This window comes from Clostridium sp. DL1XJH146 (genome assembly GCF_054819755.1).
Genome location: NZ_JBTVVN010000002.1, coordinates 115,344 through 173,014, shown reverse-complemented (window position 1 = coordinate 173,014; position 57,671 = coordinate 115,344). Strand labels below are relative to the sequence as shown.

The following is a 57,671-nucleotide window of genomic DNA, read 5'->3' as shown; positions in this document are numbered from 1 at the left end:
AAAATGTCTGATAATATGTCAAATTATTTTGGAAAAATGTATCAAGGAAGATATTTAGCTGGTATAGCAGCTGCTTTGACTTGTGAAAATGATAAAATAGGATATGTTGGTGCTTATGAAATTCCAGAAGTTATCAGAGGAATAAATGCATTTACTTTAGGTGCTCAAACAATTAATCCTGATATTGAAGTTGAAGTATCATGGACTCATACTTGGTATGACCCAGCATTAGAAAAATCAGCTGCAGAAGCTTTGATAGCTAATGGCGCTGGTCTTATTGCTCAGCATCAAGATACTACAGGACCTCAACAAGCAGCAGAAGAGGCAGGTATTTATTCAATAGGTTGTGATAGTGATATGGAAAGTGCAGCTCCTAATGCATATGTAACAGGTGTAATTTGGAACTGGGGTCCATATTTAGTTGATCAAGTTCAAAAAGTAATTGATGGAACTTGGGAAACTGGAAGTGATTGGCTTGACATGACAGATGATGAAGATAGTATAGTAATTGTAACCCCTATTACAGATAATGCTCCAGAAGGAACACAAGAAAAAGTTGATGCTGCACTTCAAGAAATTTTAGATGGGAACAAAATTTTTGTAGGACCATTAAAAGATCAAAATGGAGAAATTAAAGTTGAAGACGGTGTAGAACTTACTGACGAAGAATTATTGAATATGGATTGGTTTGTTCAAGGTGTTAAGGGAACAATTCAAGAATAATATAAAAAAATAAAGCAATATTAATAAATATTAACTTTGCCCTTTTGGGCAAAGTTATGTTTATTTTATTTTTGTGTCAAAATAATTAGGGATAGGTGATGAGATGGAAAAGAAAGCTCCTTTTATCAGAATAGAGAAGCTTACAAAAAAATTTGGAAAAGTAGTTGCGAATAATAATGTGAATTTAACTATAAATGGTGGGGAAATCCATGCCTTACTTGGAGAAAATGGAGCAGGTAAAAGTACTTTGATGAATATGCTTTCAGGTGTTTATTCTCCTGATGGTGGTGCTATGTATATCCATGGTAAAGAGGTTAAATTTTCATCACCTAAAGATGCAATAAAATCAGGTATAGGGATGATATATCAACATTTTAAACTTGTAGATGCTATGACAGCTTTAGAGAATATTTTGATTGGGCAAAAAGGAAAAATTTTTATAAATAAAAAATCTGCAAAGAGTGAAATTGAAGAAATTATTAATAGATTAGAACTTAATGTTGATTTGAATAAATACGTACATGATATGTCAGTTGGGGAAAAACAGAATTTGGAGATATTGAAAGTTTTATATAGAGGAGCTAATATTTTAATTCTTGACGAACCAACAACAGTTTTTACTCCTCAAGAGAGCATTAAATTATTTAATATAATGAATAGGATGAAAAATGAAGGCTGTGCAATAATATTTATTTCTCATAAAATGGATGAAGTTATGAAAGTTGCAGATAAGGTTACTGTACTTAGAAAAGGAGAGTCTATTAAAACTCTTGATAAGAAAGATACAAATCCTAAAGAATTAACAGATTTAATGGTTGGAAAATCTGTAGATTTATCTATAAAAAGGACGGCTAGAGAAGGGGAAGAAAATCTCCTTGAGATTAAAAATTTAAGAGTTGTTGATGAAGAGAAAGTTGAAAAGTTAAAAGATGTAAATATAAATGTAAGAAAAGGTGAAATTCTTGGGATTGCAGGTATTGCAGGAAGTGGACAGAAAGAATTATGTGAAGCAATAGCTGGAATTCAGAAGGTTAGGCGTGGCGAAATTAATTTTGATGGCGAAAATATAGTGGGTAAAACTCCAAGAGAAATAATTACTAAAGGAATTAGTATGAGTTTTATCCCTGAAGATAGATTAGGTATGGGATTAGTTGCATCTATGGACATGGTGGATAATGTTCTGCTAAAAGAGTATCAAAAGCAAAAGGGTATATTTATTAATAGAAAACCTGTTGTAAAGAAAGCAGAAGAAATGGTTGAAAAATTAGAAATAAAAACACCCAATGTGCATTATCCAATAAAGTATTTGTCTGGTGGAAATATTCAAAAGATACTTTTAGGAAGAGAATTAAGTTTATATCCTAAGTTGCTAATAATGGCTTATCCTGTAAGAGGATTGGACGTTAATACGTGTCATACAATATATGATTTAGTAAATATAGAAAAAGAAAAGGGCAATTCTGTTATTTATATTGCAGAAGATTTGGATGTTTTAATAGAATTATGTGATAGAATTGCAGTTATTTATAATGGTGAAATTACTGGAATAGTAGACGGAAATCACATAACTAAAGAAGAAATAGGTTTACTTATGGTTGGTAAAGACTTATCAAAGGAGGACAAATAGATGATTAGAATAGTTAAAAAAGGAGACACTACAAGAATTCAATCTCTAATAATTACGACAATAGCGATTATTCTGGCTATCTTAGTAACTTCTCTTTTTATTATTGCTTTAGATTTTAATCCTATTGAAGTTTATAGGTCTATGATCAAAGGAGCTTTTGGGTCTACATCGAAAATAAGAAGAACAATTATTATAGCAATTCCTTTGCTTATAACATCACTAGGGATTGGTGTTGCGTTTAAAATGAAATTTTGGAATATAGGTGGGGAAGGTCAAATATTGATGGGTGCATTTGGAGCTGCCTTCATAGCTTTGAATTTTTCATATTTACCTAAGCCTGTTGTTTTAATATTAATGGCTATCTTTGGAATGTTAGCAGGCGGTATTTGGGCTTTAATTCCGGCTGTATTAAAGTCTAAATGGGGAACTAATGAAACTATTGTAACGTTAATGATGAACTATATAGCTTTGAAGTGGATAACTTATTTACAATATGAAAAATGGAAAGACCCTGCATCTTTAGGCTTTCCTAAAATAGCTAATTTTGATAGTAATGCAGTATTACCAAAAGTTTTTAATATTCATATTGGATGGATAATAGCTTTGATTTTGGTTGTAGTAATGTATATATTTATGAATTATACGAAAAAAGGTTATGAAATAAGTGTGTTAGGTGAAAGTGTGAAAACAGCTCAATATGCAGGAATAAATGTTAGAAAAACTATGATAACTGCAATTTTAATAAGTGGTGGATTATGTGGTTTGGTTGGAATGATTCAGGCGTCAGGTGTTAGTAGTACCCTTTCGGTTGAAGTTTCAGGAGGGGTTGGTTTTACAGCAATTATTGTTGCTTGGCTTGGTTCTTTATCAGCACCTATCATTTTAATAGTATCTGTACTTTTTGCAGCCTTACTTCAAGGTGGAGCATATATACAAACTGCTTTTGGAATCCCAGAGGCGGCGGCGGCAGTTCTTCAAGGTATGATATTATTCTTTGTACTTGGTAGTGATTTCTTTATTAGATATAAGGTTGTCTTTGAAAAAGAAAATAAAAATAAGGAGGCAAACTAAATGAATTTATTTGTAGGTTTTTTGGCTGCAGCCATTGTAGCGGGTACTCCTATACTTTTTGCTACCCTAGGTGAGATTTTAACTGAAAAGGCAGGACTTTTGAATCTTGGCGTTGAAGGAATGATGCTCATGGGTGCCGTTATTGGATTTATAGTAGGACTAAAAACAGGAAGTCCAATATTAGCTCTTTTAGGAGCCGCTTTTGCAGGTGCTGCGGGTGCTTTAATATACGGGTTTTTAACAATTAGCTTGAGAGCAAATCAAGTTGTTACAGGACTTACATTAACTATATTTGGTACAGGTTTTTCTTCGCTAATGGGAAAATCTCTAATGGGAGAAGTTGTACCTGAAACTCTAAAAACGTTTTTTAGAACATTGCCTATACCAGGTTTATCAAAAATACCGTTTTTAGGTAATGTATTTTTTAGCCAAAATATATTTGTATATCTTGGGTATTTATTAGCTATAATAATAGGCATATATTTTTATAATACTAGAAAAGGGCTTAATCTAAGGTCTGTTGGAGAAAATCCTAAATGTGCAGATGCAGCAAGTATAGATGTAATGTTATATAAGTATGTGCATGTACTGTTAGGCGGGGCTCTGTGCGGGCTAGGAGGAGCATATTTATCTTTAGTTTATATTCCATCATGGCAAGAGAATGTAACAGCAGGTCGAGGATGGATAGCAGTTGCTTTAGTAATATTTGCGGCATGGAATCCATATAAAGCACTTTTTGGAGCTTATTTATTTGGTGCTTTAGGGATAGTTGCATTTAGATTTACTGTAATTACTGAGTATGTATCTTTGTATTTTATTGACATGCTTCCTTACTTAGTTACTATAGTGATTTTAGTTATGGCATCTATTAATAAAAGTAAAAATGCAGGACCTGCTTCTTTGGGTGAGGCATATTTTAGAGAAGAGAGATAATAAGTTTGACATATAAATTTTCATGTGGTATTATCATTGATAAGTAAATTAAATACTACCTTTAACTTAGTCCAGAGAGACTGAGAAGGAAATGATAACTGATAATATTCATGCATTGAATATGACTACGCTATTTTTATACCTTCTCATCAGAGAAGGTATTTTTATTTATAGTTAATTAAAGATTTTCTGACCACAGGGAAGAAAATCACCTACAATTGTGAATTGTACATTGAATTAAAAATTGCCTTTAAGATAGTACAGAGAGACTAAGAAGGAGTGATAATTATGTTAAAAGGAAGAAGTCTTATTGATCCAATGAATTTTTCAATAGAAGAGATGGAAGAAATATTCTCCCTAGCAGAAGAAATAATTGAAGCACCGGAAGAATTTTCTGATGTGTGTAGAGGTAAATTGTTAGCGACATTATTCTATGAACCTAGTACAAGGACTAGACTTAGTTTTGAAGCAGCGATGCTTAGGCTTGGTGGACAGGTACTTGGATTCTCTGATGCCAATTCTAGTTCAGCTAAAAAGGGAGAATCATTAGGAGATACCATAAGAACTGTAGGGTGTTATGCTGATATTGCAGCTATTAGACATCCTAAAGAAGGTTCAGCCTTAGCGGCATCAATGTATTCAGAAATACCTGTAATTAATGCAGGTGATGGTGGACATCATCATCCAACTCAAACTCTTACAGATTTACTTACAATTCGTCAAACAAAAAAAAGTTTTTCAAATCATACTATTGTTCTTTGTGGAGATTTAAAATTTGGAAGGACAGTACATTCCCTTATAAAAGCTCTATCAAGATATCCTGATAATAAATTCCTTCTTGTTTCACCACAAGAATTAAAAATTCCAGATTATATAAAAAATGAAGTTCTTCGAAAAAAGAATATTGAGTTTAAAGAATTATCAAGTCTTGAAGAAGCAATTAAAGATGGCGATATCCTTTATATGACTAGAGTACAAAGAGAAAGATTTTTTAATGAAGAAGATTATGTGAGGTTAAAAGATAAATATATTTTGACTAATAAAATATTAAAAGATGCAAAGGAAGATATGATTATTTTACATCCATTACCAAGAGTTAACGAAATAGCAGGGGAAGTTGATAAGGACCCAAGGGCAGTTTATTTTAAGCAAGTAAAATACGGTATGTATGCAAGAATGGCTCTTATTATGAAAACTTTGGGGGTGGAATAAATGTTAAATATAGATAGTATTAAAAATGGGCTAGTAATAGACCATATAACAGAAGGAAAGGGTATTGAAATATTCAATTATTTAGGATTAAAGAAGGTGGATTATCCTGTTGCTTTAATTATTAATGCTTGCTCAGGAAAGCTAAAGAAAAAAGATATCATTAAAATAGAAAATAAAATTGATTTAAATCTTGAGATTTTAGGTTTAATAGATTCTAATATAACAATAAATAAGATTGAAAATGAAAAAATCGTAGATAAAATAAAACTGAAATTACCAGAAGAAGTTACAAATATTCTAAAATGTAAAAATCCAAGATGTATAACTACCACTGAGAATAATATTGAACATAAATTTTACTTAGGAGATAGAGAAGAAAAAAAATACAGATGTGTATATTGTGATGCCCTTTATGAATTTAACTCTGAGGGGGAGATATAATGAATTTACTGATTGAAAATGTTAGAGTTGTTGATAGTTTCATTGATTTTCTAGGATGTGTTTATATAGAGAATGGAATAATCAAAGAAGTTATAGAAGGTGAGCACGAGTATGCTAAAAATAAAGATTGTGAAGTATTAGATGGTAAAGGGAAAGTTTTAATGCCTTCATTTATCGATATGCATGCCCACTTTAGAGAACCAGGATATGAATATAAAGAAGATTTGGAAAGTGGTTCTAAAGCTGCAGTTAAGGGTGGGTATACATTTGCTAATTTAATGGCAAATACAAAGCCAGTTTGTTCATCCAATGAAGTTTTAGAAGAAATTTATAATAAGAATAGAAAAGTTGGTTTAATAGATATTCATCAATGTGTGTCTATAACAAAAGACTTTGATGGTAAATGTAGTGATCATTTACTGAACATCGATAAAAAGGTTAAATTTATTTCTGATGATGGAAAAGGTACTGAGGATAATTTAGTTATGTATAAAGCTATGGAATTGGCTAAAGAAAAAGATTTAACTATAATTTCTCATGCAGAATTTCATGATTTTGTGCCGATAGATACTAAAATATCGGAAGATTTGATGACAATAAGAGATGTATATTTAGCTAAAAAAATCGGATGTAAATTACATATGGCACATGTTAGTACAAAAGATTCAATGGAAGCAATTATTAATGCAAAAAAAGCTGGTGCAAAAGTCACGTGCGAAGTAATGCCACACCATTTAATTGAAGAAGTGGATAGAAGTTATAGAGTAAATCCACCTATAAGAGATAAAGAAGATGTTGAATTTATTAGAAAAGCTATTAAAGATGATGTGGTAGACGTTATAGCTACAGACCATGCACCTCATTCCAACGAAGATAAATTAAAAGGTTCTCCAGGGATATCAGGAATAGAGACATCTTTTCAATTATGCTATACAGCTTTAGTCAAAAATAGTTTTATCACTTTAAATAAGTTATCTCAGTTAATGTCATACAATCCAGCGAGACTTATGGAAGTTAATAAAGGACTTATTGAAAAAGGATTTGAAGCAGATTTAGTTTTAGTTGATTTAGATAAACAGAGCATGATAAATAGCGAAAACTTTGCATCAAAAGGCAAAAACACTCCATTTAATGGAACAGAAGTTTTTGGAGAAGTGATTATGACTTTAAGAAAAGGTCAAATTGTTTATAGAAAACAGTAACTTTATATAAAAATAATTTGCAATTAAGGTTGATTATTAGATATACAACTTCAACTATAAATCTATGCAATTCCAAAACTCACAAAAGTCTGAGATGTTGGACTTGGGTAGATTGCCTTTCAGTAATATATAGCTTAAGTAACGTAAAATTTTTTAAATTAAATAAAAGTTTCTCTGACGAAGGAAGAGAAACATCATCAATTGTGCATTGTGAATTGTGCATTGTGCATTGAATTAAAAGGGGTGTTTAAACAATGATAATAGATAAATTATATGAAAGAGTAGAGAAAAAAGGAAATGTATGTGTAGGACTTGATACTGCTTTAGATTATATACCAGAAGAATTTTCTAATAAGTTTAGTACTGTAAGTGATAAAATATTTTCTTTCAATAAAGAAATAATAGATGCAACAGAGGATTTAGCAGCAATTTTTAAAGTTCAAATTGCTTACTATGAAGCTATAGGGTTACAAGGTATGGATGCTTATGCAAGGACTTTAGAATATTTAAGAAAAAAAGATAATTTAATCATTGCTGATGTAAAAAGAGGAGATATATCAAAGACAGCCCAGATGTATGCAAAAGCACATTTTACAGGAGAATTTGAGGCTGATTTTATGACAATAAGTCCTTATATGGGAATGGATAGTATAGAACCATATAGTGAGTACATGGCTAAAAAAGAAAAAGGTTTATTTGTTTTAGTTAAGACTTCTAATAGTGGATCAGCAGATTTTCAATATAAAAAGAATAAGGAAGATAAATATTTTTATGAGGTTATCGGAGAAAAAGTTGAAGAGTTCGGAAAAGAATATTTAGGTAGTTGTGGATATAGTTCAGTTGGTGGAGTTGTAGGGTGTACAAATTCATTAGATGCAAAAGCTATAAGAGAAAAGTTGAAAGGAACATATTTCTTGATACCTGGCTATGGTGCTCAAGGTGGAAAGGGAGAAGACATAAAAAGTTATCTAGAGTGTGGTAATGGTGGTATTGTAAATTCATCTAGAGGGATTTTACTTTCATATAAAAAAGAAAAAGATGGAGAAAAAAGATTTGCCCAGTGTGCAAGAGAGGCAGTAATTAAGATGAGGGATGATATAAATAGTTTCAAAGGAGAGAAATAGATGATTTGCACAACAGAGAAGATAATTGATAATATAAAAAAAGCAGATGGTATATATCAGTTAACTATAGAAGGTAAATTTGAAGGAAAACCGGGACAGTTTTATATGCTAAAGGGCTGTGGGAATGATAAATTGCTACCTAGACCAATAAGCATATATGATATAAAGGAAGAATCAATTTCTTTTCTTTATGCTACATTAGGAGATGGAACAAAGGAACTTGCTTGTCTTCATAAAGGAGATTCTCTTCAGATAATGGGGCCACTTGGTAATTCTTTTGATGAGAAATACGGAGAAAAAATTGCAATAGTAGCAGGTGGTATAGGAATTGCCCCTATAAATTATCTTACAAAAAAATTAAAAGCATCACAAATAGATGTGTATGCAGGTTTTAGAAACTATACTTATGGATTAGAAGAAATAGAGAAACAGGTAGATAACTTGATTATTTCAACAGAAGATGGAAGTATAGGTAACAAGGGATATGTAACAGATTATTTTCAGCCACAAAAATATGATACTGTACTTTGTTGTGGACCTGAAATTATGATGAACAAAGTTATTAAAATGTGTATAGAAAAGGATGTTGATGTTTTTGTTTCTACAGAAAAGAGAATGGCTTGTGGTATAGGAGCGTGTCTAGTTTGCACTTGTAAAACAAAAGAAGGCAATAAGAGAACTTGTATAGAAGGTCCAGTTTTTAATGGAAAGGATTTGGTGCTAAATGACTGAAGTTAATATAGGTGGCGTAAAATTAAAAAATCCAGTAATTGCAGCTTCAGGAACATTTGGATTTGGAGATGAATATAATCAATTTTATGATGTTGGTATACTAGGAGGTATTTCTTCTAAAGGTCTTACCATTAAGAAAAAAGAAGGAAATGATGGCATTAGAATTTATGAAACTAAGAGTGGAATAATGAATTCCGTTGGACTTCAAAATCCAGGAGTAGAAAGCTTTATAAAAAAAGAACTTCAAACTATGAAAAAGTTTAATACGGCTGTAATTGCAAATTTAGGCGGAGGAACAATTGAAGACTATATAGAAGGCGTAAAACTTCTTAATGAAGTTGATATAGATATTTTGGAACTGAATATTTCTTGTCCTAATGTAAAACATGGTGGTATGGCTTTTGGTATAAAAGAAGATATTGCTTTTGAAGCTGTCAAGGAAGTAAGAAAAGTTTGTACTAAACCACTAATGGTAAAGTTGTCACCTAATGCTGAAAATATAGTAAAGATGGCAGAAAAATGTTGCGAAGCAGGGGCTGATAGTATATCATTAGTTAACACTTTCAATGCTCTTGCAATTGATATAAAAAAGAGAAAAGCAATTTTTAATAATAAAACAGCAGGCCTCTCTGGACCAGCTATAAAACCAATAGCTTTAAGAATGGTTTATGAAGTTTGCAAAGCTGTCAATGTTCCTGTAGTAGGAATGGGTGGCATTATGAATTGGAAGGATGCCATAGAGTTCATAATGGCTGGTGCTGAAGCAATACAAGTTGGAACAGCAAATTTTTCAAATCCTTATGCAGCAAAAGAAATTGTAGAAGGAATTGAGAAGTATATGCAAGATGAAGGAATAAAAGACCTAAATGAAATAAGAGGAATTGTATAATGGAGTGAAGTGTGAAGTGTGAAGTGTGAAGTGTGAAGTGTGAAGTGTGAAGTGTGAAGTGTGAAGTGTGAAGTGTGAAGTGTTGAATTTGCAATTTGCAATTTGCAATTTGCAATTAGCAATTGTGGTTGATTTTCTTCCCTTTGGTCAGAAAATCTTTGAATTAAGTGCTCGTTTTAGCGTTGCTAAAACATTGCTGGTTTAATAGAATAGGCTAAGTAAATAATTAATCAATTAAGCAATTAATAAATTAATCAATTAATAAATTAATCAATTAAAATAAAGATTCTCGACCAACGGGAGAGAATCATCCTTAATTGTGCATTGTGCATTGTACATTGTGCATTGTGCATTAATCACTTAAATTGTACATTAATCAATTAAAAGGGGGTATTATTGTGGAAAATATTAATGTTTTAGAAATTTTAAAAGAAAGTGAAGCTTTACTAGAGGGGCATTTTTTATTGTCATCTGGGAAACATAGTAATAGATATTGTCAATGTGCTAAACTACTTCAGTATGGAGACAAAGCTGAGAAAGTTGTTAGTGTAATTAAAGATAAATTAGTATCAGTAGAAGTTGATTTGGTTGTTGGGCCTGCTATGGGTGGAATTGTGGTTGCATATGAGCTTGGAAAACAACTTGGAGTGCCTGCAATATTTACTGAAAGAGTAGATGGAGAGATGACATTAAGAAGAGGCTTTGAAATAAAAGAGGGGCAAAAGGTTTTAATAGTTGAAGATGTTGTGACTACAGGTAAATCTTCATTAGAAACAGCAAAAGTTATTGAAAGTTTTGGGGCTGAGGTAATAGGAATATGTTGTATAGTTGATAGAAAAAGTAGTGTTGTTGACTTACCTATATACAGTTCATTAGAATTAGAAATTGAAAGTTTTGATAAACATGAATGTCCTTTATGTAAAGCTGGAATTGAATACATAAAACCAGGCAGTAGAAATATAAAATAGTTGAAAAAAGTAGGAGTTTATACTCCTACTTCTGTACGTAAAATTGTTTCTAGTTCTTTGCAACGTTCTTTATCCATAGCTGGCGTTGATTTGAGTTTGTAATCATATTTTAATATATCATATTTATTTTCGCCTAATTGATGATAAGGAAGTAATTCGATTTTTTCTACATTTTTAATAGTCTTTATTATGTTAGCGAGTTTCAGTATATGTTCTTCTGAATCGGTTAAATTTGGAACTACAACATGGCGTATCCATACTTTAGTGTTAGATTCATTTAAAGAAATAATAAAATTATCTAATAGTTTTTTATTAACACCTGTTAGAGATTTAAAATCTTCATCTGTGATGTGTTTTATGTCAAGTAAAACAAGATCTGTATATTTTAAAATTTCTTTGTGGTGGTTATAACCACACCCGGATGTGTCGATAACAGTATGAATATTATTTTCTTTGCAAAGTTTTAAACATTCTATAAGAAATTCTGGTTGCATTAGTGGTTCACCACCAGAGAATGTTACCCCACCACCGTTTTTGAAATAAGATTTATATCTTAAAATCTTTTTTATAAGTTCTTGTGGGGTAGTTTCGAAGCCTTCGTTAAATTTCCAGGTATCTGGGTTATGACAATAGGAACATCGTAGATTGCAACCTTGAAGAAATACTACATTTCTTATTCCAGGACCATCAAGAAGGCCCATACTTTCAAAAGAGTGAATTCTGCCTTTTATCATTGGAAAACCTGCTTTCATATGGATTTGAGTTTATCTATAAAAAATGTATTTTTTAATATAAACTTTTGTAATGAAACTTTAAATTCTTCTAAATTAGAAGTAGTATTAGAATTTTAACACTAAAGAGAGAAAATATCAATTCGTATTGACAAGGTAAAAATTAAATGATAGTCTATGTATAAATATAAAAATTAATGTATAAATATAAATTGAATAAATTAAATAGATCAATTTAATTAATTGAAACAGTAAAAATATGCAAGTGGATTTAGGAGGTATTGATATTGAAAGCATTTTTATATCTTGAAGATGGAACATTATTAATAGGAAAAGGTTTTGGGGCTACAGGGACTGCAGTGGGTGAAATTGTTTTTAATACTTCTATGACAGGATATCAAGAAATATTAACAGACCCATCTTATGCGGGGCAAATAATAAATATGACTTACCCTTTAATCGGCAATTATGGTGTGAATAAATATGAAGTGGAATCTAATGACATTCATGCTAAGGGATTTATAGTAAAAACATTATGCAATAGTCCATCAAACTATCTAAATGAAGGTTCATTAGATAGCTTTTTAAAAGAAAACAATATTGTAGGAATAAGTGGCATAGATACTAGAAAAATAACCCGTAAAATAAGAAATAGCGGTACGATGAAATGTGTTATTTCAACGGAAGAAATGTCTAATATGGACATTATAAGTATCATTGATAATACTGAAATTGATAAATATGTAGTTGATAAAGTTAGTACTAAAGAAGTAATCCATATAGAAGGGCATGGACCCAAAATTGTTGTTATGGATTTTGGTTCAAAAAAGAATATAATTAGAAATTTAAAAGATAGAAATTGTGATATATATATTATGCCCTATAATTCAACCTTTGATGAAATTAAAAAAATAAATCCAGATGGAGTGCTACTCAGTAATGGACCTGGAGACCCTAAGGATATTATAGAAGTTACAGAAGTTATTAGTGAAATTATAAAGATTTATCCTACCTTTGGGATTTGTTTAGGACATCAGCTTTTAGCTTTAGCAGTAGGAGCTGATACATATAAAATGAAATTTGGACATAGAGGCGGCAATCATGGAATTATTGATCTTGATTTAGATAGAGCTTCTATAACTTCTCAAAATCATGGATATGCAGTATCTAGTGAGAGCTTGGAAAATACTGATATGATAATCACACATAGGAATTTAAATGATGATACAGTAGAAGGAATGAAACATAAAACATTGCCGGTTTATTCAGTGCAATTTCATCCAGAAGGAGCACCAGGACCAACAGACTCAGCATACCTTTTTGATAAGTTGATGAATCTTGTAAAATAATACTAGTGTAATAATAGGAGGAAATAAGATGCCATTAGATAAAAGTTTAAAAAAAGTTATGATACTAGGTTCGGGACCTATAATTATTGGTCAAGCGGCTGAATTTGATTATTCAGGTACACAAGCTTGTAAAGCTATAAAAGAAGAAGGAATAGAGACTGTTCTTGTAAATAGTAATCCAGCAACAATTATGACAGATTTTAATATGGCAGATAAGGTATATATAGAGCCATTAACTGTTGAATGTGTTGGCAAAATTATTGAACAAGAAAAGCCTGATGGAATTCTTGCGGGATTTGGAGGTCAAACAGCTCTTAATATTGCCATGGAATTAGATGAAAAAGGAATTCTTACAGAAAATAATGTAAAACTTCTTGGAATTAATAATGAAGCAATAAAAAAAGCAGAAGATAGAGATGAATTTAAAGAACTGATGCTAGAAATTGGAGAGCCTATTCCCCATAGTACAATAGCAACTAATATGGATGAATGTATAGATTTTGTAGGAAAAGTTGGATTACCTATGATTATCAGACCTGCATATACATTAGGAGGAACTGGTGGTGGCATAGCTGAAACCATGGAAGAATATTTAGAAATTTGCGAGAGAGGACTACATATGAGTCCTATAACTCAAATCCTAGTAGAAAAAAGTGTTGCAGGTTGGAAAGAACTTGAATATGAGGTTATGAGAGATGCTAAAGACAATTGTATTATAGTATGTAATATGGAGAATATAGACCCTGTTGGAGTTCATACAGGAGATAGTATAGTAGTAGCTCCTTCTCAAACTTTAAGGGATACTGAGTACCATATGCTTAGAAAATCTGCTCTTAAGATAATAAGAAGTTTGAAAATTGAAGGTGGATGTAATATTCAATTTGCACTAGATCCTAAGAGTAGTGATTATATTGTAATTGAAGTTAATCCAAGAGTTAGTCGTTCTTCAGCATTAGCATCTAAGGCAGCGGGATATCCTATTTCAAAGATAGCAGCAAAGATAGCTATAGGATATAGTTTAGATGAGCTTAAAAACTATGTTACGCAGAATTCAAGTGCATGTTTTGAACCAGCATTAGACTATATAGTAGTAAAAATTCCTAAATGGCCATTTAATAAATTTGTAACAGCTGAAAGAAAATTAGGAACACAGATGAAGGCTACTGGAGAGGCTATGGCTATAGATAGAAGTTTTGAAAGTGCATTTTTAAAAGCACTCACTTGTCTTGAAAGTAAACTAATTGGTTTGAATTTGGATTATATTACTGAAATGAATGATGATGAATTAATAAAAAAGATTAAAAAGCAAGATGATGATAGAATATTTGCAGTATCAGAAGCACTTAGAAGAGGAATTACGCAAGAAGAAATTCATAACTTGACCTCAATAGATATGTGGTTTTTAGATGGTTTTAATAATATAGTGCAAGTAGAGAAAAAATTGCAAAGTAAATTTATTGATGACGAACTAATAGCAGAAGCTTGTAGTATGGGATTTACTAATGAGCAAATTAGCACACTTTCTAATATAGATGTTAAAAAAATAGAGATATTTAGAAAACTAAAAAAGATTTATCCTGTTTATAAAATAGTTGATACTTGTAGCGGAGAATTTGAGGCTGTTACACCATATTATTATTCATGTTATGATGACGAAGATGAAAATATAATTTCAGAAAACGAGAAGATATTAGTTGTAGGTTCAGGACCTATTAGAATAGGCCAAGGAATTGAATTTGATTATTGCTGTGTACACGGAGCGTGGGCAATAAAAGAAGCTGGTTATCAATCTATTATAATGAATAATAACCCTGAAACTGTAAGTACAGATTTTGATACCGCTGATAAATTGTATTTTGAATCGCTTTATATTGATGATGTTATGAATGTAGTAAATACTGAAAAACCTAAAGGCGTAATATTGCAATTTGGTGGTCAAACTGCAATAAATTTAGCTAAAAAGTTAGAAGATAGGAAAGTGAAAATTTTAGGAACTAGTTTTAACTCTATCGATTTAGCAGAAGATAGAGAGAAATTTAGTAATTTGCTAGAACAACTTGAAATTAAAAGCCCATCTGGAGCTGCTGTATATAACGTTGAGTCAGCATATGATGTTGTTGATAAATTAGGATATCCTGTTGTAGTTAGACCTTCTTATGTAATTGGTGGAAGAGGTATGGAGATTGTTTATGATAAAGAAGCCCTTACTAGGTATATGACAGAGGCAGTAAAAGCATCAGAAGAACATCCTGTTTTGATTGATAAATATGTAAGAGGAGTAGAGATAGAAGTCGATGCAATTAGTGATGGAGAAGATATTCTTATCCCGGGAATTATGGAACATGTAGAGAGAACAGGCGTACACTCAGGAGATAGTATTACAATATACCCAGAGGTTACTCTTTCAGATGAAGTAGTAGATAAACTAGTTAAAAATACTAAAAAAATTGCCAAAGCATTAAAAACAGTTGGATTAATGAATATTCAATATGTATTTGATGGTGAAGAAGTCTATGTAATTGAAGTAAATCCTAGGGCATCAAGAACAGTACCTATATTAAGTAAAGTAACTGGAGTACCGATGGTTAAACTAGCAGTTGAAGTAATGTTAGGTAAAAAATTAATAGATGCTGGATATGGTATAGGACTAAGAAAAGAAAAGAAATTACATGCAGTGAAGTTCCCTGTATTTTCAAATGAAAAATTAGAAAATGTAGATATATATTTAGGACCTGAAATGAAATCTACAGGTGAAGTTTTAGGCGTTGACAAAGATCTAGATGGGGCTATATTAAAAGGATTTTTAGGGGCAGGGTTTAAATTTTATGATGGCGGAACGTTATATGTATCATTGAAGGATGTAGATAAAGAAGAGGGAATTGAAACAGTAAGGGAATATTATAATAATAACTATAAAAAAATATACGCATCTAAAAATACAGGTGAAGTACTTGAAAAAGCAGGGATTCCTTGTGAAATAATTTCTATAGAGAAGCTATTTAAATTACTTTCTAAGGGAGAAATTTCATTAATTATTAATACGCCGACTAAAGGTAATATCGTTGGTACAAATGGATTTAAAATAAGAAGAAAAGCAGCAGAAAATAAAACAATAACTTTTACATGTATTGATACAGCCAATTTATATTTAAGAGCTAATAGCCATTTTAAAGAAAATAAAGAATTGAATTTTTATGCCTTAAATGAATTTTTCAACTAATTTCATACGAATGGTGACTAAAACAATAATAATTACTGGAAATAAGAAATAAATAACGGAAAAACATAAAAAAAGTCTTGAAAACTTTGAAATTTCAGGGCTTTTTTTGTATAATAACAATGTGAGTCATAAAAAATTAAGTGAATATAGAGATTATTTAGTGATTGTTTTGTTGATTTATTAGTTTTGGAGGGGATTTGATGGCGAAACCTAGTATGTTTAGTAAAGATTATGATAAAAAAATGAGAAAAATAAAAAAAAGAAGAAGATTTTCTATTGTTACAATATTAATTATTGCTTTATTTTCTGTTTTGCTTTTCAAAGGTAATATTGGAAATACAATTAGCAGTGTATTTACTTCAAATGTAGTTAACAATGACAAAGAGGCTGATTCTAATGAAGGCGTTGTAGTAGAAAATAAAGACGTAGCTCAACAAGACACGAGTCAGAAAGAAAGCGATCAATCAGAAATGAATCAACCAGATGCAAATCAACCAGAAAATACAAATGAAGAAAATGTTCCAGAAGAATTGGCACAACCTGAAATAACTAATATAGAGAAAAAAATAATTACTTTATCTAATAATGGAGAAGTTATAGTTTCTATTAAAACGGATAATGAAGTTAAAACAATAGAAGCAATTGAAGGTGTAGATTTACAGTATAGTATTAATGCTGGTAAACAAAAGGCAGTTTTATTAGATAAAGATACTAGTCGATTGCTACTAATAGATACATTTGGAACTGTAACAGATATAACAAATCCGCAATATGTATCATCTAGTAAAAAGGTTTATACAAAGGAGGATAGATTAAAAACTGATCCAGAGTATATTTGGGTGACACAGCCGGTATTTTTAAACGATAATACAGTAGTGTATTTAAGCAATTTACCTTGGTTTAATAAAAATGGTAGATTATATCTTTGGCAGTATACAATTGATTCAGGAAAACACATATCTAAAGATACTTATAATGGTATGACAATAACTTATGGTCAGATTACTGAAAATGGACTTGAATTAAACATAGATGGAGAAGTTAAGTATTTAAAATAAATATAAATTAAATAAAAATACATTATACAATAATTGAATAATTAAACAAAGTGAAGTATCATACAATATGGGGAGTAAACTTTTCCTATTTTATTGGATGATACTTTTGTTGTGTTATAGTAATGTATATCTTATGCTACGCAAAATTGACTATTAAATTAAAGATTTTCTGACCAAAGGGAAGAAAATCATCCACAATTGTGCATTGTGCATTGTGCATTGGTATTAGTATTTGCACTGTGAAATGTGAAATGTGAACTGTGAAATGATAATATATTGAGGTGATTATATGAAAATAGGTATGTCTTCAGCTTGCTTTTATCCAGACATGGATGTTGAAGATTCTGTGGAAAAAATGAAGAATTTAGGATTTGATTGTGGAGAACTTTTTATAAATAGTCCAAGTGAATTTAATGACAAGTTTGCAAATATTCTTTTAGAAAAGATTAATGAGCATAACTTTAAAGTAGTATCAATTCATGGCTTTTCATCTTTTTTTGAACCTTTTATGTTTAGCAAATATAAAAGGCGAAGAGATGATATGATGAAATATTTTTCGGATTTATGTAAACTTGGGAAAAAAATCGGCGCAGATTCATATACATTCCATGGTATGAGACTAGTAGATAGAAATGTACTATCACTGCCAGAAATTATTGATAGATACAATGAGATTTCATATATTGCTGCTGAGAATGGTATCAAATTTTCACAGGAAAATGTATCTTGGTGCATTTCTTCAGATTTGAATTTTATTGGCGAACTAAAAGAGAAAATTGAGAATCCGTTATATTTTACATTAGATTTAAAACAGGCTAATAAAGCAAGGAAAAACCCAATAGATTATATAAAAGTAATGGGTGATAAATTAGTGAACTTCCATATAAATGATTACGATGATGAAAATGTTTGTTTGCTTCCTGGTAATGGGGCAGTCAACTATAATGAGATTTTTTCTGAACTTAAAAAAGTTAATTATAATGGAGAAGCTATTATAGAAGTTTACAGAAATAACTATGAAAATTATGTTGAATTGAGTAAGTGTAAAGACTATTTAGAGAAGATACATCACTCTTTATAAATAATATAATATAACTTGACAAAAAAACTTGAATAATTACTGTAAATACTAAAGAAGGTATGTTATAATGTTAGAAGTCAAAAAATAAGATGATCGGTAGTAGGAGGATATAAATATGAACACTAATTTAGAAAAAGTAGAGAATAATATTGTAAAGTTAGAAATAACAGTTGAGAAAGCTGATTTTGATGAAGCTATGAAAAAATCTTATAAAAAGAATGTTAAAAGATTTAATATACCTGGTTTCAGAAAAGGTAAAGCACCTATGCAAATAATAAAAAGACATTATGGTGAAGGGGTATTTTATGAGGATGCAGTAAACTTTTGCATTGATGATACATATCCAAATGCAGTTAAAGATAATAATTTAGAGCCTGTAGATTCTCCTAAAATTGATATAGTTCAATTAGAAGAAGGAAAAGATTTAATTTATTCAGCAGAAATAGTTGTAAAACCAGAAGTTACCCTTAATGAATACAAGGGTGTTGAAGTTAAAAAAGTTAGCTATGTGGTAACTGATGAAGATATCGAAAAGGAATTATTAGCATTACAAGAGAAAAATGCAAGAATTTTCGTTAAAGAAGATGCTCCAATAGAAAAAGGCGATACTGCTATTATAGATTTTAAAGGATTTATAGAAGAAGAGGCTTTTGAAGGTGGAGAAGGGACCGATTTTGAATTAGTTATTGGCTCAGGTTCTTTTATCGATAATTTTGAAGATCAATTGATTGGAGTTAAAACAGGAGAAAAAGTTGAAGTAAAAGTAACATTCCCTGAAAATTACGGACAAGAAACATTAAATGGAAAAGAAGCAAAGTTTGATGTTGAAATCAAAGAAGTTAAAGGAAAAGAATTACCTGAATTAAATGATGAATTAGCTGATGATTCTTCAGAATTCGAAACTCTTGAAGAATTAAAACAAGATATTAGAAGTAAAAAAGAAGAAGAAAATAAAAATAAAGAAAAACAAGAATATGAAGAAGCAGTAATTGATGCAGTAACAAATAATGCTGAAGTTGACATTCCAGAAGTTATGATTAATTCAGAAATTGATTATATGATAAAAGATTTTGAACAAAGATTAAGCTATCAAGGAATGGATTTACCAACGTATTTACAATACACTAATTCTACAGAAGAAAGCTTAAGAGCAATGATGAAAGAAACAGCTGAAAAGAAAGTAAGAAGTGGGCTTGTACTTGAAGCTATTTCCAAAGCTGAGACCATTGAAGTTACTGAAGAAGAGTTAAAAGAAAGAGCTAAAGAAATGGCAAAACAATATACTGCAGGAAAAGAAGAAGAAGAAGTAAACAAAATGGTAGATTTATTAATGAATATGCAAAAAGATGCTTTAGAGAGTAGTATAGTAAGTGAAAAAGTAATAAATTTCTTAGTAGAAGAAGCTAAAGAAATTGCTTAATTAGAATAAAGTAAATTGCATATACAGCTATAAAATAATTGCCAGACTGAATCTGGCAATTATTTTATAAAATTTCAAGTTACAAAATTAGTAAATTAAGAATATCTTATTAAATAATAGGTGATAATTAAGAAGAAGAGTGGTATATTATTAATAAAAGGATAATTATAGAATAGGAGGGTTTTGAATGAGTTTGGTACCAGTAGTAGTTGAACAGACTAATAGAGGTGAAAGATCTTATGATATTTATTCTAGATTACTTAAAGATAGAATAATATTTTTAGGAGAAGAAGTTAATGATGTAACAGCTGGATTAATTATTGCTCAGCTGCTATTCTTAGAAGCAGATGATCCTGACAAGGATATATACTTGTATATAAATAGCCCAGGTGGTTCTATTACATCAGGAATGGGAATATATGATACAATTCAATATATAAAACCTGATGTTTCTACGATTTGTGTAGGAATGGCAGCATCTATGGGAGCTTTCTTACTTGCAGCAGGAGCAAAAGGAAAGAGATTTGCTTTGCCAAATAGTGAAATTATGATTCATCAGCCATTAGGTGGTTTCCAAGGGCAAGCAACTGATATAGATATACATGCTAAGAGAATTGTTAGAATGAAAGATAAGTTAAATGGGATATTAAGTGAAAGAACAGACCAACCATTAGATAAAATAAAAAAAGATGTAGAAAGAGATTATTTTATGGAGGCTCAAGAAGCAAAAGAATATGGGCTTATAGACGAAGTTATAATTTCTAGAAAGTAATTTACCTAGTGAGGTGTAATAATGGCAAAATACGATGATAAAAAGCAGTTAAAATGTTCATTTTGTGGTAAAACCCAAGAGCAAGTTAGAAGATTAATAGCTGGACCAGGTGTATATATTTGTGATGAGTGTATAGAATTATGCTCAGAGATTATTGCAGATGAATTTGAAGATACTGTAGATTTTGAAACAGAAACGCTACCAAGACCTATTGATATAAAAGAGTATTTAGACCAGTATGTAATAGGTCAAGATGAAGCAAAAAAATCACTTTCAGTTGCAGTATATAATCACTATAAAAGAATAAATTCAAATGTTAAACTTGAAGATGTAGAACTTCAAAAAAGTAATATACTGCTTTTGGGACCTACAGGGTCAGGTAAAACATTATTAGCGCAGACTTTAGCGAAATTTTTAAATGTACCATTTGCAATAGCTGATGCGACTACTCTTACAGAAGCAGGATATGTTGGCGAAGATGTAGAAAATATACTTTTAAAGTTAATTCAAAATGCAGACTATGATATAGAGAAAGCTGAAAGAGGAATTATCTATATTGATGAAATTGATAAAATAGCTAGAAAAACAGATAATCCATCTATTACAAGAGATGTATCTGGTGAAGGAGTTCAACAAGCTCTTTTAAAGATATTAGAAGGAACTATTTCTTCAGTACCTCCTCAAGGTGGAAGAAAACATCCACACCAAGAATTTATACAGATTAATACTGCAAATATACTCTTTATTTGCGGAGGTGCATTTGATGGTGTTGATAAAATAATAGAAAAAAGAACAAGAAATTCTAGTCTTGGATTTGGAGCAAGTATTCAATCAAAAGATGAGAAGGATGTTGGCATATTACTAAAAGATATTATTCCAAGTGATTTGTTGAAATTTGGTTTAATTCCAGAATTTATTGGAAGGGTGCCTATTGTTGTAACATTGAATTCACTTGATAAAGATGCTTTAGTACAAATACTTGAAGAACCTAAAAATTCTTTGGTTAAGCAATATAAAAAGTTACTATTGATGGATGATGTTGAGCTAGAATTCAATAATGAAGCTCTTTTAGCTATAGCAGAAAAGGCTATTGGTAGAAAAACTGGAGCTAGGGGTCTTAGGACAATTATTGAAGAAGTGATGAGAGATATTATGTATGATATCCCTTCAAATGAGAAAATAATCAAAGTAAAAATTAATAAAGAAACTATTGACAATAAAGAACCAGAGTTAGTTTTTACTGATGAAGAAAAAAGACCAAAAATAAACTCTAAAAAAAGAAAATCTAAGCCAAGAGGAACAGAGACAGCTTAAACACCGAATATTTCGGTGTTTTTTTATTTTCAGGAAAAAATCTTTCTACAGTTAAATGGAATAAATTATAAAATAATGTACATAATACAAAAGTGAGATAATATGTAGGGAGGGGTTATTATGATTGCTTCTGTATTGGCTATTGCGAATTTGGTGTTTTCTTCTATTATTGCTTTGTATTTTTTTAATGCTTTAAAACAAAACAAGAGCAATAAAGTAATAGTAAATAATGATTCTAAAAAAAAGATAGAAAAATTAAAAGAAATGGAAATGCTAAACCTGAGTGAACCATTATCTGAGAAAAGTAGACCTTCAAGTTTTGATGAAGTTATAGGTCAAGAAAATGGTATAAAAGCTTTAAAAGCAGCTCTTTGTGGACCAAATCCACAACATGTCTTAATATATGGACCACCTGGCGTAGGAAAAACAGCTGCCGCTAGATTAGTTTTAGATTATGCAAAGAAAAATCAAGGTTCAGCATTTTCGGATAAAGCAAAATTTATTGAAATAGACGCTACTACTGTACGATTTGATGAGAGAAGTATTGCTGATCCTTTAATAGGATCTGTCCATGATCCTATATATCAAGGGGCTGGCCAATTAGGAATTATGGGTATTCCACAACCTAAGCCAGGTGCAGTTACTAAAGCTCACGGAGGTATATTGTTTATTGATGAAATTGGTGAATTACATCCTATTGAGACTAATAAGTTATTAAAAGTTATGGAAGATAGAAAAGTCTTTCTTGAGAGTGCTTATTATAATTCGGATGATAAAGATATACCATTGTATATAAAAGAAGTATTTGATAAAGGGTTACCTGCTGATTTTAGATTAATTGGTGCTACAACAAAAAGCCCCCAAGAAATTTGCCCTGCCATTCGTTCAAGATGTGTGGAGATATTTTTTAGAAGTCTATCTAGTGATGAGGTACAATCTATAGCTAGTAATGCAGTAAATAAAATAGGTATAAAAATTGAAAAAGATGCAATTGAATTAATAGCTAAATACACTGCTAATGGAAGAGATACTGTAAATTTAATTCAACTTGCTGCAGGAATTGCATTTGGTGATAAGAGAAATGAAATTTTACTAAGTGATATTATGTGGGTTATTGAAAATGGACATTATTCGCAAAGAATTGATAAAAAGATAATGGAAAAACCACAAATAGGATGTGTTAATGGCTTAGCGGTGTATGGTGCTGAACTAGGAACTTTGATTGGAGTTGAGGCGGCTGCTCTAAAAGTTTCACCTGAATGTGGGAAAATAGTTTGTACAGGGATTATTGAACAAGAAGAGATAAAGCAATTTAATAGGAAATCAATATCTAAAAGTACGGCAAGAGCATCTTTAGATAATGTTGAGACTGTGTTGCAAAATATACTAGATATTAATATTAGTAATTATTATGTACACATTAATATGTCAGGTGGATTACCAGTGGATGGACCATCAGCAGGAATAACTATAGCAACTGCCATATATAGTGCTATAAAAAAAATTAAAGTTAACAATAAAGTAGCTATGACTGGAGAAATATCAATTTATGGCAAAGTTAATCCAGTTGGAGGTGTAAATGCAAAAATAAAAGCTGCTTATGAAGCAGGTGCAGAGCTAGTTATTATTCCTCATGAAAATTGGAATAGCCAGTTGAATATTGATAATAAAATAAGAGTTGTACCGGTTAAAAGCATCAATGAAGTATTACAACTAGCATTAATAAAAGAAAATATAACTATTGAAAAAAATACTATTGATGAGCATGATGGAGTACTATCAGCTAAAGCATATACAGATTAGAAGTTATAAATGTAAAAAAGTAGTTATCATATCATTTTTATGGTATAAACAATTGAAAATTTAGCTTTTTATCTGTATAATAGCATAGTATATTTAATTAAAAAAGTTATATAGAAATGAGGGGATTAGATGACTAGAGAAAAAATGAATCTTCCATTAATACCATTAAGAGGTTTGACTATTTTTCCTCAAATGGTAATACATTTTGATGTAGGTAGAGAAAAATCATTAAAAGCATTAGATGAAGCTATGTTAAAAGATCAAAAGATTTTTTTAACTTCTCAAGTAGATGCTAAACTTGAAGAACCTGACGAGAAAGATATTAATGTAATAGGAACGATTTGTAACATAAAACAAATACTTAAGTTACCGAGTGATACTGTTAGGGTTCTTGTTGAAGGAGAAGAGAGAGCGAAACTTATTGCTTATAATATGAAAGAGCCATATCTTGAAGCAGAAGTAGAAGTTATTAATGAAGAGGAGTGCGAAGATTTTACTGAATGTGAAGCAATGATGAGATCAGTAAAAAATTCTTTTGAAGAATACATAAGATTATCAAGCATTTCAGCAACTGAATCCTTTTTAAATATTGATGATATAGATGAACCAGGCGTATTTGCTGATGTTATAAGTTCATATATTAAAATGACAGAAGAATTAAAACAACAGATTTTAGAAGCTACTAATATTATGGATAGATTAGAAAAATTACTTGTAATATTAGAAAGAGAAATTGAAATATTAAAAGTAGAAAGAAAAATCGGACTAAAGGTAAAGAGCCAAATTGATAAATCTCAAAAGGAATATTTTTTGAGGGAAAAAATAAAAGTTATCCAAGAAGAACTTGGAGAACAAGATGAAGATAAACTAGAGATAGAAGAATATAAAAAGAAAATAATAAAAGCAAAGCTTCCTAAAGAGGCAAAGGATAAAGTACTTTATGAATTAAATAGGCTATCTAAAATAGGGTCTTTTTCAGCAGAAGGTGGAGTTATTAGAACATATCTTGACTGGATTTTAGAACTTCCTTGGAACAAGAAAACAAAGGAAAGTTTAGAACTAGATAAAGTAAGAGAAATTCTTGCATCTGAACACTTTGGATTAGAAGATGTAAAAGAAAGAATAGTTGAATATTTAGCAGTAAAAAAAATAAGTAAAACATTAAAAGGACCAATCCTCTGTCTTGTAGGTCCTCCAGGGGTAGGTAAAACATCAATAGCGAGATCAATTGCAAAAGCTGTGAATAGAAATTTTGTACGAATGTCTTTGGGTGGAGTAAGAGATGAAGCAGAGATAAGAGGACATAGGAAAACTTATGTTGGAGCCATACCTGGTAGAATAATTTATGGTATGAAAAAAGCAAAATCAAATAATCCATTGTTTTTATTAGATGAAATAGATAAAATGAGCAATGATTTTAGGGGAGACCCTGCAGATGCATTATTAGAAGTTTTAGATGCTGAGCAGAATGATACTTTTAGAGACCATTTTTTAGAGCTGGATTTTGATTTATCTCAGGTCATGTTTATTACTACGGCTAATAGGTTAGACACGATACCAAGGCCATTATTAGATAGGATGGAAATAATAGATGTTTCAGGTTATACATACGAAGAAAAATATAATATTGCAAATAATCATTTAATACCAAAACAACTAGAAGAGCATAGTATCAAAGATGATAGGATCACATTTTCAAATAGGGCAATATACTATATTATTGAAAACTATACAAGAGAATCTGGAGTAAGAGGTTTAGAAAGAAAGATAGCTACAGTTATTAGAAAGGCTATTACTGAAATAGTTGAAGAAGATAAAACAAAGGTCAATGTCTCTGTTAATCATGTTAAGAAATATTTAGGAGCAGAAATTTATAGTTATGAAAAAGTTGACAAAGTAGATAAAATTGGGGTAGTAACTGGATTAGCTTGGACTGGGTATGGTGGTGATACACTTCCAGTTGAAGTAATGATAATGTCTGGTAAAGGAAATCTACAACTTACAGGTCAACTTGGAGATGTTATGAAAGAATCTGCTCAAGCTGGATTTACTTTTGTAAGAGCTAATGCAGTTAAATATAATATTGATGAAGATTTCTATAAGAAATTTGATATCCATGTTCATGTTCCTGAAGGAGCTGTTCCCAAAGATGGACCATCAGCTGGAGTGACTATGATAACTGCAATGATTTCTGCATTAAGTGGTAGGAAGATACGGCATGATATAGCTATGACAGGTGAAATAACATTGACAGGAAGAGTGCTGCCAATAGGTGGACTTAAGGAAAAATCTTTAGCAGCTTATAGAGCAGGGATTAATACGATTATTATTCCTAAGGCTAATGAAAAAGATATAGAAAAAATACCAAAATCAATTATAAAAAAAATGAAGATAATAAAAGCAGAAAAAATAGATGAAGTACTAGAATATGCTTTGATAAAGGAGTAAGTGGATGTTAATAAAAAAATCAGAATTTTTAATCTCAGCAGTTAGTCCTTCACAATATCCAACAGATAATAAAACTGAAATTGCATTCGTTGGTAGATCAAATGTAGGGAAATCTTCATTGATAAATACTATATGCAATAGAAAAAAATTAGCAAAAACAAGTGGTAAACCAGGTAAAACTAGACTTATTAATTTTTTTACGATTAATGACCAGTTTTATTTTGTGGATTTGCCTGGATATGGATTTGCTAAAGTGTCTAAGGTTGAAAAAGAAAAATGGGGTAAAATGATTGAAAAATATTTAACTGACAGAATTCCACTTAAAAGAATAATTTTGTTGGTGGATTCAAGACATAAACCAACAAATGACGATATTGCAATGTATGAGTGGATAAAACACTTTGATTATGAAGCTATAATTGTTGCTACGAAAAGTGACAAATTGAAAAAAAGTGAATTAAATAAGAATAAAAAGATTATAAAAGAAACGTTAAATATTAGTAAGGAAGATAGATTAATATTTTTCTCAGCTTTGAAAAAGACTGGAATAGAAGAGATTTTAAATACTTTTGATGAGCTATAAGAATACTTGGACAATAAAATATGAATTTTAAAAACAGGATATTATAATATTCTGTTTTTTTTTTGTGTCAAAAAAAGAATTGCAAGAATAATATATATTAAACCAAAGATGATATAGAGATAATCGAAAAGAGGTGAAAAAATGGATTTATCGCAGATGAGTAATGTAATGTCACTATTGAACGGATTGTCAGGAAGTGGTATTGAAGGAATGTTAGGTGGAGGTGCAAAAGATAACAGTTGCGACTGTGGACAAGGGCATAAAAAACAAAGTTCTTTGTTCCTATTTATCTTAATATTACTTCTATGTTGCAAAGGTAAAAGAGGTTTAGGTGGTTCTAATTGCTATGGTAATTCTTGTGGACTTGGAAACATTTGTGGAATAGGAAACTCTTGTGGAATAGGAAACTCTTGTGGATGTGGCAAATTGAATTGTAATACTAAGTGTCTTGATGATTGCTGTTGCTTGAGAAGTAAAAAAGATAGAAAACGTTGTAAGAAACTCAAGAAGAAAATATCAAAAAGAAAACATGAATGTTGTGGATGTTCACCATGTTATGGATACAGAGGCCAATCAAGTTGCTTTGGAGGAAGTGGCTGTAGTTGGATAATAATCCTTATTGTAATAGGGTTGTTATGCTCTAAAGGTTGTAAAGGTGGCAGAGGAGGAGATTTATCAAGTCTTTTGAATTCACTAGGAGCACAAGATAATGATGAATTTGAAAAAAACACGAATTATGATGATGAGTTTTCAATAGATGCTTAAGGTGGAATAAGAGTAGTTAAACTAAAGCCCAGAAAGGGGAGGTAATTTTATGTCAAAATGTAAAAATAATTGTAGTTGTTGTGGTATTGACCCATGTAAAGTATGCTTGTTTTTATTAATATTATTTAGAGCAGGTATAATTAATCAAAATTCAGGATCAATATTAGTATTTATATTCTTACTATGCTGCGGACAAGGAGCTCAACAAAGTCTTTGCTGCAATAGATAAAAAGTAAATAATAGAATTATAAACTTGATTTAATGATTAACTAAAATTAAATATTAGATGGTAAACAAAAAACCATTGCCCGGAAGGGAGGGTTAAATATGTCAAAAAAATGTGGATATGATACAAATTGTAAATGCGGTGGATTTGACCCATGTAAAGTAGCTTTATTCCTATTAGTTTTATTTAGAGCAGGAATTATATCACCAAATACAGGTATTACGCTTGTGTTATTATTCCTACTTTGCTGTGGAGGAACTAGCTGCGGAAGTATATGTGGTAGATGCTAGATAGTTTAGAAACAGTTGATTAAAATTAGAATACATTAAACGAGGGCCCATGAGAGGGGGAATAGGAATGTCAAGTAGAGACTGTTGTTGTTCTGGAATAAATCCATGCAAAGTAGCTTTGTTCTTAATAATTTTAAAAAGAACAGGGATAATATCTCCTAATACAGGAACATTGTTAGTATATATTTTCTTACTTTGCTGTGGTCAAGGTTCTTCGCAAGGTATCTGCTGTTGTAACAGATAGAAATTATAGGAGGGTAAGATGCCCTCCTATTTATTTGAGGTGATATGAATGTCCAAACATAAACATCATAATAAAAACGTATATGAAGAGGGAAAGAGTTCTTTTGGCGTAGAAAATTTAGGTTCTGTTTTAGGGAATTTTGACTTAAGTAGTATTATGAATTTGCTTTCTAATGTAGATATTAACAAAGTTTTAGAAATAATAGCTAATATTTCATCAAAAGCAAATACCAATATAAATACTAATGGCGGTAACAATAATGGTAGTAATGATATGGTTTCAAGTTTGTTAAAAGTATTTAATTCTTCTATGGGTACAGGGGTAAATAAGGATAATAATCAATATAATGAAATGGAACAAGAAGATTTAGTTAACGATAGCGAAAATAATTTTGAGGATTTTAGAGAATTGATAAGTAAATTTAGTGATTATTATAGTAATTCAAGCAATGAAGAAGAGGATGGTTTTACGTTAGAAAACAACATTATAGATCCAGTTGAAGCTACTACTGAAAGCATAGATATGAGTATAAATATGAGCGCAGATGATGATAATATAATAAACTTGTTAAATGCAATTCAAAGACTTGCAACAGAGGAAGATATAGAAAAAATTCAGATTATAAAAAATAATTTACAAAATATCGAATAGTTTTAACAACAAGTGAATAAAAAGTTTGATAATGGATATATTATATAATGTATGTTGAGAGTAATGAGAAATCATAATTCTCAAATTATGCTAAAACCCCCCATCCCCCTTTATATGACCGCTTTTAGCGGTCATATTTTATGTTTATAACTTGGTTATGCTAATAATTTTATATGCATCATTATCTTTTGAGTATTCGTTTTTAAATATTATGGTGTAAATACAATGAATAAATTTATTGTTATTATATTGGCTTTGCTGTCTTAACATACAGGTGAATTCTATTTCACAAGGAATACCGTCGTTATTTGATTTCAAATCTTTAAAAAAACCATTTTCAAATATATAGGAATTATCATTTGAATTTAAACATTCAAGGGTATTTAAAGATTTTTGATTAATATTTTCTGAAATATTATTTTCTAGATATTTCTGGAATTTTTCTTTATCTTTATTAGTAACTACCGAAATGAATTGTGTAATAGAGTCCTTAATACTTAGTTCTTTATTATAAGTAAAAGGACTTAAACTATCATTTATGTAGACATAATTAGAAAAATTGATACTATCTTTGGAAATTATTCCAGAAATAATTTTAGGAGTTTTATTATTACTTATATCTAAAATTCCAAGAATATTGCCATATTGAGATAGTAAGTTGTTAAAATCATTATCATTAAAAGAAAATATATGTTGTATTGCTTTATTATCACTATTTCCTGCTTGATAAAGAATTTCTGGAATATTATCTCTGTTAATATCAATAAAATTCAATAAGGGTGGCCAATATTCTAATGAATTACCAAAACTATTCAAGTTTTGATGTGGTTCTAAGGAAATGCTATTTTTATTAGTATTTATTATAATTGAATATTTACCTTCATTATTCGTTATTATATTTAAAGTATCTTCATCACCATCACCGGTAAGGTCTAATTTATATGTATTGGTTTCAGAAACAAAAAAGGTATTTGTGAAAGTATCTTTAGTGGTAGTAGTTTTTAAATATACAATGAATAATAGTAAAATAAGTAAAAAAAGTAATGTGTAGATTATATTTCTTTTTTTTATAAATAGAACATTAAATTTCATCTTAATCACCTCTATACATTCTATGATGTATACAGCCAAATTATTTATAAAAATAAAAAAAGGCTTTCGCCTTAATTTAATTAGTTGTTGCAATTTTTGCAAATACCATAGAAATAAACTTGATTAGATAGTATTTCATAATCGGTATAATTTTTTATTGAATCATTTAAACTAGAATAAGAAACACCCATTATATCATCAACTTTTCCACAATGTATACATTGTATATGAGGGTGAGGTTCAACATTTGCATCATATCTAAAATTTCCTTCTCCAACGTTCAATTCTTGAACAAGCTTAACAGAGACTAGAGTTTTAAGAGCTTTATAAACTGTAGCTAAACTCATAGTTGGATAATCCTTTTGTAGGGCTTTGTAAATTGTTTCAGCGGAGGGATGCTCATTAGTAGATTTTAAGTATTTAAAAACTGCAATTCTTTGCGGCGTTAGTTTTAATTTTTTTTCTTTGAATATCTTCGTAATTTCGTTCATTGATACCATCCTTATATTATCCGTCTTCTTATTATTATATAATAAAAGTTATTAGCAGTCAAATATAATAATATTTATTTTTATTAAGATAATAATTTGAGTACTTTAATATAATTGTAAAGAGAGGGGGGATTTTTTGAGAAAAACTTATGTATTAGACACAAATGTTATACTTTATTCTCCACAAGCAATTTATGGATTTGATGATAGTAATGTTATTATTCCAGAGGTAGTGTTAGAAGAATTAGACAATTTTAAGAAGAGTAATAATGAGTTGGGTGCAAATGCTAGAAAAGCTGCTAGATTAATTGATTCACTAAGAAAAAATGGTAAATTAAATGAAGGGGTAAAATTATCTAATGGTTCTATTTTAAGAGTAGAGATGAATCATTATGATGCTAAAATTCCGTTCCTGTGGGATAAAGAAAAAGCGGATAATAGAATTATTCAAGTATGTAAAGGTCTTAAAGAAAAAGGGGAAAATGTTTATTTAATAACTAAGGATATTTTTGAACGAATAAAAGCTGATACAGTAGATATTAACGTTGATGATTATAATGAGAAAAAAGTACCTGAATATGAAAGTCAATATTCAGGTAGAAAAGAAATATATATTGAGGAATTAGAATTAAATAGATTTTATCAAAATAAAGGGTTAGAAATAAAAGATTTAACAATATTTAATTATAAAAGTGGAGCTCAAGAGGAAGTAAACTTATATATTAATCAATTTTTGATAATTAGAGCAATTCAAAATCCTAAACATACAGCCTTAGGAAAATTTGATGGTGTTAGAATATTACCTTTATTTTATAAAGACCAAATGCCATTAGGGATAACACCTAGGAATGTTGGACAGAGGTTTATGCTTGAAGCACTTTCATGTGATGCTAAGGAGATACCTCTTGTTATTATAAAAGGACCAGCAGGAACAGCTAAAACATTGTTTTCGCTAGCAGTTGGACTTCATAAAATAATAGAGGTATCAAAAAAACAATATAGAAGGGTTTTAGTATGTAGACCTAATATAACTATGGACGAAAATATAGGGTATTTGCCAGGGTCAGAACAAGAAAAAATAGCTCCTTATATGAGACCAATAATGGATAATCTTGAGATATTAATTGATTCAAATGAAAGAGAAAGATATAAAAATGAAAGAGAATTAGCAGATAAGATACAAGAATTATTTGATAGAAGAATAATTACTACAGAAGCTGTTGCATTTTTAAGAGGGAGGTCAATAGTGAAAAACTGGGTAATAGTAGATGAAGCTCAAAATTTGACTCCTAAGCAAGTTAAAGCTATAACAACTAGGGTGGGGGAAGGTACTAAATTAGTTTTAGTTGGAGATCCTGAACAGATAGATCATCCATTCTTAGATTATAGGTCAAATGGACTATGCTATGCATCGGAAAGAATGAAAGGAAGTAAACTTTGCAGCCAAGTTACATTAAAATATGATGAGTGTGAGAGATCTCCATTAGCATTTGAAGCGTCTAAAAGGTTGTAATTCTAAGGCAAGGTACAATGCACAATTGAAGAAGATTTTCTTGCCAGTGGTAAGAAAATCTTTTATTTAAGTAAAGATTCTTAGAAGAATGAATTGAAGGATCTTTGAGTACATTGTTATTAGAATTAAACTAAATTTTTTTAAAATAGAAACTTATATGAAATTATTTTTATTATGTAAGAAAAATAAGATGAATAAGGAAGTATTTATAGTGTATTTATAGTAAAATAAACTATAAATACTTATAAAAGGAATGATTGAATGTTTGATGATTTACTAAAATTAAAATTTGTAATTCTTCTTTATGTTACTTTGAGTTTTATTGAAGTTAATAATATTAATAGAGATGTTTTTATCATTTTGATTTTACTGTATATCTTCTTTGATTTGATGATTTCTTTAGTAGAGAATAATAAGCTGAAAATTATTTTTTTTATAGCATCTAGTGTTGTTATAATTGTTTCTTATAATTTTTTATTTGAAGGATTTATACTATTGTTGCCTATAAATATTTATGAAGTACTAAAGTTTTTTAAGATTAAGATATACTGGGGTTTAATAGTAAATACGATAATTTTGTTTTACATAAATACTGTTTATTATAAAGAGTATTTAATTCTTATATTAATTATTTATACATATATAAATATTAGTATAAAGTTAAATACTATGGAAACAATTTATGAAGAAGAAATATATAATTTAAAAAAGAAACTAGCTAAATTGAATAATAAACTTAATAAAAGTTACGATTATCAGGAAAATTTAAAATATTTAACAAGGATAGAAGAAAGAAATAGTATTGCACAAGAAATACATGATAATATTGGACATGTTCTATCAGGGTCTATAATGCAATTAGAAGCAATTAAAATATTGATTAGTAGGGATGAAAAAAAAGCTGAAATTATGATAGCAGAAGTAATAAAAGTAATGAGAGAAGGTATGGAAAGTGTAAGAGTGACACTTAAAAATATAAAACCTCAAAAGGAAGAGTTAGGTATTAATAGACTCAAAATGATGATAGCTACTTTTGAAACTAAAAGTAATATACATACATCATTAAATTATTATGAGTATGAAATTGTTAAATTATCTTATATAGAATGGAAGTTAATATTTGATAATCTAAAAGAGATTATGACAAATGCAATCAAATATTCAAAGGCTAAGAATTTACATATTGAAATAAAGGAATTAAACAAATATTTGAAACTCTCTTCAAAAGATGATGGAGTAGGGTGTATGAATATTACAAAAGGATTAGGACTAGGAGGAATTGAAGAAAGGGTTCTAAATCTAGGTGGAAAAGTGATAATTGATGGATTTGATGGATTTTCAATTATTATATTGATTCCTATAAAAGGAGATAGGTGTAATGAATGCTAAAATAGCAGTTCTTATTGCGGATGATGATTCTTTAATTAGAGATAGTTTGAAAATAATACTTAACTTAGACAATGAAATAGATGTAGTCCAAACTGCAGTAAACGGTAGAGAGGCTGCAGACGTATGTAGAAAGTATAAAATAGATGTAGCTTTATTAGATGTAAGAATGCCTATAATGAATGGAGTGCAAGCTATTAAGGAGATAACTAAGAACACTAAAACTAAAACTTTGATTTTAACAACTTTTGATGAGGATGCATATATAAATGAAGCTTTACAGAATGGAGCAAAGGGATATTTGCTTAAAAATAATTCGCCAGAGATTATAATTAATGCCATTAAGGCAGTTAATGGAGGAAATATAGTTCTTCAAGATATTATTATGGATAAGTTTAAAAAAGGACTGAATACAAATAATTTTGTAGAGAATTATGATTTTTCTAGTAGAGAAAAAGAAATTATAAAAGAGGTGTCAGAAGGATTATCTAATAAAGAAATAGCAGGTAAACTATTTATTTCACAAGGAACTGTGAAAAATTATATTAGTGGTATTTTGTCAAAGACAGGATTAAAGCATAGAACACAGATAGCTATATATTACCTAACAAAGTAGCCAGGTTGGCTACTTTGTGTTTTTTTAAAATATTACTTTAGTCATATATTAAAATGACTTTATTGACTAAAAAAAATAAAAAATAAGTATAGAATATAAATATAGAGTTTAACAGCGAAGACTTTATGGGATAATTTTTAGGAGGTAATAATTTGAATATAGTTGAAATAAACAGCTTGTATAAAAAATTTGGAAATGTGTGTGCAGTTGATAACATTAGTTTACAAATACGAGAGGGAGAAATTTATGGTTTGCTTGGGCCAAATGGTGCTGGCAAAAGTACTACAATAAATATTCTTTGTAGTTTACTTAAAAAAAACAAAGGCGATGTTAAGATTTTAGAAAAAGATATAGAAAGACATTCAAACTTTATAAAAGGTAATATTGGATTGGTTCCTCAAGATATTGCAATCTATGAAGATTTAACGGCTTACGAGAACGTTAAATTTTTTGCATCGCTTTATGGGATAAAAGGAAAGATGCTAAAAGAAAGAACTATGGAGGCATTAGAATTTGTAGGATTACAAGATAAATTTAAAACTTATCCAAAATCTTTTTCAGGAGGTATGAAGAGGAGATTGAATATAGCTTGTGCTATTGCCCATAGGCCTAAATTAATTATAATGGACGAACCGACTGTAGGAATAGATCCTCAATCAAGAAATCATATTTTGAATTCTGTTAAAAATCTACAGAAAATGGGTTGTACAATTATTTACACATCTCATTACATGGAAGAAGTTGAGACTATTTGTACAAGAATAGGGATTATTGATCATGGGAAGTTAATAGCAGAGGGAACAAAAGAAGAATTGAAAGCAATAGTAACAGAAAAAAATGTATTAAATGTAAGTGTAAGAGATAGTGAAGAGATAAATATTGATGAATTGAAAATGGTAGTTGGTGTAGAGGATATTAGAATTAAGGACAATATGATTACTATATATAGTAATAAAAAATCAAATAATTTAGATAAGTTAGTTTTATTCTTTACTGAGCATAGAATTGAAATTAAAAATATTTTCACAAAACAACCAGATCTAGAAGCAGTTTTTTTAGCTTTAACTGGAAGAAAGCTAAGAGATTAGGAGGAGTTTATGAGAATAATTAGTCTGATTATAAAAGGTATAAAGCAAGATTTAAGAGATAAAAGATCAATGGCATTAATGATAGCGTTGCCTATAGTTTTAATGGTTATTTTAGGTGCTGCCCTGTCAGGTACTACATCAAATGCAGGGGATAATATATCTGTAGATGCTATTTATTCGATTGATGGCAGTGGAACTAATAAGGAAACTTTTATTGATTTTATAAATGGATTTGAAGAAATGGGAAACGTTAATTTTACAGAAGTAGAAGATGAAATAATAGCAACTAATTTAATTAAAAATCTAGAATACTCATGTTATATTAGATTTGATTCAGAAAAGAATATTTTGACTTTGTATAAAAACGATAGATACTCATTGAGTGCTAGTATTGCAGAAAGCATTTTTAGGACATATGTTCAACGGTATAATGTGATTACAGAAATAGTAGCTTTTAATCCTAAAGTGATTAGTGAAATAACAAATGAAGAAGATATAACTTATACTGAAGTGGTTTCTTTGAATAAAAAAGTTAAGCCAAGAGCAATTGATTATTATGGCATTACTATGACAACTTTAATAATATTGTATGCCTCATTAATAGCTGGTTTTAATATGAGAAAAGAAGATTATATGAATACAAAATCAAGATTACTTATTAGTCCCATAAGTAAAAGCGAAATTTTTATCGGAAAAACAGTAGGTACATTTTTATCATCAATGGCTCAAGTATTTGTAGTAGTATTATTTAGTAAATATGTTTTGGGTGTTAATTGGGGGAATAATATATCCATAGTTGTAATTTTGATTTTATCAGAATTATTAATGGCGATATCATTAGGAACAGGTGTAGGGCTATTAGTATCTAGTGAAGGTGCTTTAAATGGAATACTTCAAACTATAATACCTTTTATGGTTTTCTTAGGTGGAGGATACCTTAATATAGATATGTTTAATAGTGAACTAATTTATAGAATTAGTTGGATTTCGCCAGTAAGGTGGATGAATAGTACCTTATTTAATGTTATCTATAATAGCGATATATCCGGTGTAGGAATAACAATTGGTATCAATATCTGTATAGCAATATTTTTCTTGGTTTTATCATCACTATTGTTTAGAAAGGAGAATGTTAAATGAACAATATATGGTTAATATTTAAGAATAGTTTAAAGCTGTTGTTTAGTAAAAAAATCAATATTTTTACGTATATATTGTTACCTATATTGTCGACTTTTTTGATAATAGTAGTATTTGGTAGTGGGGATTCTACAAAGTTGACTATGGGAGTAGTCAATAATGATAAGAGTGATTTATCTGACGATATGATAGACTACTTAGAAGAAACTGAAATTTTCAAGAAGAAAGTAATAACTGAAGATGAAATCGAAGATAAGGTTATAAATGGGGAAGTTACATTTGTGTTATCTATTGGAGAAAATTTTGAAGAAACAATATTAAATGGGCAAAAAACTAATGTTGAAATAATATCAATAAAAGGTAAAGACGCAACGATATGGGTTGAGAATTATGTTAATTATTATATTAGAAATCTAAAAGATATTGAAATTGCTACAGAAGGGGATAAAAATGATTTTTATAGTATTTATGAAAATCAGAAGGATGGAGATCTTAAATTTAGTGCTGAAAAATTAAAAGATCAATATACTGATAAAACAGTAGGTAGGCAGGGAATAGGTTTCTTTATAATGTTTATATTATATGGAGCTGCTAACACTGCTAATTTAATTTTAAAAGAAAGAAGAGAAAGAACTTATCAAAGGATTTGTACTGCGCCTGTTACTGCGAAAGAATATATACTAGGAAATATGCTTGTAAATCTTTTTATTATTATAATTCAAATTTCATCGGTAATGTTATTAATAAACTTAATGGGCATAAATATATTCATTAGGGGTATTGATTTATTTATAGTATTAGTACTATTTGGTTTGTGTGCTATAGGTTTAGGAATGATAATTATGGCTTTTTCTAAATCATCAGCGGAGTCGGGAAATTTGTCGACATTATTGATTGTACCAACATGTATGTTGGGCGGGTGCTTTTGGGAAGTAGAAGTCATGCCCAATTCAGTTCAGAGAATTTCAGATTTTATGCCACAGAGATGGGCTATAGATGCACTGGATAAATTACAACAGGGCAAAAGTTTTTATGATATAAAATTGAATTTATTAGTACTTTTAGTTTTTGCACTTGTTTTCTTTGCAATAACTGCAAGTAAAATGAAAAACACAGAAAAAACAAGTAGCTTTATGTAAAAGCTGCTTGTTTTAAAGAGTTGTTGATATGAATTTATGCTTATTAAAGAATTTTCAATTAAGTTTAAGATGTTGCGTAGTAAAATAATCATTATAATCTGAACTGTGAACTGTGAACTATATACTATATGTCTTTGCATATGGCTTTTTAACTCTAAATAAAGTATAATGATAATGCGTAAATATAGATTTATGAACAGGAGTGAAAATAGTGAGATTAAGAAAAGATTGGACAGCTAGGCCTACATTAGAAGCTAGTGGAATGTTTAAATCCTTAGATGAAGCAAAAGAATTGAAAGGAAGATGGAGTGGAGAATTTAATAATTCAAATGATATTATTTTAGAGTTAGGTTGTGGCAAAGGACAGTTTTCAAGAGGAATAGCTCAAAGGTATAATGAAAAAAATATTATTGCCATAGACTTAAAAGATGAAGTTTTATATAAAGCGCTATTAAAACATCAAGAAGCTGAAATAGAAAATATCAGGCTAGTAGCTATGAATATTATGATGATCAATGAAATTTTAGATAAAGATGAAATAAGCAGAATATATATAAATTTTTGTAATCCATGGCCCAAGGACAGACATAAAAAAAGAAGATTAACTCATAATACTTTTCTTGAAAGGTATAAGTTGTTTTTAAAGATGGGTTCAGAAATTTGGTTTAAAACTGATGATGATGAATTATTTGAAGAATCACAAGAATACTTTAAGCAAAGTGGTTTTGAGATTAAATTTATGACTTATGACCTTCATAATTCTGAGTACAATGAGCAAAATATTAAAACAGAGTATGAAGAGAAATTTATGGAGATGAATATAAAAACAAAATTTTTGATAGCAAAATGGAATTAATTTGATTTAAATTAAGTTTATACATTATATAGTAATAGTATTAAAAAAATATTAAAAATAATGATATGAATAAAGATATATTTTAGCAAAGTAGAAATATGGAGTTACCACTTAAACTATTAACTTATACGTGCACAAAACTCATTAAATAATTGAGAATATGAGCAAGTATAAATTAAATTTTATTTTGGCAACTTTATATTTCTTTTTTTATTTGAAAAATGTATATATATTTGAAATTTTGAAAATAATAATATTGAAGGAAGGTGAGAATGTGGAAAAGAAAGAAATAGTAGGTATTAAAAAAGATAATAAAGGTGAGATTATTGGGTATAAATTAGATGATGATAGATTAGTAAGTAAGGTAGAAGCAGTGGAACTAGCAAAACAAGGTGAGATAAAAGGAGTTACTATAGCTACTTCTAAACTAGGTGAGGAGTACTTAAGGAGCAATCCTGATAGTAGTAGAGGTAACAATTTAGATAATTTACCAATAGTAATTGATAACTTGATGATATAAATTATAAAAAAACTTTTTAGTTTGCTAGAAAGTTTTTTTATGTTAATGCTTTTATTCTTTTGTTAGAAATAAATTAATAAAAGTGAATAATTGAGAATTTTAAAGCTGTTTTTTTAGTAAATAAGTATTCAGAATTATATATTTGTTCATAATATTTAATATTGTTTACAATAAACAATAGACACATCACAATTTACACTTGACAATATAACGTTTTCATAATAGAATTGAAATATGGATATACGGTTTTTGTCGAAAGCGTATAAACTAAAATAATTTATTAATCAGGGGGTAATTGAATTATGAAAAAAATGATGGTATTGTTATTAACTTTAGCAATGGGTACAAGCTTGTTAGTTGGTTGTGGGTCAAATGCAAATAATAATGCAGATGCAAACGCAGCAGAAAATACTAATAATGCAGCAGAAGAAACAGAAGATGCAAAATCAATGGCTGATTTAAAAGTTGGATTTGCTCAAAGTGGAAATCCTAACCCATGGATGGTTGCTTTAACAGAAAGTATGGAAGATGAAGCAAAATCACAAGGCGTTAATTATGTTTACACTGATGCAAATGATGATATGGCAACTCATGTAGCAAATATAGAAGATATGTTAGCACAAGATCTTGACGTTTTAGTAGTAGCTCCTATGGAAAACACTGGTTTAGAAGGCGTTTTACAAGAAGCAGCAGATGCTGGTGTTCCTGTAATAACAGCTGGTAGAACTACAACTGGTGAATATGTAACAACAGTTTATTCTGATCAAGCTTGGGAAGGCGAAAGATGTGCTGAGTTAGCTGCTAAAGCTGCTGGAGAAGATGCTAAAATAGTTGAACTTAGAGGAATTGAAGGAACTTCTTCTGTTGAAGGAAGAGCTGCCGGATTTAGAAAAGTTATGGAAGAGCAATTCCCAGATATGGAGATAATAGCTGAGCAAACTGCTAACTTCTCTAGAACTGAAGGATTGGACGTTATGACTAATATCATTGAAGCTCAAGGTGCAGAGAATATAGATGTTGTATTCTGTCACAATGATGAAATGGGACTTGGTGCAATTCAAGCAATTAAAGATGCTGGACTTACTCCTGGTGAAGATATATATGTAATATCAATTGATGGACAAAAAGAAGCTTTAGATGCTATCGTTGCTGGAGAAATGTATGCTTCAGTTCAATGTTCACCAAAAATGGCTCCAACAGTATTTGAAGTTATTGAAAAAGTAGTAATCAATGGTGAAACTGTAGAAGATGAAACTATAGTTCCAGACCAAATTTTCACTGCTGAAAATGCAGCTGATAGTTACGATTTAGCATTCTAGTTTAAAAATAAGAATATAACAATCAAATATATTAGCACAGTTTCTGTGCTAATATATTGTTATTTGCAACAATTTTTACAGGGAGGGACTAAAATGGAAAAAGATATATTGTTACATATGAAAAATATTAGCAAAATATACCCAGGGGTAAAAGCTTTAAATGATGTAGAATTGAAAGTTTCTCGTGGTAAAGTACATGCTTTGATGGGCGAAAATGGAGCGGGAAAATCCACACTTATTAAGGTGTTAACAGGTGTTGTTGCAAAAGATGAAGGAGAAGTAATTTTTGATGGTAATAAAATTGAAATTAACTGCCCTACAGATGCCAATGACAATGGTATAAGCACAGTGTATCAAGAACTTGATTTGATTCCAGAATTAAGTATTTGTGAAAATATATATTTGGGAAGAGAAATTAAAAAAAGAGGTTTTATAGACTGGAAAGAAACAGAAAAAAGAGCAACAGAAATAATGACATCTATGGGTATAGACGTTAATGTAAAGGATATTTTATCAAGTAAAAGTACAGCAATACAGCAAATGGTTTCAATAGCGAGGGCTATTTCCATAAATGCTAAACTTGTAGTATTAGACGAGCCAACGTCATCACTAGATGCCTCAGAAGTTGAGATTTTATTTAACGTTATACGAGATTTAAAGAAAAGAGATATAGCTGTTATTTTTATTACACATAGATTAGAAGAAGTATTTTCAATGTGTGATGAGATGACAATTTTAAAAGATGGAGAACTTGTTGCAACATCAGATGTTAAAGACATTACAAGATTAGAAATGGTGTCTAAAATGATTGGTAAAGATGCTTCAAGTGTTGTTTCATACAGAAAGAGTTATGATGAAAGTAAAATCCAAGATGATTCAATCATCAAGGGCGTAAATATAAATTCAAAACCTAAAGTTAAAAACCAGAACATTGACATTAAAAAAGGTGAAATACTAGGACTTGCAGGACTTTTAGGATCAGGTAGGACTGAATTAGTTAGGCTAATATTTGGGGCTGATTTAATGACTGATGGGAAACTTGAGATCAATGGTAAAGAACAAAAGATTAATTCGCCGAGAGATGCTATAAAAAATCATATCGCATTTTGTTCAGAAGATAGAAAGTCAGAAGGAATTATTCCGTATATGTCTGTAAAAGAAAATATTACAATATCAATTTTACCAAAGATATCAAAATGGGGTATTGTAAATAAAAAACAACAAGATGAAATAGTAGATAAGTTTATTAAGGCACTAAAAATAAAAGTATCAAGCCCTAACCAAACTATTAGAAGTCTTAGTGGTGGTAATCAGCAAAAGGTTTTACTTGCTAGATGGTTATGTGCAAACCCTGAATTGCTAATTTTGGATGAGCCAACAAGAGGTATAGATGTAGGTGCTAAAAAAGAAATTTTGGATTTAGCAGAAGGTCTTGCAAAAGATGGAATTAGTGTTTTAGTAGTATCTTCTGAATTAGAAGAACTTGTTCAATTATGTGATCGCGTGCAGGTTATAAAGGATGGTTCTACTGTTGGACAACTTAAAAATAATGAGATAACTGTTGATGCAATTATGAATAATATTGCGCATGGTTTGAATTAATTTTGGAGGATAATATGGAAAGTAAAATTACTAAAAAAATAGATAATAAGCGAATTTTGGATATTCTTATTGATTATTCACCAGCAATAGTATTGGGTGTCATTCTGTTAATTAATATTATTATTACTCCTAATTTTATGAGTGTTAGTACATTTAGAAATATTTTTATTCAAGTAACTTCAGCGTTGTTAGTTGCCCTTGGTATGACTTGGGTAATTGCATCAGATGGTATTGATATTTCAGTAGGGGCAGTAATGGCATTAGCTTCAATGGTTTCAGCTAAACTAATAGGATTAGGTGCATTTCCTGCTATAATGATAGGACTTATGATAGGAAGTTTATCGGGAGTTGTTGCAGGAACAATTATTGCAAAGTTTAAGATACAACCAATTATTGTAACAATACCATTAATGATTGGCGTTAGAGGTATAGCACAAATAATTAACGATTCAAAGATTTTAAGATTTAGCTCCGATGCTTATGTGTTTTTGGGTAGATATAGAATATTTGGACAAATACCAATTCAGATTCCAATAATGATAGTTATTGTAGGTGTTATGTATTTTATAACTAATAAGATGACTTTTGGTAGAAAAATACAAGCACTTGGAGATAATAAAAGGGCTTCTCAATTAGTTGGAATAAATACTACTAAAGTTATAATAGTGATTTATGCTACTTGTGCATTTCTGGCTAGTATTGCTGGAGTTATTGAAACAGCCCGCATATCTGCTTCAGATGCAAATATTTTAGGATCTATGATTGAGCTTGATGCAATAGCGGCAGTTGCAATTGGGGGGACACCTATGACAGGTGGAAAGCCTAATATTGTAGGGACAGTTTTTGGGGCTATTATTATTCAGATAATTACTACTATGGTAAATATGAATAATATTCCTTTTGAATATTCTCTGATTTTAAAAGCAATAATAATTATTCTAGCATTATGGGCTCAAAGATTCTTGAAGAGTAAAAGGTAGGTAGAGATATGAAAAATAATATAAAAAATAAATTTAACTACAAAAACTTTGTAAAAGAAAATAACGCATTATTTATTTTCATACTGTTATTTATTTTTGCGGCTATAAATTATGATGTATTTCTTTCGAAGAAATTCGTAACAAATCTTATTCTACAAAATACAATGATTGGATTTTTAGCAATTGGAATGACTTTTGTAATAATAGCAGGAGGCATTGACCTTTCAGTTGGTCCAGTGCTTGCTTTAGTAGGGGTAGTTGCTGCTAGACTTAGCAGTTATAATATATTGATTGTTATAGTAGCTTGTGTGGGTCTTGGAATACTTTTAGGATTATTAAATGGATTTTTGGTTGTTAAACTAAAAATAGTACCGTTTATAGCAACCTTGTCTACAATGATAGGTATTAGAGGATATATTCATTTAACGACTGGTAGTAAATCAGTTCCAACAACAGGTAGTACAGATGCATTTAAAGCAATATCAAAAGGAGAAATTATACCAGGGTTACCAAATGCTATTTTAATATTTGTAATAGTGCTTATAGTAGGAATAATTGTACTTAAATACACAAAGTTTGGTAGACATTTATATGCAGTTGGTGGTAATGAAGATGCTGCAAGAATGATGGGTATTAATGTGAATAGAACTACCATGGTAGCATACGCTGTAAGTGGAATGATGGCAGCAATTTCAGGAATTGTTATGACATCTAGACTAGGCTCAGGACAATATACTGCTGGAGATGGTTGGGAAATGTATGCAATAGCATCTGCAGTAATTGGTGGTACATTGATAACAGGTGGTAAAGGTAAGTTGCAAGGGACTTTGTTTGGTGTCTTGATACTAGGTATCATTAGACAAATTTTTAATCTACAAGGAAATTTAAATACATGGTGGCAAAATATCGCAACTGGAGCAATTTTGTTAATTGTAGTTATTGTTCAATCAAGATCACAAAAGAAAAAAGCTTAATTAATTGATTTCTATATAAGACAAAGGAGAGATAGTATGCCATATGTTTTAAGAAATAAAAAAGATGTAAAAACTTGTGAAGCTTTTGAAGCTCATGGTGGAAATGGAACTATTCTTGTTAATCAGATTTTAGGAGATTTGAAAGGAAGCGAATTCCCTGGTTTTCCAGAGGATTTTGATACTCCAGTAAATTTTGTACATGTAATAACATTACCAAAAGGAACATCTATTGGTAATCACCCTCATATTAATAATGAAGAATTTTATTTTGTAATTAAAGGTAGAGGCAAAATGATAGTTGATGGCAAAGAGTTGATTATGGAAGAAGGAAGTATTTGTCTTATTAAAAGAGAAAGTGAACACTCCTTTGAAAATCCTTTTGATGAAGATTTAACGGCATTAGTTATGGAAGTAGAGATGTCTTAAAAATATGTTATTATTGCTATGAAAATGTTATTAGAAATAATATTTTCACAAAAAAAGATTGCATTTTATTGTGGGATTTTGTACATAATAAATTGTTGACAATTTACAATTTACATTATACAATAATAGCAAAGTGTCATTGATTTATATGAATTACAAAAAAATGCATTTTGTAAAATTACTGATTTGAATTTTGCTATTAGAAGTGCTAAGAAAGGAGTATTAAATGAGTAATAATAGACAAATTAAAGATATAATAACCCAATATTTTCGTATTCCATTAAGTGAAGTACTTGTTGATGCTAAACACGGAACGCATACACATTTTGAATTAATAACAGCAACAGTAGTATTAGAGGATGGTTCAGAAGGTACAGGCTATACATATACAGGTGGATTTGGTGGAAGAGCTATTTTTGATATGGTTGAATACGATTTAAAACCAGGCTTAATCGGTGAAGATGGTGATAAAGTTGAAGCTCTATGGGATCATATGAATTGGGGTGTCCACTACGTAGCTAGAGGTGGAATTGCATCATTTGCTATTTCAGCAATTGATATTGCCCTATGGGATATCAGATGTAAAAATTCAGGATTACCATTATGGAAACAATTAGGTGGAGCTAATAATACTACAAAAGCTTATTATGGTGGAATCGATCTTGATTTCCCTATGGAAAAACTTCTATCAAATATTAAAAATCAACTTGAAAATGGACATACCGCTGTAAAAATTAAACTAGGAAAAGAAAATTTACAAGAAGATATAGAAAGAGTAAAAGCAGTAAGAGAACTTATTGGGCCGGATAAAGACTTTATGGTAGATGCAAATATGTCTTGGTCAGTGGAAAAAGCTATAAAAGCAGCAAAAGAACTTGAAAAATATAATATTTACTGGATAGAAGAGCCAACTATACCAGATGATATTATTGGATTTTCAAAAATTGCGGCAAAGACAACTATACCTCTTGCTATGGGAGAAAATCTTCATACTATATATGAGCATAAATATGCAATGCAATTTGCTAATTTAGGATTTATACAACCAGATGCATCCAATATAGGTGGAATAACAGGTTGGATGAAAGTAGCCAATATGGCTGAAGGATTTAATATTCCAGTATGCACACATGGGATGCAAGAATTACATGTTAGTTTACTATCAGCAATAACAAATGATAGTTACTTAGAAGTTCACAGTTTTCCAATTGATAAGTATACTACAAGACCTTTAGTACTTGAAAATGGTAGAGCAATATCACCTGATATACCAGGAACAGGAGTAGTATTTGACTGGGAAAAATTAAAATCACATAAAATTGAATTAAACTAGTTGCAATATGAGAGTTATTATAATTTTATTTAGAGTATTATGATATTTAATATATATATACTAAAAATTTAAGGAATTAATTAAAAATTAGGAGGATTTAAAAATGATATTAGATCAATTTAATCTTGAAGGAAAAGTTGCAATTGTAACAGGAGCTAGTACAGGTTTAGGACAAGGAATGACTTTAGGTTTAGTACAAGCAGGAGCAACTGTTGTTGGAGTTGACTATGTAGACATGCCTGACACAGAAGCAAAAGTTAAAGAATTAGGTGGAAAATTCTTAGGAATTAAAGCAAACCTTATGAGCATAGAGCCAATAGCAGGAATTATTGAAAAAACTGTTGAAACTTTTGGTAAACTTGACATATTAGTAAATAACGCTGGTATAATCAGAAGAGAAGATGCTTTAAAATTTAGTGAAAAAGACTGGGATGATGTTATGAACATAAACATTAAAACAGTATTCTTCTTCAGTCAAGCTGCTGCTAATCAATTTGTTAAACAAGGAACTCCAGGAAATATAATCAGTGTTGCATCAATGCTTTCATTCCAAGGTGGAATAAGAGTACCTTCTTATACTGCAAGTAAGAGTGGAGTTATGGGAGTAACTAGATTAATGGCTAACGAATGGGCTAAATATGGTATAAATGTTAATGCTATAGCACCAGGATATATGGCTACAAACAACACTGCTCCATTAAGAGCTGATGCAGAGAGAAGTGCAGCAATCTTAGAAAGAATTCCTGCAGGAAGATGGGGAGAGATTACTGATTTACAAGGCGCTGTTGTATTCTTAGCATCAGATGCTTCTAGATATATTCAAGGATATACTATAGCTGTTGATGGTGGATGGTTAGCAAGATAGTTTCTATTTAAAATTAAGATTATAAATAATGATGTTTTTATAATTAAAAAATTAGTAGGGTGGTGAAATTCACCACTCTATTTTTAACTTTTTGATTTGTAATATTTTAAATGATAATGGGAAATAGTTTCTGTTGTATGGAAAAACTATTATTGTTGATTTTAGTGAAAATCAGGGTTATAATAATTGTATAAGTTTACAATTACCTAAAATTACAATTTCAAAGTAATTTTACTTAAAGGCATAATTTAAAATAGAATAATTCAAAGGAATGATGCCTATTTAAGATTTTAAAATTTAATAAGAATGTTAGCAATCTCTGAGTTATTTAGTCTAAAGATGAGTCTATGATTAAATAACCGATGGGTATTTAGAGAAATTTAAGTGCCTCCCGTTTAGGAAAAGAGAAGGTTTATTTTACGCTCTTTCCTATAAAATATAAGGAAAGATTTTTTTTTTAGGGGGAAAAAATGAAAAGTAAACTAATACCAGTTTTATTGTGTATATTTGTGTTTGCATTATGTGCTATTACTGGATGTAGTCAAGATGAGTATTTAGAAAAATTAAATAGTAGTGGTTATGAAAAATTGACTAGGTTAAAAGAATATGAAACAGATGAAATAGTTAGGGTGTATGAAAATGAAGAAGGAAATATTGTACAAGTAGTTAGGGCTTTAGGCTATGAAGACGACATAGAAATGTTGTTTGAAATCGATGGCAAAGATGTAAGGAATGTTGTCATATTAGAAGAAAATGAAACAGAAGATTATGGTGGTTATGTTAGGGAGGAATGGTTCTTAAAAAGATTCTACCTTCCTATTGAAAATGAAATTGAACTCGTAATAATGGCAAAAAAAGAAGAAAATCAAGTTGTAGCCATTACGGGTGCAACTATAACTTCTGATGCCGTTGTGTACGGTTTGAATTTATGTATAGAAAATTACAGGGGGATTAAAAAATGAAAAAACTTAAAATGAGAGTAGTTGCAATGTTGGTAGTAGCTTTATCAATATTTATGCTAACAGGATGTGGTAGTACTAGTAACAACGCTTCAAATGGTGATGCAAGTGGAAGTTATACTTATGAAGGAAGTTTGAAACTAACAGGATTAGATGAAGATTTTGAAGTAGCTTATAATGATATATACGCTATGGAAACTGTAACTGAGCATATGAAAAACTTAACTTCAGCTGGCGAAACACAAGAGACTGATGTTACAGGAGTAAAATTAGATGATATTTTAGCTTCAAAAGAGATAAGTCAAAAGGATTTTAGTACAATAAGATTAATAGCAGGCGATGGATATTCTATAGATGTTCCAATGGATATTATATCAGAAAAAGATATCGTTTTAGCTTTTGAATTTGATGGAGAAGGACTAGATGAAAAAACACAACCAATAAGAGCGGCAATTAATGATGTGCGTACAATGTATTGGACGTCTAATTTAGTTGAAATCAATTTTGTAAAAGGTGATGGAGCTTCTGTAGAAAATTCTGAAGGTCCTAGTAAAATAGTTTTCTTAGAAACTGCTACAAAAGGTTTAACTGAGGAAGATTATACTTATTATGATAGTGATGATAAAGCAATAAAAGTTGATGATTTATTTAAGGAATACATTCCAGACGCTACTTCAGATGTGAATTTTGTGGCAGCAGATGGATTTGAGAAGAGTGAAAAAATTGATGTATTATTGCAAGGTTATATCAAGACTACAGGTGAAAATGTACCATTATTCTTATCTCCAGACCTTCCAAAGGGTATGCAAGTTAAAGATATACTTGTTTTAACTTGTGATGATACAAGTTTTGTTTCAGCAGCAAAATCACTTGAAAAGTTTACTGCAAGAGATGCAAGAAAGAAAACAGGAGTTGCTTTAGATGAATTAGTTGAAGCTGCTGGTTTGAATGGAGGTTCTTATACAATTACAGCATCTGATGGATATAGCACAGAGGTTACTAGCGAAGATTTACTTAAAGGAATAATTTATGAAGAAGAAGGACAATATTCAGTAAAGTTTACAGAAGATATGCCAAAATCAACTAATATTAAAGATGTACTTAGTATAGAAATAGCTACTGGTTCGGAAGAAACATCAACGGAAGAGAAATCAGCAGATGACGCAGCAGCTTCAACATCATGGGAAATAACTTTTGAGGGATTAAGCGATGGTTCATTTGCTTTAGGTAGTGATAAAGCTGCTAGTAAATTAACTTTAACTTCTATCGAAGCTACAAAAACATCTAAGAGTGGAGAAGAAAGTGTACAAGCTTGGGATGGTTATAAAGTTCTAGATGCTTTAGAATTCCTTCATGTTGAAGATTTTACATCTTTAAAAGTAGTTGCTAGTGATGGATATGAAGCTGAATTTACTAAATCAGAAGTTGATGATTCTATGATTTTAGGAATCACTGTAGACGGTGAAAATTTATCAGAGGATGATAATTTGGTACAATTAGTTTCAAAAAATTTAGCTAGTAATAAATGGGTTAAGGGAGTTTCTAAAATAATTGTAGTTGAATAAATTTTTATTATATTAATAGTGTGAAGTGTGCAATGTGAAGTGTGAAATTTATGATGATTTTGGTATTCAAAATCGAGTATTTGATTTAAAGATTTCCAAATAATGAGGAAACTATCTATCATTTCACACTTTAGTATTCACACTTCACATTATTTAACTTTTTGAAATAGAGTCAAATAAAAAATAAAGAGCTTTTAAAAAGTAATAATAATTATTATTATCAGTAACTCTTTAAAACATAGTCAATAAAGAAAAGGTGCTAATTATGAAGAAAAAAAATGGAATTTTAAAAAAATTCAATATATTTGAAATTATAGTTATTGCATTAATGGCTGCTTTAGGACTTGCTACAAAGCCTATTATTGTACCACTTACCCATATGATTACAGGACCATTATTTATACCAGGTGGTGCAGTGGCAGGTGGGTTTTATATGCTTTGGATAGTTCTTGGTGCAGGCCTAATTCCTAAAAGAGGAACGGCTACACTTATTGCTTTAACTCAAGCTATAATAGTTGCTGTAACGGGTACCTTTGGGACTCATGGGGTTTTAAGTATAGTAACTTATACATTACCAGGGCTTATGATTGATTTTATTTTTTTATTACTAAGGAGAAAAATAACAACGTCAATAGATTTTTTTCTAGCTGGAGTTATTGCAAACCTAAGTGGAACATATTTATCTAATTTAGTATTCTTTAAATTACCATTAATTCCTCTTGTATTAAGCTTAGCTACAGGAACGCTATCTGGTGGATTAGGTGGGATTATTGGATATGTTTTAGCAAAGAAAATAAAAAGTATGGATATTGAAGGAATTGGTTAGTTGACATATCTTGTTATTAATAACCTTTTGAAACATAACTTAGTGTAGAGAATGGAAGTGGAAAAATGAATAAAAATATTAGAAGTATAATATTGATGCTATCCTTATTTTTTATATCAATTATTTGTGGTTGTTCTGTAGATAAAACTACTTTGCCTGAGTTGAAAATACTTGGAGATATAAGTAAAGTAGAGTCCTTCAATGAAATTTGGCGAGAATTTGAAAAACAAGATATTCAGTACAAAGAGGAAAAAATTGAAGGTGTAGATATAAGTGAAATTATTGAAACTTTAGAACCTGTATACGATGAATATATAGTGTATTTAAGAGCTAATGATGGTTTTATGATTAATTTTGATATGAAAGGGATTGAAGATACATACCTAGCATATTCTAATGAGGATGGATGGGTATACATTTCAGAAAAACATCCTGTAAATAGTGGGATAAAAAATATTGATGAGATACGTATTGTAAGTTCTGAGGATATTAAAAGAAATGATTTTGGTTTAAATATTATTGTTGGAGATAAAACATATAACTATACAATTGGTGAATTGTATGAAAAAGACTATTCTATTTTTCCTTATTCAGATGGAGTATCTAATAAAGATTATGATGGAGAAGAATATAGTGTTGAGGTATTAGAAGAAAAGAAAGTTTTAAAATTAGAGGATCTAATTGAAGAAAAAGTAGACAATATACTAATTATGGATGAGCAGGGAAATTACGAATTCTCTTCTATTTCAAATGGATTTATTGAATTGAGAGAGAATACTGTTAATTATATTATTCCAGAAGAACATAAAGTATTTACAAACATTAAAGGTATAATGGTAAATCCACCAGCTACTAGTGTTATGGACACTTTTAGTGATTCTTTATATTATTTAGAAAAAGATACCGATGTAATGGTATTATTCATAGATGGATTTTCTTATAATCAATATGAAAAATATACAAAGGATTATCCTGATTGTAATATTGCAAAATATGAGAAGGCAGTTAAAGCAAATACTGTTTTCAAACCGGTGACTAATGCTGGTTTTGCTGCTATGATAACAGGCCAGCCTCCTGTGAAAAATGGTGTACTCAATAGAGATTATAGAGAACTTAAAGTAGATACTATTTTTGACGAAGTAGAAAAGTTAGGAAAAAAATCAGCTTTAATAGAAGGTGATATTAAAATATTAAATACAAGTATTGAGCCTGTTCTTAACTTGGATACTAACAATAATGGATATAATGACGACGAAGTTTATGAGAAGGCTTTAGAAGAAATTGATAGTGATTTTTTACTTGTGCATTTTCATGGATTAGACGATTTAGGACATGAATTTGGTCCAGAAGCTGAAGAAACAATTGAAAGATTTAAACTATTAGATGGGTATGTTGGGGAATTGGTGAGCAGGTGGGATGGCAAGGTGATTATTACTGCAGACCACGGAATGCATACTACTAGTGATGGTGGAAGTCATGGTGAGTTTAGAAATGAGGATATGTATATTCCTTATATATTGATTAATGGAGAGAAGGTAGATAAAAATGAATAAAAATAAAAAGACTATTGTATCTATAGTTGTAGCTTTAGTTGTAATTATAGGGGTTTTTGCATTTTTGAATCAAGATTCAGTTTCAGAAAAGAAATCCTTGAATAATGATGCCATATTTATAGTTATGGATAATGGAGAAGAAGTACAAAGATTTAATATGGAAGAAATAAGAAATTTAGGTGAAACTAACTTCAAGGCAAATTTAAAAACTAATGGAAAAGACCCAGTAGAGTATGAATATACAGGGGTTCTATTAAAAACTTTATTTGAAGAGGCAGGAGTGTCTATAGAAGAGAAAGATGCTGTTGTAATGACTGCTGCAGATGGATATGCTACGTCAGTAGAAATGAAAAAAGTTATGGAAGATGATAATGTATATGTGGCTTATATGAGAGAAGGAGAATCAATAGGAACAAAAGAAGATGGTGGCAAAGGCCCATACCAGATTATAATAAGTAAAGATCAGTTTAGTCAATATTGGTGTAAATATGCTTTATCAGCTGATGCAAAATAGGAGAACTCTATGGAAGAAAATTATCCAGTAAAAATAAACAATTTAAAATTTAAATACAAAAAAAGTGAGAATTATATACTAAATGATATTAATCTTAAAGTTAAGAAAGGTGAAATAATAGCTATAACAGGGTTAAGTGGTTGTGGTAAAACTAGTTTTATCTATTGCATTAATGGAATAATTCCTAAAAGGTATAGTGGTGATTTTGAGGGAGAAGTTCTAATTAATGGTAAGAATATAGGACAGTTAGAGATACCAGAAATTGCAACAATGATTGGCACTGTATTCCAAGACCCTGATACTCAAATAGTTTTCTCAAATGTTGATGATGAAATCGCATTTAGTGCTGAAAATTTATGTGTAGAGAAAAATGATATATTGAAAAGAGTAGATCATATTACCAAATTACTAAATATTGAGAAACTAAGAGGCCGTAACCCAAATGATTTATCAGGAGGGGAAAAACAATTAGTTGTTATAGCATCTGTTCTAAGTTTAGGTATAAATATATTAATATTAGATGAGTGTATGTCACAGGTTGATAAGGCTGGAAAAGTTCTTATAAAGAAAGCTATTTTAAAGCTTAAAGAAGAAGGTAAAACTATAATAATGGTGGAACATGAAGAAGAAAATTTAGATATAGTAGACAAAATTTATACCCTTAAAAAAGGTGTTCTTCATTATGTTTCAGGGGACATATAGATATGGATAATGCAAAAAATAAGTATAATGAATTTATAAAAGTAGATGGACTTGGTTTTAGTTATAAAAAGAAAGCTGTTATAGAAGATATTGATTTAATACTAAATAATGGTGAGTTTGTTTCTTTAATTGGACCAAATGGTAGTGGTAAAACAACATTAGGAAAGCTTATAACAGGTATTTTGAAAGCAAATAAGGGCATGATTTATTTAGATGGTAAAAATATAAAAGATATGCGATTAGCTAGTATTGGCAAAAAGATTGGATATTTATTCCAAAATCCATCGCGGCAAATATTTGCCACGAATGTTTATGATGAATTAGTATTTTCTATGAGATTCAATAAAGTTGAGGAAAAAGAGATAGTACTAAAGGCAGAAAAAACTATAGAGGATTTTGATTTAGAGGAGATAAAAAATTCTAAATGTCATACATTAAGTCAAGGAGAAAAGCAAAGACTTGCCTTAGGGACTTTATTATTAAATGACCCTAAATATTTGATATTAGATGAGCCGACTACTGGGCTTGATAAAATCAGAAAAGAGAGCTTAAGTAGAATTCTTAAGGATATCAATAATAAGGGAATAGGTATTTTAATGATTAGTCATGATATTGAATTTGTTAAAAAACATTCTGAGAGGATAATAGAACTAAATGATGGGAGAATAGTTAAAGATGAGAAATATAGACCCTAGAACAAAAATAATTATAGTTATCTGTATTTCCACTTTAGGCGTTCTTATTCAAGATATATATTATTTAATGGGAATATTAGCTATTTCACTAATGGTTGGAAAGATTTTTAAAAGTAATGTTTATATGGCTTTTAAAAAGTTAAAGAAAATGCTGTATATACTAATAGCTATCGTTATAGTACAAAGTATTTTTATGAAACAAGGAAATGTGCTAATTGGAACTGAAAGTTTTAAAATAATAACTGATGAAGGATTATTAAAAGGACTTGAATTCATCATGAGGATCTTGATTATTATTATTTCAGGAACTATACTTGCGACATCAAATACTAGAGAAATTATTCAAGGACTTGTGCAGTGGAAACTCCCTTACGATTTAGCTTTTATGGTATCTATAGGAATAAGATTTTTACCTATTTTAATGGAAGAAATGAAGGATACTATGACAGCTATTAGTCTTAGAGGTATAGATGTTAAAGCTTTAAAGATTAAAGAAAAGATTGAATTGTACTCCTATATTCTGACACCTGTAGTAGTTGGAACCTTAACAAAGGCTCAAAAACTTTCTATGTCAATTGAATCAAGAGCTTTTAGAGCTTATGATACTAGGACAAGCATAATTACTTTGAAATTTAGAACTATGGATTATTTACTTATGGTTATTAGTATTTTATTGGCGGTATTAGTTGGATATAGCTTTGTTATAAAATGATTTAAGAACAATGCACAATGCACAATGCACAATTTAGGATGATTCTCCTCATTCTTCGGAGAATCTTTAATTAATTAAAGATTTTATGAAAGAAGAGAAGAAAATCATCATTAATTGCACATTGCAAATTGAACATTTGTTTTAAGAAGAACTGCATATTAAGCAAGAATAAATATATTTTGTTAAAATAAATTTTATGCATATTAACAACTCTCTAAAATAGAGCTTTATAAATTAAGAAAGTGGTGAAAAAAGATGAAAGTATTTTCAGTTATTGGGTATACAAAGTCAGGGAAGACTACAACTATTGAGAAGGTAATTGCAGAATTAAAAAAGAGAAATTATAGCGTTGGTAGTGTAAAGGATATTCATTTTGAAAAATTTAAAATCGATACAGAGGGGACAAATACTCATAGACATAAAATAGCAGGTTCAGAGTTAGTAACTGCTAGGGGAATGTATGAAACAGATATTTTGTATCAAGAAAAATTAAATATTTATGATATATTAAAACACTATGATTATGATTATGTAGTATTAGAAGGGGTAAGAGATGTTAATGCTCCTAAAATAATTGCAGCCCAAACAAAAAAAGATATAGATGATAGATTTGATTACAGTACATTTTTGATTTCAGGTAAAATAGCAGATGAGATTGATGAATATAGGGGAATAAAAGCTCTTAGTGCTATGGATGACATAAAGAAACTTGTTGATTACATTGAAGAAAATACTTTTGAATTATTACCTGATTTTGATGAAAAGTGTTGCAATAAATGTGGATATAATTGTCGCAGTATGTGTGAGATGATTATTAAAGGAGAAAAGACTAGAGATGACTGTAAACTAGGTAATGAGTTTGTTTCTTTGAAGATAGATGGGAAGGAAGTTGGTATGGTTCCTTTCGTAGAAAAACTAGTTAGAAATTCTGTGCTAGCTGTAGTTAGTGAGTTAGATGGATATAGTGAGAATTCAAAAATTGAAATAGAATTAGGCTTTGATCCAAGAAAGGATTGTAAGTAACAAAATGAAAAAAATTAAAGAGTTTTATTCTAAAAGAAATAAAGTTAGTTTGATAGAAAAAGATTCTAAAAAATATATTTATAAAATTCATTCAACAGAAAAATCCTTTTGTTTTGAAAAGGATTTTTATTTTAAATTATATGAAAATAATAATAATAAATTGAAAACCCCAAAATTGATATCTTGTAATGAAAATGAAAAAATACTAGTAATTGAATATATAGAAGGATGTACTCTTATAGAAAAATTAGAAGAGCTTGAAAAGATAAATTGTGAGAACTGTGAATTAGAGGCAATAGGTTTAATTTTGAAGTTATATAAATGGATTGAAATCTTCTATAGTATTGAGTTCATTAAGAGTGATAAAATAATGTTGAATGATATTAATTTCAGAAATTTTATTGTTAAAGAAGATGAAATATATGGAATTGATTTTGAAGATTTGCAAAGTGAAGGATATAAAGATAGAACAGGAGAGCTAATAGCTTTTTACTTAATGTATAAACCAATTTTTTCTATATTTAAAAACAATGTAATAGAAAAGGTAATAGATTATTTGGTTGAAGAAAAAGGGTATAATGAAATAGAACTAAAAAATGATATTAATAAAGAATTAAATATAATAAAAAAAAGGAGAGGTAGCTTATGAAGAATATGAAAAAGAAAGTTTCAATGGTATTAGGAGTTGCTTTATTATTAAATCTATTTACGCTAACTATTTTTGCAGAGGAGAAAAAAGCACTTGGTTTAGAAGCTTCAAGTATTAAAAATGAAGAGGAAGTTTCTTTAGACACCAAAGAAATAACTTTAGAATTTAGTAATAATGTAATAAATATGGCTGTTAAAGATGATAATATGAAATGTTTTGATATTGTAGATGGAGCAGGGAATTCTATAGATTTTGAAGTAGTTATGGGCGATGACCAAATAGAGCCAGAAAAGAAAAGAATTATTACTCTCGAATTACAAGAAGAATTAAAAGCAGGAGAAAGTTACAAAGTTATTATTTCTTCAGAAGTAACTGCCAAAAATGGTAATGCGCTAGGTGAAGATGTAGAGATTAACTTTAGTGCGGAAGCAGGGTCAAGCCAACTTTATCTATTTATTATATTAGCTGTAGTGGTAATTGGGATAATATTGTTTGCTATTAATTCTAAGAAGAAAAATAGCAATAAAAATTAAATGAATTTAAAAATATGTATTAATGGTAATTGTAACATGAATTCAAAAATGGCTGTTGTTCATAGTAAAATATGAACAATTAGCTTTAATATTTTATGCTGAAACGCATTAGATGATGTCAGGAGCAGGATAATGAATAAACAGAATAAGAAACTATTAATTATAATAATAACAATACTTCCGATTTTATCTATTGTCATTTCTTTATTCATAGGAAGGTACCCACTTTCCTTAGAGGAAGTTTTCCGAATCTTACTTAATAATTTCACCCGCGCTAATTATGAGGTGCAACCTATTCCTGAAACTGTTGTTATGGATGTAAGATTACCAAGAGCAATTTTAGGGGCTCTTGTTGGAGGTAGTCTTGCAATTAGTGGTACAGCACTTCAAGGGATGTTTAAAAATCCCTTAGTTGATTCAGGTATTTTAGGGGTTTCTTCCGGTGCTGGATTTGGTGCTGCTTTAGCTATTATATTATTTGATAGTGTCTTTATGATTTATACATCATCATTTATATTTAGTATAATAGCAGTAATTCTAACATTTTTTATCGGAAGGATATATAGTACAACTCCAAATATAATGCTTGTATTAGGTGGTGTTGTTGTATCGTCTATTTTTTCATCTCTAATATCATTTTCTAAGTATATAGCAGACCCTTATGACCAACTACCTACAATAGTATTTTGGCTTATGGGTAGTCTTGCTTCGGCAGATTATAAAGATATAATGATTGCCGCAATACCTATGTTAATAGGTGTAATTGGTCTTTTTTTCATTAGATGGAGGATAAATGTGCTTTCTATGGGTGATAGAGAATGTCAGGCTCTTGGAGTTAATACAAAAGTTACAAAAATTATAGTTATTATATGCACAACACTAGCTACGGCAGGAGCTGTAAGTGTAAGCGGAATAATTGGATGGGTAGGGCTTGTGATCCCTCATATTGGAAGAATGCTTATAGGAAATGATAATAAATATTTAATTCCTATTAGTTTTTGTCTAGGCGCCACTTTTTTAATATTTGTTGATAATATAGGTAGAGTTATTACTGGAAGTGAAATCCCTTTAGGAATACTGACAGCACTAATTGGAGGACCTTTTTATGTTTACCTTCTTAAAAAGACTAAAGGAGGTGGATGGTAGATGAAACTTGTGAAAATAGAAGATGCATCTTTTAAATATGGTGATGAGTTTATATTTGAAAATATTAATTTAGATTTATCAAAAGGTGAAGTTTTGTGTTTATTTGGACCTAATGGATGTGGAAAAACTACGTTGTTGGATTGTATTTTGGGTATAAAAAAGTTAAATAGTGGATTAATTACGATTGAAAATACAAATATTAAAAAAATAGGAGTACAAGATTTAGCAAAACTAGTATCTTATGTGCCACAAATACATAATAAGTCTTTTCCTTATAAAGTAATTGATATTGTTTTAATGGGGAGGGCACCCTATCAATCAATATTTTCATCTCCACGAAGTGAAGATATGGAAATAGCAGAGCAGGCATTAGAACTACTGGGAATAAAAGATTTTAAAGATAAAGTTTATACGCAATTAAGTGGTGGAGAAACGCAACTTGTAATGATGGCAAGAGCTATAGCGCAAGAAACTCCAATAATAATAATGGACGAACCAACTGCACATCTTGACTTTAAGAATGAACTGAAAATATTAGAAGCTATAAGTGGATTTGTGAAGAAAAAAGAAATTTCAA

57 protein-coding genes and 1 riboswitch (2 of these 58 cut by a window edge) are annotated in these 57,671 nt (G+C 29.8%); of the genes, 54 read left to right on the top strand and 3 right to left on the bottom strand.

What is annotated here, in order from left to right:
• The 11 genes from ACVHXK_RS02340 to pyrE form a co-directional block, all read left to right on the top strand.
• Positions 1 to 723 carry the 3' portion of a BMP family ABC transporter substrate-binding protein gene (locus ACVHXK_RS02340; RefSeq protein ID WP_461204742.1) on the top strand. The gene continues 432 nt to the left of window position 1, outside the view, so only the last 723 of its 1,155 coding nucleotides appear in the window; its start codon lies off the left edge, out of view; it ends in the stop codon at positions 721 to 723.
• Positions 724 to 826: 103 nt separating this feature from the next.
• On the top strand, positions 827 to 2,350 hold the full coding sequence (locus tag ACVHXK_RS02335) for an ABC transporter ATP-binding protein (protein WP_461204741.1): 1,524 nt from the start codon (positions 827 to 829) through the stop codon (positions 2,348 to 2,350).
• Complete coding sequence (locus ACVHXK_RS02330; protein WP_461204740.1) at positions 2,351 to 3,421, top strand: ABC transporter permease; 1,071 nt, start codon at positions 2,351 to 2,353, stop codon at positions 3,419 to 3,421.
• On the top strand, positions 3,422 to 4,354 hold the full coding sequence (locus tag ACVHXK_RS02325; protein WP_461204739.1) for an ABC transporter permease: 933 nt from the start codon (positions 3,422 to 3,424) through the stop codon (positions 4,352 to 4,354).
• A gap of 288 nt (positions 4,355 to 4,642) precedes the next feature.
• The gene (pyrB, locus tag ACVHXK_RS02320; RefSeq protein ID WP_461204738.1) at positions 4,643 to 5,566 is read left to right on the top strand and encodes an aspartate carbamoyltransferase; all 924 of its coding nucleotides are present in this window, start codon (positions 4,643 to 4,645) and stop codon (positions 5,564 to 5,566) included.
• Complete coding sequence (locus ACVHXK_RS02315; protein ID WP_461204737.1) at positions 5,567 to 6,007, top strand: aspartate carbamoyltransferase regulatory subunit; 441 nt, start codon at positions 5,567 to 5,569, stop codon at positions 6,005 to 6,007. It begins immediately after the preceding gene.
• Complete coding sequence (locus ACVHXK_RS02310) at positions 6,007 to 7,209, top strand: dihydroorotase (RefSeq protein WP_461204736.1); 1,203 nt, start codon at positions 6,007 to 6,009, stop codon at positions 7,207 to 7,209. Before ACVHXK_RS02315 ends, ACVHXK_RS02310 begins: the two co-directional genes overlap by 1 nt.
• A gap of 254 nt (positions 7,210 to 7,463) precedes the next feature.
• On the top strand, positions 7,464 to 8,333 hold the full coding sequence (pyrF, locus tag ACVHXK_RS02305; RefSeq protein ID WP_461204735.1) for an orotidine-5'-phosphate decarboxylase: 870 nt from the start codon (positions 7,464 to 7,466) through the stop codon (positions 8,331 to 8,333).
• Positions 8,334 to 9,065 carry a dihydroorotate dehydrogenase electron transfer subunit gene (locus ACVHXK_RS02300; RefSeq protein ID WP_461204734.1) on the top strand — a complete coding sequence of 244 codons (732 nt, stop codon included), beginning with the start codon at positions 8,334 to 8,336 and terminating at the stop codon, positions 9,063 to 9,065. It abuts the gene before it with no gap.
• Positions 9,058 to 9,954, top strand: coding sequence for a dihydroorotate dehydrogenase (locus tag ACVHXK_RS02295; RefSeq protein WP_461204733.1), 897 nt, complete (start codon positions 9,058 to 9,060; stop codon positions 9,952 to 9,954). Before ACVHXK_RS02300 ends, ACVHXK_RS02295 begins: the two co-directional genes overlap by 8 nt.
• Before the next feature lie 395 nt (positions 9,955 to 10,349).
• The gene (pyrE, locus tag ACVHXK_RS02290) at positions 10,350 to 10,922 is read left to right on the top strand and encodes an orotate phosphoribosyltransferase (protein WP_461204752.1); all 573 of its coding nucleotides are present in this window, start codon (positions 10,350 to 10,352) and stop codon (positions 10,920 to 10,922) included.
• 17 nt (positions 10,923 to 10,939) lie between these two features.
• On the opposite strand, the gene pflA is transcribed toward pyrE, so the two are convergent.
• A complete protein-coding gene (pflA, locus tag ACVHXK_RS02285; protein ID WP_461204732.1) occupies positions 10,940 to 11,656 on the bottom strand; it encodes a pyruvate formate-lyase-activating protein in 717 nt (238 codons plus the stop codon).
• Between the two features lie 284 nt (positions 11,657 to 11,940).
• Here pflA and carA point away from each other — a divergent pair, with 284 nt between their 5' ends.
• From carA to ACVHXK_RS02210, 15 genes are all read left to right on the top strand, one after another.
• Positions 11,941 to 13,002: a glutamine-hydrolyzing carbamoyl-phosphate synthase small subunit gene (gene carA, locus ACVHXK_RS02280; protein ID WP_461204731.1), complete on the top strand. Its 1,062-nt coding sequence runs from the start codon at positions 11,941 to 11,943 to the stop codon at positions 13,000 to 13,002.
• 28 nt (positions 13,003 to 13,030) lie between these two features.
• On the top strand, positions 13,031 to 16,222 hold the full coding sequence (gene carB, locus ACVHXK_RS02275; RefSeq protein ID WP_461204730.1) for a carbamoyl-phosphate synthase (glutamine-hydrolyzing) large subunit: 3,192 nt from the start codon (positions 13,031 to 13,033) through the stop codon (positions 16,220 to 16,222).
• 200 nt (positions 16,223 to 16,422) lie between these two features.
• Positions 16,423 to 17,280 carry a hypothetical protein gene (locus ACVHXK_RS02270; RefSeq protein WP_461204729.1) on the top strand — a complete coding sequence of 286 codons (858 nt, stop codon included), beginning with the start codon at positions 16,423 to 16,425 and terminating at the stop codon, positions 17,278 to 17,280.
• 289 nt (positions 17,281 to 17,569) lie between these two features.
• Positions 17,570 to 18,361: a sugar phosphate isomerase/epimerase family protein gene (locus ACVHXK_RS02265; RefSeq protein WP_461204728.1), complete on the top strand. Its 792-nt coding sequence runs from the start codon at positions 17,570 to 17,572 to the stop codon at positions 18,359 to 18,361.
• Positions 18,362 to 18,476: 115 nt separating this feature from the next.
• Positions 18,477 to 19,781, top strand: a complete 1,305-nt coding sequence (gene tig / locus ACVHXK_RS02260; RefSeq protein ID WP_461204727.1) for a trigger factor — start codon at positions 18,477 to 18,479, stop codon at positions 19,779 to 19,781.
• Positions 19,782 to 19,968: 187 nt separating this feature from the next.
• On the top strand, positions 19,969 to 20,553 hold the full coding sequence (gene clpP, locus ACVHXK_RS02255; RefSeq protein WP_461204726.1) for an ATP-dependent Clp endopeptidase proteolytic subunit ClpP: 585 nt from the start codon (positions 19,969 to 19,971) through the stop codon (positions 20,551 to 20,553).
• Between the two features lie 21 nt (positions 20,554 to 20,574).
• Positions 20,575 to 21,867, top strand: coding sequence for an ATP-dependent Clp protease ATP-binding subunit ClpX (gene clpX, locus ACVHXK_RS02250; RefSeq protein WP_461204725.1), 1,293 nt, complete (start codon positions 20,575 to 20,577; stop codon positions 21,865 to 21,867).
• Between the two features lie 123 nt (positions 21,868 to 21,990).
• The gene (lonB, locus tag ACVHXK_RS02245) at positions 21,991 to 23,670 is read left to right on the top strand and encodes an ATP-dependent protease LonB (RefSeq protein ID WP_461204751.1); all 1,680 of its coding nucleotides are present in this window, start codon (positions 21,991 to 21,993) and stop codon (positions 23,668 to 23,670) included.
• 129 nt (positions 23,671 to 23,799) lie between these two features.
• Complete coding sequence (lon, locus tag ACVHXK_RS02240; RefSeq protein ID WP_461204724.1) at positions 23,800 to 26,118, top strand: endopeptidase La; 2,319 nt, start codon at positions 23,800 to 23,802, stop codon at positions 26,116 to 26,118.
• A gap of 4 nt (positions 26,119 to 26,122) precedes the next feature.
• Complete coding sequence (gene yihA, locus ACVHXK_RS02235; protein ID WP_461204723.1) at positions 26,123 to 26,701, top strand: ribosome biogenesis GTP-binding protein YihA/YsxC; 579 nt, start codon at positions 26,123 to 26,125, stop codon at positions 26,699 to 26,701.
• 141 nt (positions 26,702 to 26,842) lie between these two features.
• On the top strand, positions 26,843 to 27,466 hold the full coding sequence (locus tag ACVHXK_RS02230; RefSeq protein WP_461204722.1) for a hypothetical protein: 624 nt from the start codon (positions 26,843 to 26,845) through the stop codon (positions 27,464 to 27,466).
• Positions 27,467 to 27,515: 49 nt separating this feature from the next.
• The gene (locus tag ACVHXK_RS02225; RefSeq protein WP_461204721.1) at positions 27,516 to 27,695 is read left to right on the top strand and encodes a hypothetical protein; all 180 of its coding nucleotides are present in this window, start codon (positions 27,516 to 27,518) and stop codon (positions 27,693 to 27,695) included.
• A gap of 98 nt (positions 27,696 to 27,793) precedes the next feature.
• Positions 27,794 to 27,982, top strand: coding sequence for a hypothetical protein (locus ACVHXK_RS02220; protein WP_461204720.1), 189 nt, complete (start codon positions 27,794 to 27,796; stop codon positions 27,980 to 27,982).
• Between the two features lie 67 nt (positions 27,983 to 28,049).
• On the top strand, positions 28,050 to 28,226 hold the full coding sequence (locus ACVHXK_RS02215) for a hypothetical protein (RefSeq protein WP_461204719.1): 177 nt from the start codon (positions 28,050 to 28,052) through the stop codon (positions 28,224 to 28,226).
• Positions 28,227 to 28,274: 48 nt separating this feature from the next.
• Positions 28,275 to 28,877, top strand: coding sequence for a hypothetical protein (locus tag ACVHXK_RS02210; RefSeq protein ID WP_461204718.1), 603 nt, complete (start codon positions 28,275 to 28,277; stop codon positions 28,875 to 28,877).
• A 144-nt stretch (positions 28,878 to 29,021) separates the two neighbouring features.
• Here the strand turns inward: ACVHXK_RS02210 and ACVHXK_RS02205 are convergent, their stop codons facing one another.
• Positions 29,022 to 29,969, bottom strand: a complete 948-nt coding sequence (locus ACVHXK_RS02205; protein ID WP_461204717.1) for a hypothetical protein — start codon at positions 29,967 to 29,969, stop codon at positions 29,022 to 29,024.
• An 80-nt stretch (positions 29,970 to 30,049) separates the two neighbouring features.
• Positions 30,050 to 30,460: a transcriptional regulator PerR gene (gene perR / locus ACVHXK_RS02200; RefSeq protein WP_461204716.1), complete on the bottom strand. Its 411-nt coding sequence runs from the start codon at positions 30,458 to 30,460 to the stop codon at positions 30,050 to 30,052.
• Positions 30,461 to 30,596: 136 nt separating this feature from the next.
• On the opposite strand from perR, the gene ACVHXK_RS02195 reads away from it, so the two are divergent.
• From ACVHXK_RS02195 to ACVHXK_RS02060, 28 genes are all read left to right on the top strand, one after another.
• Positions 30,597 to 31,973: a PhoH family protein gene (locus ACVHXK_RS02195; protein ID WP_461204715.1), complete on the top strand. Its 1,377-nt coding sequence runs from the start codon at positions 30,597 to 30,599 to the stop codon at positions 31,971 to 31,973.
• Between the two features lie 261 nt (positions 31,974 to 32,234).
• On the top strand, positions 32,235 to 33,362 hold the full coding sequence (locus tag ACVHXK_RS02190) for a sensor histidine kinase (protein WP_461204714.1): 1,128 nt from the start codon (positions 32,235 to 32,237) through the stop codon (positions 33,360 to 33,362).
• The gene (locus ACVHXK_RS02185; protein ID WP_461204713.1) at positions 33,352 to 33,975 is read left to right on the top strand and encodes a response regulator; all 624 of its coding nucleotides are present in this window, start codon (positions 33,352 to 33,354) and stop codon (positions 33,973 to 33,975) included. Before ACVHXK_RS02190 ends, ACVHXK_RS02185 begins: the two co-directional genes overlap by 11 nt.
• Before the next feature lie 152 nt (positions 33,976 to 34,127).
• The gene (locus ACVHXK_RS02180) at positions 34,128 to 35,063 is read left to right on the top strand and encodes an ABC transporter ATP-binding protein (protein WP_461204712.1); all 936 of its coding nucleotides are present in this window, start codon (positions 34,128 to 34,130) and stop codon (positions 35,061 to 35,063) included.
• A gap of 9 nt (positions 35,064 to 35,072) precedes the next feature.
• Positions 35,073 to 36,203: an ABC transporter permease gene (locus ACVHXK_RS02175; RefSeq protein WP_461204711.1), complete on the top strand. Its 1,131-nt coding sequence runs from the start codon at positions 35,073 to 35,075 to the stop codon at positions 36,201 to 36,203.
• The gene (locus ACVHXK_RS02170; protein ID WP_461204710.1) at positions 36,200 to 37,342 is read left to right on the top strand and encodes an ABC transporter permease; all 1,143 of its coding nucleotides are present in this window, start codon (positions 36,200 to 36,202) and stop codon (positions 37,340 to 37,342) included. The genes ACVHXK_RS02175 and ACVHXK_RS02170 overlap by 4 nt, the downstream gene beginning before the upstream one ends.
• A 211-nt stretch (positions 37,343 to 37,553) precedes the next feature.
• Positions 37,554 to 38,198: a tRNA (guanosine(46)-N7)-methyltransferase TrmB gene (trmB, locus tag ACVHXK_RS02165; protein ID WP_461204709.1), complete on the top strand. Its 645-nt coding sequence runs from the start codon at positions 37,554 to 37,556 to the stop codon at positions 38,196 to 38,198.
• Between the two features lie 274 nt (positions 38,199 to 38,472).
• Positions 38,473 to 38,718 carry a DUF3892 domain-containing protein gene (locus ACVHXK_RS02160; protein ID WP_461204708.1) on the top strand — a complete coding sequence of 82 codons (246 nt, stop codon included), beginning with the start codon at positions 38,473 to 38,475 and terminating at the stop codon, positions 38,716 to 38,718.
• A 302-nt stretch (positions 38,719 to 39,020) separates the two neighbouring features.
• Positions 39,021 to 40,037, top strand: coding sequence for an ABC transporter substrate-binding protein (locus ACVHXK_RS02155; protein ID WP_461204707.1), 1,017 nt, complete (start codon positions 39,021 to 39,023; stop codon positions 40,035 to 40,037).
• 93 nt (positions 40,038 to 40,130) lie between these two features.
• A complete protein-coding gene (locus ACVHXK_RS02150; RefSeq protein WP_461204706.1) occupies positions 40,131 to 41,639 on the top strand; it encodes a sugar ABC transporter ATP-binding protein in 1,509 nt (502 codons plus the stop codon).
• Between the two features lie 14 nt (positions 41,640 to 41,653).
• Entirely contained in the window at positions 41,654 to 42,619 is a 966-nt protein-coding gene (locus tag ACVHXK_RS02145; RefSeq protein WP_461204705.1) for an ABC transporter permease, read from the top strand.
• Positions 42,620 to 42,627: 8 nt separating this feature from the next.
• Positions 42,628 to 43,593: an ABC transporter permease gene (locus ACVHXK_RS02140; RefSeq protein ID WP_461204704.1), complete on the top strand. Its 966-nt coding sequence runs from the start codon at positions 42,628 to 42,630 to the stop codon at positions 43,591 to 43,593.
• Positions 43,594 to 43,629: 36 nt separating this feature from the next.
• Positions 43,630 to 44,019 carry a cupin domain-containing protein gene (locus ACVHXK_RS02135; RefSeq protein WP_461204703.1) on the top strand — a complete coding sequence of 130 codons (390 nt, stop codon included), beginning with the start codon at positions 43,630 to 43,632 and terminating at the stop codon, positions 44,017 to 44,019.
• A 226-nt stretch (positions 44,020 to 44,245) separates the two neighbouring features.
• Positions 44,246 to 45,352, top strand: a complete 1,107-nt coding sequence (locus ACVHXK_RS02130; RefSeq protein ID WP_461204702.1) for a mandelate racemase/muconate lactonizing enzyme family protein — start codon at positions 44,246 to 44,248, stop codon at positions 45,350 to 45,352.
• 103 nt (positions 45,353 to 45,455) lie between these two features.
• Positions 45,456 to 46,217, top strand: coding sequence for a 2-dehydro-3-deoxy-D-gluconate 5-dehydrogenase KduD (kduD, locus tag ACVHXK_RS02125; RefSeq protein ID WP_461204701.1), 762 nt, complete (start codon positions 45,456 to 45,458; stop codon positions 46,215 to 46,217).
• Positions 46,218 to 46,522: 305 nt separating this feature from the next.
• Positions 46,523 to 46,640: riboswitch (molybdenum cofactor riboswitch) on the top strand.
• Between the two features lie 47 nt (positions 46,641 to 46,687).
• Positions 46,688 to 47,179 (top strand): FMN-binding protein, encoded by a 492-nt coding sequence (locus tag ACVHXK_RS02120; RefSeq protein WP_461204700.1) that lies wholly within the window; start codon positions 46,688 to 46,690, stop codon positions 47,177 to 47,179.
• Positions 47,176 to 48,741, top strand: a complete 1,566-nt coding sequence (locus ACVHXK_RS02115; protein WP_461204699.1) for a molybdopterin-dependent oxidoreductase — start codon at positions 47,176 to 47,178, stop codon at positions 48,739 to 48,741. Before ACVHXK_RS02120 ends, ACVHXK_RS02115 begins: the two co-directional genes overlap by 4 nt.
• Positions 48,742 to 49,006: 265 nt before the next feature.
• Positions 49,007 to 49,567 (top strand): ECF transporter S component, encoded by a 561-nt coding sequence (locus ACVHXK_RS02110; protein ID WP_461204698.1) that lies wholly within the window; start codon positions 49,007 to 49,009, stop codon positions 49,565 to 49,567.
• Between the two features lie 65 nt (positions 49,568 to 49,632).
• Complete coding sequence (locus tag ACVHXK_RS02105) at positions 49,633 to 51,120, top strand: alkaline phosphatase family protein (RefSeq protein ID WP_461204697.1); 1,488 nt, start codon at positions 49,633 to 49,635, stop codon at positions 51,118 to 51,120.
• Positions 51,113 to 51,634, top strand: a complete 522-nt coding sequence (locus ACVHXK_RS02100; RefSeq protein ID WP_461204696.1) for a molybdopterin-dependent oxidoreductase — start codon at positions 51,113 to 51,115, stop codon at positions 51,632 to 51,634. Before ACVHXK_RS02105 ends, ACVHXK_RS02100 begins: the two co-directional genes overlap by 8 nt.
• A gap of 9 nt (positions 51,635 to 51,643) precedes the next feature.
• A complete protein-coding gene (locus ACVHXK_RS02095; protein ID WP_461204695.1) occupies positions 51,644 to 52,336 on the top strand; it encodes an ABC transporter ATP-binding protein in 693 nt (230 codons plus the stop codon).
• Positions 52,337 to 52,338: 2 nt separating this feature from the next.
• Entirely contained in the window at positions 52,339 to 53,031 is a 693-nt protein-coding gene (locus ACVHXK_RS02090; protein ID WP_461204694.1) for an energy-coupling factor ABC transporter ATP-binding protein, read from the top strand.
• On the top strand, positions 53,012 to 53,743 hold the full coding sequence (locus tag ACVHXK_RS02085; RefSeq protein WP_461204693.1) for an energy-coupling factor transporter transmembrane component T family protein: 732 nt from the start codon (positions 53,012 to 53,014) through the stop codon (positions 53,741 to 53,743). The genes ACVHXK_RS02090 and ACVHXK_RS02085 overlap by 20 nt, the downstream gene beginning before the upstream one ends.
• A gap of 255 nt (positions 53,744 to 53,998) precedes the next feature.
• Positions 53,999 to 54,766 (top strand): molybdopterin-guanine dinucleotide biosynthesis protein B, encoded by a 768-nt coding sequence (gene mobB, locus ACVHXK_RS02080; protein ID WP_461204692.1) that lies wholly within the window; start codon positions 53,999 to 54,001, stop codon positions 54,764 to 54,766.
• A gap of 4 nt (positions 54,767 to 54,770) precedes the next feature.
• Positions 54,771 to 55,415, top strand: a complete 645-nt coding sequence (locus tag ACVHXK_RS02075; RefSeq protein ID WP_461204691.1) for a BUD32 family EKC/KEOPS complex subunit — start codon at positions 54,771 to 54,773, stop codon at positions 55,413 to 55,415.
• Complete coding sequence (locus ACVHXK_RS02070; RefSeq protein ID WP_461204690.1) at positions 55,412 to 55,948, top strand: Ig-like domain-containing domain; 537 nt, start codon at positions 55,412 to 55,414, stop codon at positions 55,946 to 55,948. Before ACVHXK_RS02075 ends, ACVHXK_RS02070 begins: the two co-directional genes overlap by 4 nt.
• 132 nt (positions 55,949 to 56,080) lie before the next feature.
• The gene (locus tag ACVHXK_RS02065) at positions 56,081 to 57,094 is read left to right on the top strand and encodes a FecCD family ABC transporter permease (protein ID WP_461204689.1); all 1,014 of its coding nucleotides are present in this window, start codon (positions 56,081 to 56,083) and stop codon (positions 57,092 to 57,094) included.
• On the top strand, positions 57,095 to 57,671 hold the 5' portion of the coding sequence (locus ACVHXK_RS02060) for an ABC transporter ATP-binding protein (RefSeq protein ID WP_461204688.1). Its footprint extends 236 nt past the window's final position; the window shows 577 of its 813 coding nt (coding positions 1-577); its start codon is at positions 57,095 to 57,097; the stop codon falls past the right edge of the window.

Coding starts and splice junctions, on each gene's coding strand:
- ACVHXK_RS02335 (WP_461204741.1), top strand. CDS start 827: ATGGAAAAGAAAGCTCCTTTTATCAGAATAGAGAAGCTTACAAAAAAA.
- ACVHXK_RS02330 (WP_461204740.1), top strand. CDS start 2,351: ATGATTAGAATAGTTAAAAAAGGAGACACTACAAGAATTCAATCTCTA.
- ACVHXK_RS02325 (WP_461204739.1), top strand. CDS start 3,422: ATGAATTTATTTGTAGGTTTTTTGGCTGCAGCCATTGTAGCGGGTACT.
- pyrB (WP_461204738.1), top strand. CDS start 4,643: ATGTTAAAAGGAAGAAGTCTTATTGATCCAATGAATTTTTCAATAGAA.
- ACVHXK_RS02315 (WP_461204737.1), top strand. CDS start 5,567: ATGTTAAATATAGATAGTATTAAAAATGGGCTAGTAATAGACCATATA.
- ACVHXK_RS02310 (WP_461204736.1), top strand. CDS start 6,007: ATGAATTTACTGATTGAAAATGTTAGAGTTGTTGATAGTTTCATTGAT.
- pyrF (WP_461204735.1), top strand. CDS start 7,464: ATGATAATAGATAAATTATATGAAAGAGTAGAGAAAAAAGGAAATGTA.
- ACVHXK_RS02300 (WP_461204734.1), top strand. CDS start 8,334: ATGATTTGCACAACAGAGAAGATAATTGATAATATAAAAAAAGCAGAT.
- ACVHXK_RS02295 (WP_461204733.1), top strand. CDS start 9,058: ATGACTGAAGTTAATATAGGTGGCGTAAAATTAAAAAATCCAGTAATT.
- pflA (WP_461204732.1), bottom strand. CDS start 11,656: ATGATAAAAGGCAGAATTCACTCTTTTGAAAGTATGGGCCTTCTTGAT.
- carB (WP_461204730.1), top strand. CDS start 13,031: ATGCCATTAGATAAAAGTTTAAAAAAAGTTATGATACTAGGTTCGGGA.
- ACVHXK_RS02270 (WP_461204729.1), top strand. CDS start 16,423: ATGGCGAAACCTAGTATGTTTAGTAAAGATTATGATAAAAAAATGAGA.
- ACVHXK_RS02265 (WP_461204728.1), top strand. CDS start 17,570: ATGAAAATAGGTATGTCTTCAGCTTGCTTTTATCCAGACATGGATGTT.
- tig (WP_461204727.1), top strand. CDS start 18,477: ATGAACACTAATTTAGAAAAAGTAGAGAATAATATTGTAAAGTTAGAA.
- clpP (WP_461204726.1), top strand. CDS start 19,969: ATGAGTTTGGTACCAGTAGTAGTTGAACAGACTAATAGAGGTGAAAGA.
- clpX (WP_461204725.1), top strand. CDS start 20,575: ATGGCAAAATACGATGATAAAAAGCAGTTAAAATGTTCATTTTGTGGT.
- lon (WP_461204724.1), top strand. CDS start 23,800: ATGACTAGAGAAAAAATGAATCTTCCATTAATACCATTAAGAGGTTTG.
- yihA (WP_461204723.1), top strand. CDS start 26,123: ATGTTAATAAAAAAATCAGAATTTTTAATCTCAGCAGTTAGTCCTTCA.
- ACVHXK_RS02230 (WP_461204722.1), top strand. CDS start 26,843: ATGGATTTATCGCAGATGAGTAATGTAATGTCACTATTGAACGGATTG.
- ACVHXK_RS02225 (WP_461204721.1), top strand. CDS start 27,516: ATGTCAAAATGTAAAAATAATTGTAGTTGTTGTGGTATTGACCCATGT.
- ACVHXK_RS02220 (WP_461204720.1), top strand. CDS start 27,794: ATGTCAAAAAAATGTGGATATGATACAAATTGTAAATGCGGTGGATTT.
- ACVHXK_RS02215 (WP_461204719.1), top strand. CDS start 28,050: ATGTCAAGTAGAGACTGTTGTTGTTCTGGAATAAATCCATGCAAAGTA.
- ACVHXK_RS02210 (WP_461204718.1), top strand. CDS start 28,275: ATGTCCAAACATAAACATCATAATAAAAACGTATATGAAGAGGGAAAG.
- ACVHXK_RS02205 (WP_461204717.1), bottom strand. CDS start 29,969: ATGAAATTTAATGTTCTATTTATAAAAAAAAGAAATATAATCTACACA.
- perR (WP_461204716.1), bottom strand. CDS start 30,460: ATGAACGAAATTACGAAGATATTCAAAGAAAAAAAATTAAAACTAACG.
- ACVHXK_RS02190 (WP_461204714.1), top strand. CDS start 32,235: ATGTTTGATGATTTACTAAAATTAAAATTTGTAATTCTTCTTTATGTT.
- ACVHXK_RS02185 (WP_461204713.1), top strand. CDS start 33,352: ATGAATGCTAAAATAGCAGTTCTTATTGCGGATGATGATTCTTTAATT.
- ACVHXK_RS02175 (WP_461204711.1), top strand. CDS start 35,073: ATGAGAATAATTAGTCTGATTATAAAAGGTATAAAGCAAGATTTAAGA.
- ACVHXK_RS02170 (WP_461204710.1), top strand. CDS start 36,200: ATGAACAATATATGGTTAATATTTAAGAATAGTTTAAAGCTGTTGTTT.
- ACVHXK_RS02155 (WP_461204707.1), top strand. CDS start 39,021: ATGAAAAAAATGATGGTATTGTTATTAACTTTAGCAATGGGTACAAGC.
- ACVHXK_RS02150 (WP_461204706.1), top strand. CDS start 40,131: ATGGAAAAAGATATATTGTTACATATGAAAAATATTAGCAAAATATAC.
- ACVHXK_RS02145 (WP_461204705.1), top strand. CDS start 41,654: ATGGAAAGTAAAATTACTAAAAAAATAGATAATAAGCGAATTTTGGAT.
- ACVHXK_RS02140 (WP_461204704.1), top strand. CDS start 42,628: ATGAAAAATAATATAAAAAATAAATTTAACTACAAAAACTTTGTAAAA.
- ACVHXK_RS02135 (WP_461204703.1), top strand. CDS start 43,630: ATGCCATATGTTTTAAGAAATAAAAAAGATGTAAAAACTTGTGAAGCT.
- ACVHXK_RS02130 (WP_461204702.1), top strand. CDS start 44,246: ATGAGTAATAATAGACAAATTAAAGATATAATAACCCAATATTTTCGT.
- kduD (WP_461204701.1), top strand. CDS start 45,456: ATGATATTAGATCAATTTAATCTTGAAGGAAAAGTTGCAATTGTAACA.
- ACVHXK_RS02120 (WP_461204700.1), top strand. CDS start 46,688: ATGAAAAGTAAACTAATACCAGTTTTATTGTGTATATTTGTGTTTGCA.
- ACVHXK_RS02115 (WP_461204699.1), top strand. CDS start 47,176: ATGAAAAAACTTAAAATGAGAGTAGTTGCAATGTTGGTAGTAGCTTTA.
- ACVHXK_RS02110 (WP_461204698.1), top strand. CDS start 49,007: ATGAAGAAAAAAAATGGAATTTTAAAAAAATTCAATATATTTGAAATT.
- ACVHXK_RS02105 (WP_461204697.1), top strand. CDS start 49,633: ATGAATAAAAATATTAGAAGTATAATATTGATGCTATCCTTATTTTTT.
- ACVHXK_RS02100 (WP_461204696.1), top strand. CDS start 51,113: ATGAATAAAAATAAAAAGACTATTGTATCTATAGTTGTAGCTTTAGTT.
- ACVHXK_RS02095 (WP_461204695.1), top strand. CDS start 51,644: ATGGAAGAAAATTATCCAGTAAAAATAAACAATTTAAAATTTAAATAC.
- ACVHXK_RS02090 (WP_461204694.1), top strand. CDS start 52,339: ATGGATAATGCAAAAAATAAGTATAATGAATTTATAAAAGTAGATGGA.
- ACVHXK_RS02085 (WP_461204693.1), top strand. CDS start 53,012: ATGAGAAATATAGACCCTAGAACAAAAATAATTATAGTTATCTGTATT.
- mobB (WP_461204692.1), top strand. CDS start 53,999: ATGAAAGTATTTTCAGTTATTGGGTATACAAAGTCAGGGAAGACTACA.
- ACVHXK_RS02075 (WP_461204691.1), top strand. CDS start 54,771: ATGAAAAAAATTAAAGAGTTTTATTCTAAAAGAAATAAAGTTAGTTTG.
- ACVHXK_RS02070 (WP_461204690.1), top strand. CDS start 55,412: ATGAAGAATATGAAAAAGAAAGTTTCAATGGTATTAGGAGTTGCTTTA.
- ACVHXK_RS02065 (WP_461204689.1), top strand. CDS start 56,081: ATGAATAAACAGAATAAGAAACTATTAATTATAATAATAACAATACTT.